We start from the raw sequence: 57671 nt of genomic DNA, 5'->3' as shown, positions 1-57671 counted from the left end.
TCAGAACATCCAGGATCAGCTCACCGAAGAATGGAAAACCGACTTTGCCTGCGACATGCTCGTAATGCTCGCCCTCTGCATCAGCCCAGAAGACGTGATCCCCGCTGCTCACGCGGCCCAGATCAGTGTATTTGCGCAATTCAATATATCCTTCCGTCCCGAGGATCATCGTTCGCCCATCGCCCCAAGTGCCGAGCCCCTCCGGGGTGAACCAGTCTACACGGAAATACTGGGTAGCACCGTTATCTCCGACAAGCGTTGCATCACCGAAGTCTTCTAGCTCAGGGTAGTCAGCATGACTGTAATTCGCTACTTTGCTGTGCAGCACTTTGGCTGAGCGGCAGCCCGCATAATACAGGAACTGCTCAATTTGGTGGCTGCCGATGTCGCAGAGAATCCCCCCATACTGCTGCCGTTTGAAGAACCACTCCGGACGGCTTGGCGCATTGAGTCGATGCGGCCCCATTCCCATGACTTGTAGCACCCGACCAATGCGTCCTTCGCGTATCAGTTGCCCGGCATAGACTGCGCTTTCCACGTGCAGTCGCTCGCTGAAGTAGACCATGTACTTCTGCTGGGTCCGTTCTGCCTGAACCCGGGCAGCTGCCAGTTGTTCCAGTGTTGTGAACGGTGTCTTATCTGTGAAGTAGTCCTTGCCATGCGCCATGACCTTCATCCCGAGCGCTGCACGCTCCGAAGGAATCGCAGCGGCGGCAACGAGATGAACCGCAGTATCTTCCAGAATTTCTTCCGCTGATCGGGCAGCCTTTACACCTGGATAGGTATCCAAGAAGACCTTCACTTTAGCCGGATCGGGATCATACACCCATTTCAGCTGTGCCCCTGCTTCGATCAGACCGTTACACATCCCATAGATATGACCGTGGTCCAGTGCTATTGCTGCAATAACGAATTCTCCTGCCCCCACCACTGGCTTAACTTCGTGGCGAGGGGCATAATTCATCCCGTCTTTGCGATTCATTCGGAGCCTCCCTGAAGGTAGCTCTGCAAATACTTAAGACTGATGCTTACACTCTCGAACGGATCACGACGACATGCATCCTGCTCGACTACATACCATTCCACACCCGTCTCACGGCAGGCTTCAATAATTCCCTTATAGTTCATGTTTCCTTCACCCAGTTCGGCGAAGGTCTGCCTTCTCTCCACGATAGCCATATCCTTAAGGTGAACGACGCCCATCCGTCCCTTTACCTTATGGGTCCATTCGATAGGATCGCCGCCACCCGCCTGCACCCAGTACAAGTCCAGCTCGAGGCCGAAGTCCGGCGCGGAATCGTTCAGGAGGATCTCCATTCCCGTTACACCATCTACCCGTTCAAATTCAAAATCATGATTATGATAGATGAATTGCAGGCCGTATTCCTCCTTCAGACGACGGGCAATCTCCGAAGCCTTCCGCGCAAACGTCCGGTAACCCTCCTGGCTGGTACGATAATGATCTGGCAACCCGCCAAGACCGATATACTTACAGTCCCACAGCTGATGCTCACGGGCCAAAGCGTCCAGATCATTCTCCAGCCGGTCCCAAGAGACATGGGTCGCACAGATCTTGAGGCCGCTCTCGTCGGCGTATTCCTTGACTTTTACCGGGTCAATGGGGCCGATACCAGACACTTGAACAGCAGTATAACCGATAGCAGCCACCTTCTGAAAAGTTGCTCTGAGCTCTTCCGGTGTTTGAGTGAAATCTCTTAAGGTGTACATCTGCAATGCGATATTGGAATGTTGCATAGATAAATCATCTCCTGAATGTTAGTAGATTAGTGGGTTCCTTTGACATCAAGTGTCTTGTTCCCGGCTGCTGCTTTTTGAAAAGTAGAGCTCTCGATCTTCTCGGTCAGCTTCGCATGGAACAGCTCAGCATCAATCGGCAGCTCCACCCAATTGTCGGTCCAAGAAGATAAATACATTGCATTGGATAGCGTCAGGCCGCGGATGCCTTCCTCTCCAGGAGCCAGCAGCGGTTCATCGTGCAGGATCGCACGGGTGAAATTCCGCAGAATGCCATTGTGCTGATCACCGCCGCCCGGCTCCACCGGAATCTCACATTTCCAGCTTTCCGGCGCGCCGAAGCCTTCTTCAAATTCAGCATTAAATTGGTGTTCAGGGGTACGTAGCCGCCAAAAGGTCAGGCTGCCGTTCTCGACCACTATTTTCCCATTGTCGCCTGTGATCTCGAAACGGTTCGTTCCCGGCGCTTCTCCTGTTGTCGTAATGAACAGGCCCGTCGCCCCGTTCTCATACTCTACATAAGCGGTTACATCATCTTCGACCTCAATGTTCCGGTACTTGCCGAAATGACAGAAGGCACGCACACGCTTCGGCATCATACCGGTCGTCCATTGCCACAAATCAAGCTGATGCGGGTCCTGATTCAGCAGCACGCCGCCGCCTTCCCCGCCCCAAGTCGCCCGCCAGCCGCCGGAGTTATAGTAACTCTGCGTTCGATACCAGTCCGTGATAATCCAGTTGGTACGACGGATCTCACCAAGCTCACCAGATTGGATCAGGTCTCTCAGCTTCTGGTAGAGCGGGTTCGTACGCTGGTTGTACATAATACCGAATTTCAGCTCGGGATGAGCCGCAGCCGTAGCATTCATTTCTTGTACAGCCTTGGTGTACACGCCTGCCGGCTTCTCAATCAAGGTATGGTATCCTGCGTTCAGCGCCTCAATCGCCAATGTCGGGTGATCGTAATGCGGTGTCGCAATGAGCACAGCATCTACAGTCTTCGCAGCAAACAGTTCTGCTGGGGTGCTATAATGCTTCACCGTTTCCGGCAAATGCTCTCCTGCCCACTCCAGACGTTCCGGGCTGATATCACAGACTGCCGCTAGCTCCGCGCCTTTGATTTCACTCAATAGATTGATTGCATGAGCCCGGCCCATATTCCCTACTCCAATAATCCCATAACGTACGGTTGACATAATGGATCACTTCCCTGTTCATAAGTATGACTTGAGGATATAACGACTGACGGAAAGTGAACATGCCAGGAATTAAGATTCTTTTGTAAATAAATAAGATACATTAGATAAATCCACAATAATCGCTATAATGGATTTAGAACGCTTTCACAAGGAGTCATGACGATGAATACCCCTCCCAATCTTACTAGCGGTATGCTGGAGAATTTGAGCGTGAACGTATCCTATGCCCAAGTCAGTACCAAATATCCCGGCTGGAACCGGACCAACGAGACCCCCTCCTTTGGCCGGTTCTATTACATAGATAAGGGCGAGGGCAAGGTCGTGCTTAACGGGATGACCTACTATCCGAAGCCTGGACAACTGATGATTATGCCGGCAGGTACAACACAGACCACGGATACTTCCCGTGAAAATCCATACACCCGCTATTACTGTCATTTTGATGCCCGCATCGGGGAATGGCCGCTGTTCCATGCCGCAGGTAAGCTTTACATCAGCGATGCGCCGGACCGGGATGCTGTACGGAAGATTTTTACCGAGATGATTGCCAATTTCCACCGGAATGATTTCTTCTCCAAAATGCGTACCCAGGCTTCGCTGATGAATCTCTTGGCCCTTTGTCTCGAATCTGGCGGATATCAGGACTTCATGAAAGAATTTATTATGACCGGCGATCAGGGTAAGCTGGCGAGTGTCCTCAATTTCATTGATGAACGCCTGAACTGGCCGCTGGAGGTTGAAGATCTCGCCGAGATTGTACATTTGCATCCGAATTACTTCATTCCCTATTTCAAAAAATTCGTGGGAGTCCCTCCCATGCAGTATGTTCAGCTCAAACGGATGGAGTATGCTAAGCGGCTCCTTTCCTATTCAGATTCCAGCATTTCCAGCGTCGCCGAGCAGGTCGGGATGGAGTTGGCACACTTCTCCAAAAGCTTCAAGAAAAATACGGGAGTCTCTCCCTCCGCATACCGGATCAGTACGAAATAATTTATAAATCTTATGACATGACAAGGAGCGATTCTTATGGGCAATCTGGCAATACATCCTACACTGGCAGGAAAAGTAGTGGTCATTACAGGCGGGGCGGGCGTCTTGTGTCGTACGATGGCGCTTGAACTGGCACGCCAAGGCACGAAAGTGGCTATTCTTAACCGTACTTTGGAGAAAGGCAAGGCTTTGCAGGCCGAGATTGAGGATGCAGGCGGGCAGGCTTGTGCAATTGCCTGTGATGTAACGGACAAGAACAGCGTAGCAAGTGCCGCTAGTGAGGTGCAGCAACACTGGGGTCCTTGCGATCTGCTGATCAATGGTGCCGGTGGCAATGATGCTTCAGCCAATACTACGAAAGAAAGTTATGAGCCGGGGGATCTAGACAATCCTGACGTTCATTCGTTCTTCGATCTCAGCGTTCCGGGCTTTCGGCAAGTACTCGATCTCAATCTGATTGGCACCTTGATTCCTACCCAGATTTTTGCCGCTCAGATGCTTGGACGTCAGGGTGCTGCTGTCATCAACATCTCTTCGATGAGCGCCGAATCCTCCTTGACCAAAGTACCGGCATATAGCGCCGCCAAGGCGGGCATCAACAATTTCACGAGTTGGCTAGCTGTTCACCTGGCAGACGCGGGTATCCGCGTGAACGCCATCGCCCCGGGCTTTTTTCTGACCAAACAAAATGAGAAACTGCTCATCCGAGAAGACGGGGAACTAACAGAGCGCTCTCAGAAAATTATTGCCCACACCCCAATGCGCCGCTTCGGCCAACCGGAGGACCTGCTCGGCACACTCCTCTGGCTCGCCGATGAAGAGACCTCGGGCTTCATTACAGGAATTACGGTTCCTGTCGACGGCGGGTTTATGGCTTATTCGGGTGTTTAACCAGATAAGAGGAGGCTGATTGATTAAGAAGAGGCTACTTCAATACAAGGTGCCAGATCATATGTGCATACTCCAGCAGTCCGCCATGTAGCTCGACTAGGGACAGACGCAGTCCCGAACCTGTTGGGATCTGCTGGAGTGTCCGTGAGTCGTTGGTTTTGTAGAAACCTTAGAACTAGCAATTAGGGGAAGATGCGGGAACACTTAGTGGCTCAATCGCTGCAGCAGGATGGCTGCCAGTTCCTCTGCTGTATCCCAGAGCAATGGACGTATCTCACTTGGCAAAATAGGTTCATGCTCCTGATGAACACTCTTCATCGTCCAGAGAACAGGTATGTCCTGTCCAAGAGCATATCCTGCTCCAAAATAGACCTCTGGTGCTTGAGTTGTCACATCCGCAATTAGCAGCTTACTTGCAGCGAGGGTGTCTAGGGTATAACTTGCTTGGCGGTCTGGGTCCGCAGCATTGAATACTTGGGGACTATACCCGCATTGTTCAATTCGGGGTAGTACATAGGCTGACCACTCTCCGAGTAGATGCTGATCAGCCGATAACAGCACGCAGCACGCCTTGAGCTTTCTGCCTCCGGCCCTTGCAGCAGCTTCTGCCCAGCCTTTATCCGTCAGCCTGAAGCTCATCCCTTCGCGCACAAGCAGTTCATCGCCAGCGAGTTTATCTATGATATAGACCAATTCCTGTAGATTCGGCGAATAAGTTATATTATAGCTGTTAGCCAGCGGCTGAATAACTACCGCTTCATCTGCCGCCTCTGAGTGTCTGTACAGATATTGCAGGAAACGCGCGCCCTTTTCCTCTATGGTGGCCGGAATATCCGGTGAGTTAGCGATGGACTCCAGTTCGCCCGCGGTGAGCACCACCTGATTTCCCCTATCTAGCTGTTCCCGGATATAGGCTGACAGAATGGGAAAAAGCTGCCGTTTGTCCTGATGGCTCAACGCATTAACGGTTTCATAGCTGCCGCGAAGCAAACGGTAGGAATCACCCGGCGCACAATGGCAGTCGATAAATTTATCATAATCCCCACTGGTTTCCAGTGGAACGATCTCATCACAGAATAAGCATTGCTTCTTCGCCATAACGGTTATCAGCTCCTGTTAGAATTTGAGCGCAGGCTTCTTTCAGGATAGGGTTTGCTTAATCAGGCGGATTTATAAAACTTTTTTGAAAAAATGAGGTTGAGACACTTGCGCGCTTGCGGGTAAAGCCGCTGCGGGCTCGGAGGTTCTTGCGATCGCTGTTAAAGTCAGATTTCCTGATTGTAAAAAAAATTACAGGTTGAACTCTGCCTTTAAAGGCGAACACATCGTTTCTCCAGAATCCTCCTACCCTCCACTCTGTTCGCACCTAAACAAATCTAAGGCAAACGCTAAATTTCAGACTACACTATGTAAATCGACACCTAATTTTTATAATATTAACTCGATATCGTCTTAAATCCATGAAATTTAAAGAAGGCTGCCGAGACTTTCTCGGCAGCCTGAATCGCTTGCGCGGCTTTCATTCTAAGCCTATATCTCTATATAGCTAGACAAGCGTTCCAGATTATTTTAGCGTAATCGCCTTTGTCCACGTCAGTTCCTGGCCCTGATCGTTCTTGAAGGTGAACTTCACCTCGCCTTGTTCCTTCTTCATGCCATCCGGATAAATGAAGCCCATAAACTGGCCGTCACCACTGATGTAGAAGCCGTCGCCTCCATTCTGACCATGCTCCACAGCTTCTTGCAGTGTATTTACGATATCGTTCTTATCTGACTTCCACTCGATCTGCGACAGCGCATACTCTTCAGGCCGCTGTTTGACGGCAAAATCAAAGCTGTTTCCCTCGATCGGCTTGGGTGTCTGATCAATTACAATCAGTATTTGTTGATCTGTCTGTGCGCCGCCGTTAGGCTCTGCATCTTCTGCCTTTGCGCCGCTGCCGCCAGGGGTTGACGCTTGTTCTGTCGGTACTGCTGTAGGGTCGACCTGAGTCTGCGCCGTAGCACTTGGTGACGCGGAAGGCGTACCACCATTGGCTGCGGGCTCCGGTTTTGCTCCGCAAGCACTAAGCAGCAGAGTAGCTGCAAGTACCGCTAGCATATTCATGGATGTCATTTTATTCATGTGATACTCCTCAGCTTTCTTCCGGTATAATCATTGGCTCTGCTTGTTCCAGCGTAAAGTAAAAGGTCACGCCCTGCTTCGTGTTCTCAGCACCGTACCGGCTTCCATGCAGGTCCAGAATATTCTTCACAATGGCAAGACCCAGTCCAGTTCCTCCGAACTTTCGGTCCCGGGAACGTTCAGCCCGGTAGAACTGATCCCAAATCCGCTCTAAGTCGCCCTCGGGGATAGACGGACCTACATTGTCGATGCGGGTCATAATAATGCCCGGTGAAGCCTGCTGTATCTGAATTCGGATCGTGCTATGCTCCTCGGCATACCGGACGGCATTGCTAAGCAGATTCAGAACAACCTGCTCCATACGTCTAGGGTCCGCCTGCACGGCCCATTCTTCTGTCTCCAGGACGTCGATATGAAGATTCTTACTTGCTAGCTGATGAGCAAACGATGAGGCCACATTTCGCACAAGACGCCCCAGATAAATCTCCTTGGGATGCAGGCGGACAGCCTTGGCCTCAAATTTGGACAGCTCCAGCATGTCCATAATCAATGCGTTCATCCGGTCCGTTTCATTCACAATCAGATGCAGATAACGCTCTCTTTTATCAGTCGCCACATCGTCTTGCAGTCCCTCTGCGAAGCCTTTGACAATCCCCAGCGGCGTCTTCAGCTCATGTGAGATATTGGCGATCAATTCCTTGCGCAGCTGCTCGGAGCGCTCCTTCTTGGCCACTTCCTCCTGTAGGTCTTGGTTGGCTTCAGTGAGTTGTTTCAAGGTTGCGTCGAGGTTCTGGGATAATGTATTCATGCTTCGCGACAGATCACCGAACTCGTCTTTGGAAGTAATGGACGGCTGCTGGCTGAAATCCAGCTCTGCCATGCGCGTAGCCGCCTTACTGAGCTTCACTAATGGATTCGAGACGATCCTGGAATAGATCAATGATAGCAGCGTCACCAGAATCAGGATCACCGGGGCCAAATAAAGAAAATATTGTGTCAGGATGCTAACCGCTTCCCCGACTGGCTGAAGCGAAGTCATCGCAAAGACATAACGACCTCCCTCCCCAGTTTCAGGAAGGGAAAGAACCACCACCGCGTACACAATGCCGCTCCATTGGTCGGTCCATTCCATCTGAACAGGAAGCCCTTTAGTCAGTCGATCTCTGTCAGTCTCCATCTTGTTCATCCAATTGCCAAGTGCGTTCTGAATCAGCGTGTCTTGATAATAAGGGTTAAATGACCGGTCCTCTGGCAGCAACAAATCTGTGATTGTACCCGTGACACGGGACAATCCTTCCTCCGGCTGTGCACCGGACGGCTGCAGCTTAGTAGGCTGCATAATCGTATCTTTTTCATCCATATACAACCCGTCGACAACCAGATGGTCACCGATGTGGAGCCCGACAGGAATGTCATTCAGCATGGTTCCATCTGACGAGATACGGATCGTAATGCTTTTAGCAGGAGATTTTATCCGAATATAATACGGCTCTACACTTATACGCTCAAACTGATGATTAAATATCGCGATACTGACATCATGCTGGTTCATAAAGTCACCAAGGAGATGCGCGGCTTGATCCCCACCCGAATGCACTGCCGCATACTGCCGGCCAAACTCCTGCACATTCTGTTCCAGCTTGCTGATCTTGGTCGTGCGGTAAAAGCGCTCAAAGAACAGCCCTTCCACCAGCATGGCAATAGAAAAAACAATCACAATCATCACGGAGGTCACAACAAACAGCTTCAGAACTACCCCGTTCTTCTTCATGGCTCCAGCTCGAATTTATAGCCTGAACGGATGACCGTTCGTATTAAGGAGCCTTCACTCCCCAGCTTGGCCCGCAGCTTTTTGATATGGGTATCCACGGCCCGATGATCGCCAAAGTAATCCAAGCCCCACACCGCATTCAGAATATGATCCCGGGACAGGACGATACCATAATTTTTGATCATCACCAGCAGCAGATCGTATTCTTTGGGCGACAGGCTCAGCAGTTCACCGCTTACCGTTACCGTATGGGCTTTCTGATTCACCGACAATTCTCCGTAAATCAACGTGTCGCCTTCCCGGCCAATCGTCCCCTCTGTTCGCTTCATCAAAGCCGTGGCGCGAGCCACCAGTACCTTCGGGCTGAACGGCTTTGTCACATATTCATCCGCCCCAAGCTCAAAGCCCATCAGTTGATCATCATCCTCTGTTCTCGCCGTGATGATAATGATCGGGACATCCGATTTCTGGCGAATACGTCTGCACACCGACCAGCCATCCATTTCCGGCATCATAATATCGAGTACCACCAGATCAACCATCGACCGTGCAAAAATCTCCAGCGCCTGCCGTCCGTTCTCCGCTTCATAGACTTCCCATTGTTCCTTCTTGAAATAGTCCGTGATAAACTCCCGCATCAGCGCATCATCTTCCACCAGCAAAATACTTCTCTTCATTTCTTGAACACTCCACATCTACCAGAAATTCATTAGTCCATTTAACAGGAGACGTGAATGTCTGTCAAAAAGACTTGCTTTACCGATTCACTGCGATCACGCTGATCTTCTTATCAACCTGTCCGATCCACAGCTCACCGTCGCCCACCATAACACCCTGCCAGTTCACGAATAGCTTGTCTTCCTTCTGAGCAAGGAATTTCTTCTTCACTTTAGCCGTCAGGATGTCATTATATTTGGCGATAAACTCTTTCTTCGTTTTAATTTGCATACTTTTCCCTTTAGTGTTCACGCGCAGCGGATAGGATATGCTGTCGGCTACTGCTGCTTTGTTATTGGCGGCTACATCCTTTTGCAGCTTGTTAAAAAAGTGTGCGAACGCTACAGGATTATCTATCCCCGCAACTTCATATGGATTCTCTATCACATTGACCGCATACACAACTACACGATTATTGATCTTACTTATCCATAGTTCCCCATCTCCGATCATAATGCCATTTGAATTGGAAAAGGCTTGATCCGGCTTCTGAGCCAGCAGCTTGGCGCGCACATTGGCGGTCATAATCCGATCATATTTTTGCACGAATTCTTCTTTGGTGTAGATGGGGAAGGTTTTGCCACTCTTGTTTACATTAAGCGGGTAGGACATCAGTTCGGCTACCTCTTTGCTTTTGCTTTCAGAGACTGCTTTCTGTAGTTTGGCCAGGAATGTTGTGAATTCCTTAGGATCTTCAAACCCTGCATTGTAATACGGATTGTTGACGCTTTGCTGAGTGGCAGGAGCTGCTGCTACTGTGGTGGAAAAATCTTTGGTGGAACCGGCCTTTTGATCGGCCCATACCGGTCCTGTCAATGCGGTTGCAGCTACTGTAAGTCCTAGTAGGAATGCGATTTTTTTCATTATTTATTACCTCCATCGGTGATTTGATAAACCAAGTATAGTACCCGCATGTGTACAACAGGTGTACATGAAGTGTTATTTCAAAAGGCTCTTGCTCAATTCAGCCCAAAAGCGTGAACAAGTAGGAAACCTAGGCTGGACAACAAGACGGACCCGATCAGCCCGGCATAGAACGGTTTCTTACCCAGACGGCGGAAGGTGGCGACATCCACGCCCAGGCCGAGACCCGCCATAGCCATCGCCAGTAGCATATAGGACAACACGAGAAGTGCCGATATCACCTCGTCTGGGATGATTCCCAGCGTGTTCACCCCGCTCATGAGCAGGAAGCCAAAAATAAACCATGGCACCGGCAGCTCACGCCACTTGAATCTATGGATCTGCCCTTGCTGTTTCTGCCCTTGTAGCTCCTGTTGTTGTTCCTTGCGCGCTTGCCGCCCATCCCAAAAGCCAATCACCAAGGCAATCGGTACCAGCATCGCGACGCGTGTCAGCTTCACAATCACCGCCATATCCAGCGCACCCTGGCCTCCCGGTGCAGCAGCTGCAATAACATGCGCCACCTCATGCAGCGTTGCCCCTGTGAATATCCCGTAGCCAGTCACGGTTAGGCCGAGCAGCGGGTACAGCAGTGTATATGCAAGTGTGAAAATAGTGCCAAGAATGGCTACCGTCGCCGCGCCCACCGCCGTCTCTTCGTCCTTCGCCTTGATTTGCGGTGCAATGGCAACTACTGCCGCAGCGCCACAGATGGCCGTTCCGCATGCGGTCAGCAGTCCTAATCGCTTGTCGACCTTGAGCCATTTCGCTAATCCATAGACAACCACAATCGTGAACACAATATTGATGGCGGCAATCGCCACTACTTTATAGCCCGCATGAGCGATATCCAGTACATTCAGCTTCAATCCAAGCAGTATGATACCGAATCTTAAGAGTCTTTTACTGGAAAAGGCTATTCCAGACTGAGCCTGCACAGGCACACCCCTAACCGCCCTGTACAAAATGCCTAGCAGAATCGCAATAACCAATTGGCCCATAATACTCAAAAATGGCAGGTACGCCAGCAGCTTAGCTATGATGGATAATAGTATCGTCAAACCTATCCCCTGCAAAAATCCGCCGTTCTTCATACCCCTAAAAGGCATTCGATGTATAAGTCCCATCATCTTCGTTGCACTTCCTTAATGTGATAAATTATATTCTCACTATAGAAGGAGCGTAGCCGAAAGTGAAATACGACTTTGCGATGCTTATCATTACAAAAACTTATGATTGAAAGTCTATCCTATGCTAAAATGGCTCTAACAAGCCCATATAGCCGCAGAAACTATTTTAAAAATGAGGGATTATAATGATCACTGATGCACTCCGCGTGTTTGCAACCGTTGCAGAACAACGTCACTTCTCCAAAGCCGCCGAGCTGCTGAACCTGTCTCAGCCGGGCGTTAGTCTGCATATTAAAAATCTGGAGAATGAGCTGGGAGCCAAGCTGCTGCATCGTTCGCCGAAGCAAGTGTCCCTGACTGAAGCCGGGTCTATTCTCTATAGACATGCCAAGCGCATCTTGTTCCACTATGAAGAGGCGCGTCAGGAGATTCAACTGCTTCAGGATGAGGTAACTGGCAGTATTCTTATAGGCGCCAGCTTTACGATTGGTGAGTATATTTTACCGGGGAAGCTTGCGGCGTTCGCTGGACAATATCCGCAGGTCAATATTCAGGTCACGATTGGCAATACACAGGAGATTATCGGAGCTATTCGGGGAAATCAGCTGGATATCGGATTTGTTGAGGGTGAGGTGCAGGCCTCTGCTGACCTTGAGATTATCCCTTATATGAAGGATGAGATGATTGTTGTGGCCCCCTCCGACCATCCGTTATCCCAATCCGTCGTTGTGGAGCAAGCCATGCTACAGAATCAGGTCTGGGTGCTCCGTGAACTAGGCTCCGGGACCCGTGCCTTCAGTGATCATTTCATACAGGAGACGGGGATTGAAGCGAAGCGGTCCCATGTCTTCACCAGCAGCCAGGGTGTGAAGGAAGCCGTCGCCGCCGGGCTTGGGATCGCTCTTTTATCAAGATGGGTGGTACGGAAAGAGCTGGCTGCGGGTGAGATCACCGAGCTGCGCATCCGGCAGCTGCAATTAGAGCGAAGCTTCTCGATCATCCGTCATAAGGAGCATGCCCGCTCCATGGCGGTGGATGTGTTCCTGCAAAAGCTGCTTTTTGGCAAAAAAGAAGGCTGAAGGCTAAACGCCTTCAACCAGTACCCCCTCTTCCAAATGCAGCACACGGTCACACCATTCCAGCATTCGCTCGTCATGCGTGACCATCACCGCCGCTTTGCCTTCCCGTTTCACCTCATCGGCAATCATACTGACGACCTCTTTGCCTCGCTTGAAGTCGAGGCTTGCCGTCGGCTCATCGGCGAACAGAATCGCCGGCTTATTCATCCACGCTCTAGCGATGGCGACCCGCTGCTTCTCCCCGCCGGAGAGTGCCTCAGGGTATTGGTTCCGCCGTTCCCAGATCCCCAGGCGTTTCAACAAGTAATCCGCCCGCTGTTTAGACTCCTTTGTTCCAAGCTTCGCCAGCTTGGCAACATACAGGAGCTGCTCCTCTACTTTCAGATACGGCAGCAGCTGAGCGCTTTGGAACATAAAGCCGATTTTCTCCAGCCGTAGCTGGGTCAGCGCGCTTTTATCCTTGTCTTTTAACGATTCCCCGTCAATCAGAACTTCTCCGCTGGTTGGCGAGAGCAGCGCACCTGCTGTAGACAAAAAGGTACTTTTCCCCGAACCCGAGGGTCCCAGCACCGCTACGAATTCGCCCGCCTGAACTTCCAGGTTCAGGTTGTGCAGCACCGAAATGGTCGTATCTCCGTCACCGTAAGTTTTGGTCACTTGCTTCATTGTTAGTTTCGCACTCATGCGTAAGCCCTCCCTATTGCTTCCAATGCATCGACCTTCGCTACCCGTACCACCGATATAAGCGATCCGCACAAAGACATGCCGACGAATAATAAGCTGGTCCACAGAATCGTCATCGGTTCAAGCTGGAACGGCATCGAATCCGGCAGCGCCATGTTCATCCCAAAGGTCAGTGCCAGACTGACAACCAAGCTCGCTATGGACAGAATCATGACTTGGCCTACGACACTCCAGGCGAGATAAGACATCTTGGTGCCCATGGCTTTGAGAATACCGAACTGGCTTGTTTTCTGAATGGTGATGACATAGAAGAATACAGCCAGCACGAAGGCAGCAATGACAAACAGGAAAACGATCATCATGAGCAGAGAGCCTTGCTCTGCGGAGTATCCTGGAATGCTCTCGATGGCTTGCTTCTGGGTAATGATCTCCACATGATCCAGCTTGCCGTTAAGCTCGGCGGCCTGATCAGCGGTGATATTAAGTGCAATAACATTATAGGATGCCTCTTGCGAAGAGCCTCCTCCTTGGCCGGTACCTTGCTTCATCTCCTGCCACTCTTGTTGATTGATATAGACCACTGGGGTATGGCTGTAGGAGCTGTCCTTTACGAATCCTGCTACAGTAAAACTTTTGCCGGTGGCCTGATCCCGGAGTGTACTCCCGATTGTAATGCCGGACTTTTCCAGCTTCTTGTCTACGAGCACGCTGCCTGTGGTGTCATTGGTGAGCTTATCACCCACTACCACCTTGGGAGCCAACATTCCGTTCATATCCACTGCAAAATAAGTAATGTCAGCCTTCACGTCATCGGCGTTGCCAGTCCCTGCCGTAACCGTGCTCATCTGCACCGCAAGCGGAGTTGCATTGGCCTCTCCGGTGACTGCCCGAACCGCTTCAAGCTCTGTACCGCCCAGGACGGAACGTCTGAAGGTATGCTCCGCGTCCCTTTGAACCGCGAAATAATTCGCGGGCATATTCTCCACGGCGGAAATATTGGCATAGGCCAGTCCTCTTGCTAATCCCGTAACAAACAGGACCAGAAAGGAGACCAGGAGCATAATCACCATGATCAACGAATATCTGGCTTTGGAATGCCTCATCTCTCTTAGGGCTAAAAACATAGTACCACTCCTTCTACTCTGTATAGCTACAGTGTAGAAAGTGAAAATGAACGGAGTATGAATAAAGAATTACAAAAACCCACTATTTACAATAGTGGGAGGGTCACGGTGAAGACGGTCCCTTCACCTACACTGCTGGAGACCTCCACGGTTCCGGCATGTGCTTCAACAATCTTTTGCACAATGGCAAGTCCCAGGCCGCTGCTATGCGTCTCATGGGTGCGCGCCCGGTCGACTTTATAGAAACGGTCGAAGATCATTGGTAATTCTTCTTCGGCGATGCCTTCACCAGTATCTGTGACCGATACAATACAATTTCCTCCGGCTGTTTTGGAGGTTATGGCGATGGAGCCGCCGACAGGCGTGTATTTTATCGCATTGGACACCAGGTTCATCCACACTTGATAGAGCAGATTAGAATCAGCATGGATACTGATATCCGCGAGATTTAAACGCACAGCGAGCTGCTTCTCCGTCAGTCTCCACTCCATAATCTGCACAACCTGACGCAATTGGGCCTTGAGATCGAAGTCTTTCTTGGTCAGCGCTTCGGCATCATAATCCAGCGAAGACAACGTAAGCAATTGCTTGCTAAGCAGCGACAGACGGCGGCTCTCTCCGTCAATGATGGTGAGATACTCCAGCCGCTGCTCTTCCGGCAGCGAGGTTTCCCTCAGCGCATGTGCAAAGCCCTGAATCGAGGTAAGCGGCGATTCAATCTCATGCGAGACATTGGCGACAAACTCCTGCCGTGCCCGGTTCGTCCGTTCCAGCTCCCGGCTCATCACCATAAAATGAGAAGCCAGCTGGCCGATCTCGTCCTTCCCCCACGTATTCAGCCTGATATCGTACCGGCCCTTGGAGATCCGCTTCGTGGCTGTAGTCAGCCGTGTGATTGGCCGAACAATATGAAGTACACCGATCATCACAAAGCCCAGACTGATCAGAAGCGTGAAGCCGATAATCATTGCAAAAAAGATCCGCAGCTCCCCGAACTGAACCTGAGCATCCGGCCGCAGGAACAATGCATAAGTGCCTGCCGCCGTGCTGATCGGCACGCCAATTGAATTCCGCAGCTGATTGTCAAAAAAACCGGTGATAAACGGCTTGCTAGGAAACTCAGCAATTCCGTGGTATATCTGACCTCCAAGCACTGTGTTGATCTGCTCTTTCTCCAGATCCTTGACCCGGAAGGGTTCGCCATAGGTTCGCTCGTCACCCTCTCCGTTCGTCAAGTAGAGCCGGTAGCCGAGGGCGGCCGTGCTTTGCAGATAATCCTCTTGCGACTCCGGGTGCGTGGCAATAAACTGCTGGATTTGTACAGCCATCCCGGTTAGCTTCGCATCGTTCTCCGGCTTGACCTGGGACTGATAGTAGAGATTAGAGATCAGGAAGCCGAGCAGACTGCTCACGATAATGATAGAGCAAAAGACAATACACATCCGGACATACAAGGACTTCATGCGTTCACCATCTCCACCTTGTAGCCGATGCCACGCACCGTCCGAATCACAAAATCATCTTGATACCCGGCAAACCGCTGCCGCAGCCGCTTAATATGTACGTCAACCGTCCGCTCATCCCCCTCGTAGCCCGCTCCCCAGACCAGTTCAATCAGCTCGGAGCGTGAGAACAACCGGCCCGGATATTGAGCCAGTTGTGCCAGCAGCTCGAATTCCTTCACAGGAAGCAGGAGGACATCCTCTCCATCGTTAATCTCATAATTTTTGCGGTCAATGACAAGGGAATTCAGGCGGATCTTATCGTTGGAAGCCACAGAATAACGCCGGAACAATGCCTTCATCCGAAACAGCAGCTCCTCCGGCTCAAAGGGCTTGGTCAAATAATCGTCAGTTCCCCGCAGATACCCTTGCTCTTTGTCACTGAGCTGCTGCCGTGCCGTCAGAAGGATGATCGGGATATCGTACGTCTCACGGATATATTGGCACAACTCCAGTCCATCGACATGGGGCATCATTACATCGACAATCGCCATGTCGACCGTGTACTCTTTTAACACTGTAATCCCTTCCCGGCCATCCTTGGCTTCCAGCACTTGATACCCTTCTCTTGTCAGCACATGCTTCAATAAGGTGCGGATGTTCATATCATCATCGGTTACTAGAATCTTCTTCATTGCTTCTCACTCACTCTCTGCCATACCTGGACATCATATAATGCTCCCATAGTATCAACATTAGAGCGATTCAACAACTTTATCTATTCGACAATAGGTAGGCTTAATCGGCTGTGGAACGGATGAAGGGAATAATGCTCTCTTTTAGGGAAAGCAAAGGCCCACCAACAAAACGCTCCAGATCATGCGAGGTGGATGCGGTATCAAGTCTGGATAAGAATGGGTAGATCCAGTTCTGCACCCCTGCGTCCTGCATATGAACCACTGGCTGACCAGCCATCTCCGACAGTACCACTGCCAGCTGACCAAAATCCCATGTCTCTGAGGCAGTCAATTCATAAATGCTATTCTCATGGCCGGAAGAAGCCAGTATGCGGGCCGTTCCAAGGGCGAGATCACGGCGCGTGACGGTGTTGAACACCCAGTCTCCCGGAGCAGTAGTCAGTTCTCCACTGGCAAGTGCTTCATTCAATCCAAGTACACCGACAAAATCCGTATATAAGGCATTGCGTAGAAAGGTATAGTTTAAGTCAGAATCGAGAATCGCCTGCTCGGTGCGCAGATGCATATTATGTTGTGGATCTGCACCCGGCTTTGGAAAAGCAAAACTTGTGTACAGGAAATGTTTGACCTTCGCTTTCTTGGCTGCTTCGATAACATGACTATGCTGAACAAAGCGCACATTGTCATCGGTATTCGAACTGGAGATGAGCAGCAGCTTGGTAACCCCGGCGAAGGCTTCCTCAAGGGTATCCGGCTGATCATAATCCACAGTCCGAATCTTTACTCCGAGAGACTGCAAGTACTCTGTCTTCTGCGGGTCCCGCACACCTGCAATCAACTGCTCTGGGGGAATTATCTCTGCGAGTCTTTCGATAATTTTAGTGCCAAGCTGTCCAGTTGCTCCGGTAATTAGTATCGACATGAATAACGTCCTTTCAATTCCATGAATTTAGTTAAGTTATTAACTATATGATTAAAAAGAGTACGCTGATCCAATCAGCTACTCTCTGGTCAACTTCCGCAACAATCCCATCAGCTGATGGATTTCCTGCGGCTCCAGCCGCTGCATCTGCTCGCCCACCGCTTGCCGGTTCTCTGGTAAATACTCCTCCAGCAACGCTTCACCTTTACCAGTCAAAGAAATCACTGTCTTCCTGCCATCGGCTGCATCACTGGCCCGGCTGATATAGCCGTCCTTTTCGATCGGGGTCAGTAGCAGGCTAATATTTGCCTTGGTAACCCCGATGATCAACGCCAGCTCGGAGGGCAGGATGCTGCCGCCCTGTTTGGCGATCTCAACCAGGATACGGATTCTCGCACCATTAAGGCCCTTGGATTGCCAGTATTTCTCGGAAACAGCTACCAGCTTAGCCGTTGTCTCCACCAAAGTGAAGAACGCCTCCGTATGCAGCGGCTGGTTCAGTACATATTTCTGCAAATCATCCATAACTTCGTTGTCAGCTCCAATTAGTTAATAACTTAACTATATTCAAAATACACTACTCCCTCAGACTTGTCAAAACTGAATTTTTCTGCCCCTTCAACTATTACACAAAGAAGCCCCGAAGCCATAGCTTCAGGGCACACAATTATCGCTTCAATGATGACCCAGACCCTTGATTTCGGTGATAGCTTTACGCCGATTAGACCAGCACAGTCTTCGTACTTACCGGCTCTTCACTGTATCTCGTTCTACCTTCCGGCAAAACCTCCAGCTTAATTAGCTCGGAACGGCTGGCCAAGCGGATTGGCGGCCCCCACGTACCGAAGCCAGAAGAGACTACTACATGCAGGTTTTCTTTTTGCAGATAACCCCAGTCAAGCTCAAACAATCGTTTGGTTATCCAGTGGTTGGGTGCGATCTGACCACGGTGCGTATGACCCGAGAGCAGAACGTCCACACCTGCCTGGGCTGCAGCTCCAAAACCGGTCGGTTGATGGTCCATCATGATGACAGGTTTGGAATGGTCAATTCCCTCAAGCAGCGCAGGTACGCTTAATCTGCCACCGGCCTCCATCGTTTCCGCAGTTTTGTCCTTACGACCTACGATATAAACGCCGGCTGTCTCCACAACTTCGTCCTGTAGCACTCTGATCCCGATGCTTTTCATCACTTGAGTATATTCCTCGATGGAGCCGCCATAGTATTCATGGTTCCCCAGCACAGCATATACGCCATAACGGGCTTTAAGCAGTTTTAACTGCTCACTCATCTTATTACGAACGAACGGCTCGATGCTGTCATCCAGCACATCCCCGGCCAGCAGGACAATATCCGGCTGCATACGGTTGATCTCAGCCACCATTTTTTTCAGATGCCGATTGCCGACGATGTTCCCCAGATGCAGGTCAGATGCTACGGCAACGGTCAGCGGCTTCCGAGTTCCACGCGATTTGGCGATGGGCAGCGAATGATTTCGCACAACTGTACTCCAAGCATTTCTGGAGCCCCAAATCAGGAATAGAGCCAACAACACCAATAGCACTCCGCCAGCATCCGCGACAAAGGAATCAGGCACCTTACCGCTCCAGTAGAGCAGCATGTAGACCAAATCTGTCAAAGGCAGCAGGAGAATAGCAAATTCCATACAAGCCAAGTAGTATGAGCCTACGACCTTAAACAGTCTTCCAGTTGGTTTAAGCGCCTGCGGCCATGGAATCATTCCGATGACGTATGCCAGAGCAACAACTGTAAAGAGACTCCAGAACAAGGCCGGATACGATCCTGGCAACCATTCCTGAACCAACAACCACAGGTGATAGCCGATGTAATAATTCACTAGAACCAACCCAAGCAGCATCAATACTCCCGAGGCTATTCTTTGCAAAGTCTTCATTATGTTTCTCCCCTTCACTGCGTTCTTCTGTATCTATCTCAAATCATAACACAAACCGTTAGCACAGTATAAAATCCACGCAGGGAATCGTCAAAGACCGCAGATTTATTCCTGCTGTAATGGCCCTCGCTCGTTTCTATTTTTGAAACTTTTACGCATTTTTTAAGGTTTATTTTTAACTTCCGTTATTATAAAGACAGCTTTAACTGCAAGACTTCTCCGGAGAAGGAACTTGAGCAACAGAGCTTCAAGAGAGGAAGTGACTTGATCCCTAATGTCAGCCAAGATTTATATCGCTCTACTCTCCCTTGCCATCAGCGCGTTTGCTATCGGCACAACGGAGTTTGTCCTGGTAGGGCTGCTGCAAACGGTAGCAGATGATCTTTCCATCAGTATCACACGAGCAGGAACACTTATTTCCGGCTATGCCGTCGCAATTGCCGTAGGAACTCCGTTCATCGCGACCTTTTCAGGACGTTTTCCCAAAAAGCAGCTTCTGCTCCTTTTGATGGCCATATTTACCTTAGGCAACTTGCTGGCAGCATTCTCGCATTCGTATGGTCTGCTAATGTTGTCACGGGTCATTACAGCCATCGCCCACGGTGTGTATTTTGCAGTAGCAGCTACCGTTGCTGTGGACATGGTTCCCGCCAGTCATAAAGGTACCGCTGTCTCGATCATGTTCACCGGACTAACCGTAGCCACCATTGCCGGCGTTCCCATGGGAACGTATATCGGCCAGCATTTCGGCTGGCGGGCTACCTTTGGCGTTGTAGCCGCACTTGGTTTCATAGCTTTGGTCTCCAATGGTCTGGCGATCGGTAAGGTTAATCAGGATTCGAGCAAGCTTCGCTTAAGCGATATCAGAAAGCTGGTCTTTAACAACCGCATCCTGCTGGCCTTACTGATGACCGTACTCGGCTTCGGGGGAACGTTTACCTTATTCACTTACCTTACTCCTATTCTGGAAAATATCAGCGGCTATTCGCCCGGCTCCATTACGCTTCTGCTGCTAGTCTATGGGGTTGCTGTTGCGATAGGCAACCTAGTCGGCGGAAAACTCGCCAATGCGCACCCTGTAAAATCGCTGCGGCTTGTGTTTTTGTGCCAAAGCATTGTATTACTGTTGCAAATCGTACTGCTGCCGAGCAAGCAACTGACCATTCTGGGGCTTATCTTAATGGGCTTCTTCGCCTTCATGATGTCTCCGGGAGTACAGGCCTACATCCTGACACTCGCTGAAAAGTTCGCCCCGTCAGCTAAAAATCTGGCATCAGCACTGAATATTTCCGCCTTTAATATCGGCATTGCGGCTGGCTCTACCATAGGAGGCTATGCCGTGGACCATCTGGGTTACTTGGACACTGCTTGGCTTGGAGCGATCATGGTGTGCGGAGCTATGCTTTTGGCCATGCTGAACTATCGTCTAGACAGACAACAACAACTTTTTGAGGAGTGAAATTATGATGAATCTTCAATCGCTGGAACAACTGGAGAACCAACTCCAATTAGATCATTTTACTAACGAGGATGCCCTGGAGCTCGGATTTACCATTATCAACTATGCCAAAGAACAAGGCACCTCAATTGCCGTTCATATTGAGCGGAACCGCGTCCCATTGTTCACCCATCTGATGGAAGGCACCTCTGATGAGAATTACCACTGGCTCTTCCGTAAAAAGCGGGTAACCGACCACTACAACCGTAGCTCCGCTTACATTGCTGAACGTTTCGCCCAGAATGGAACTACGCATACAGAGAGCTCTCTTCTATCACCGATTGAATATCAGGCGGTCGGCGGTACCTTTCCGCTTCGCATCAAAAACGTAGGTGTAATAGGCTCCGTTACAGTAGCCGGACTAACAGGTCAACTTGACCATGATTATGCGGTAGAGGGCCTTAAGCGATTTATAGATAGTAATTAATTCAGGGGAAACGTCGGGAAAATGCGGCTGAACAATGCCAAGCCAATTTCTAAGACGTTTCCCTTTTTTTCAACTTTAAGGTATTAGTGCATCTCATACAATAAAATCCAAGATAAATGAGAAGCTTTTATGATTACTATTGCGCTAAATCAAGGATTTGGCGGCTTCATCTTTAGTAGCACTTGCATGAATGTTGTACAATTGAACTAGACACGATAAGGAGTGAATCTGATTGAAAAATAACAGTCTTGCCTTCACACCGCTCCGAAGCGCAAAGCCCGGGGAAATCATTACTTTCGGCACTTATCCGCAAATGCTTCATGACACGGACAAAACGCCGATCAAGTGGCGGGTGCTGCAAAATTCAGGTAGAGATTTGTTCGTTTTGAGCGAGTACATTTTGGACTGTAAGCGATATCATGATGAGAATGTGAATATCACATGGCATGACTCTGATCTGCGAAGGTGGCTGAACGAAGAGTTTTATCATGCCGCGTTCAATGATGCTGAGATGAAGTTCATCGAGCCAACACTTTGCGCTGACAACGGGGACGGAAGTTCAGACACGGAGGACAAGGTATTTCTGCTCAGTGTTACCGAGGTAAAAGAACTGACCTCTAAACTTGACGAAGTCTCTTTAAGCGCAAAACGCCGGGCCATAGGAACGGAATTATCCAAAATAAAAAAGAACGACGGATGTCGCTTGTATGTGTATGATAAAACAGTCAAAGCTGACTATATCATCGAAAATGGCGAGGAACTCGGCTGTTCATGGTGGTGGCTGAGAACTCAACTTAATATTTCTTCCCGCGCGTTTTTTGTTGGTCCTCGAAGCAGTGTTCGCAGTTATGGTCGTGTCAACTTAGCTTGTTACGGCGTGCGCCCCGCTTTAAAGATTAATCTTCAGTGATAAAAAACGGGGCCATCCCGGTTGGCATCCTTATTCATTCTCCAGCAGTTTCGAGATCTGCATGCTGCATTCCAGCAATTGTCTGCTCAGCGCCCGGTCTTTCTTTTTGGTCATCCGTGCAGAAGGGCCTGAGATGGCAACAGCAGCTATAGCAGTCTCTTTATAAAAAACAGGAGCCGCAATACAGCGGAGGCCAATTTCCGTCTCTTCGTCATCAATGGCATACCCTTGCTGGCGAATCACTTTAAGATGCTCTCTCAGCAAGTGGAAATCGTCAAAGGTATTTTGGGTTTTTTTGTGCTGGATAACGCTCTTCAGTATAGCTTCCAGCTTGCGTTCATCCAGATGAGCAAGAATGGCTTTGCCGAAGGCGCTCAGATGTGCGTAAGCCTGGTCGCCCACCTTGGAATGAATCCGCATCGTATGTGTTCCTTCTACCACTTGGGTTGTCACGACATGGTTACCGTTAAGAATCCCAATGTACAGGGTCTCACCGACCTCACGGCTCAAATGATACAACGGTGGGACAGCCACCCACTCCAGTCTAGGGGAAGGGTGACTCACGGCTCCGCCTATTTTCTCCGTCACACTATAAGCAAAATCCGTCTTTTTCACATAGCCTGCAAGCTCCAGGGTATACAGCAAGCGATATACGGTAGATTTATTCAGATTAACGATCTGGATGATCTCACTTAGTTTCATAGACTCTGTCTGCTGCAGCGTATCCAGGATCAGAAGCCCTTTTTTTAAAGTCGCCGATTCATATTGCTTCAAGTTACTCACCTCTTGTCTGTGGTGTAGCCATAATAAATCAAAGGCAGCAGTAGATCAAATATTGATCCATTCATATCAACTATTGAAATATAATTTCTGTATGCAAAAAGCCAGCAAACTCCGGCTAGGAAGCTTGCTGGCTTTAAATCATGTTATACAGCCTTGCCACGGCTGGCCATATATTCACCGATGAGCTTGTCACACTTGTTAATGTGATTAACAAGCCAATCCGTCAAGGTGCGGTTCAGCTTGATGGTAGATAGCACGGACACGCCCTTGGCGTTGATCATTTCTTCCAGCTCAAGTACCGTTTTCACAAAACCCGCGTGGGTCTTACGATGCTCCGCCAGCTCCGGGAAATCAATCTCTCCCATCAGCTCTTCTTCACTGCCGAAATGCTCGATAGTGTATTCCTTCAGGAATTGCAGTGTTTCCATAATCTTATCCCGGCCCTGCTGATTCGAGCATGCTTCGAAAAACTCGTTGAGCTTCGCCAACAGCTGTCGGTGCTGACAGTCAATCTTTTCTACCCCAATATCATAAGAATCTTTCCAGGCAATCATTGGCCTCATCCCTTCGTTATCCCAAACCATTCGAATGGGAAATAAGGTATATTCTGCACCATTTTGCATGAAAGTTCAGTTAACAACATCACACGACAATTTTCTACATAAAATATTATCGTTGCGGTCTATCTATGGCTCCACTCTGATTATATCGGTACAGCTTCGATGGGCGATGTCCAGCATCTTTGGTGAACTCTTCGGTTTCGGTAACGGCATCGGCCATTTTACGGCGGAAAGCCGCGGCCAGCAGCTCTTTTCCGAGGATAATCTCATAGACCCGCTGTAATTCAGACAATGTGAATAATGGTGGCATCAAGTTAAACACGATATCGGTATACTCAGCTTTGCCTCTCAGACGCTCGATCGCATACTCAATCATGATGGAATGGTCAAACGCTATTCCCTCGCTCTCTACAATCTCACGTGACAGCTTTTTGATACGTCCCTTTACGGACTCCACAATCCGCACAACTGCAGAGAGGGTCTCTTGCTCATTCTGAAGTTTGATGCGAACCCGCTTCTCTGTCTCTGTCCCCTGCTCGGTGATTGTTCTGTGCTCTGCCTCTATCACATATGACACATCGAACCAAGCTGCCTCCGCCGCGTCGTCCCCGGCCTGCACATCCAGCGTAGTTCGGTCAACGAGTGCCATGTACGAACAACTAATAACTCGTGTACGCGGATCACGGTGCACAGCTCCCCAGGTAAACAGCTGCTCCATATACAGATCCTCTATATTGGTTTCACTGTATAGCTCTCGTCTTGCCGCATCCTCAATGCTTTCATCTACAGCTACGAAGCCGCCCGGCAGTGCCCACTGGCCCAGGTACGGATGCTCGCCCCGTTTGATCAACAATAGCTGGAGAGATTTCTGGGGAAGCTTGCGGTAATTGTTTTGTTCCAGGTCCATCACGGTAAAAATCAGCATATCCACTGTCACCGAAGGATGTTCATACGCATCAGCATCATAAGTCGCCAGAAATTGTGCTTCAGTTAAACCATTGGCATTAGTAAGAGGGTGATCAGACATAGGTTACAGTGCTCCTTTTCTATAAAAACATTAATATTATCCAGTTGTTAATATCATATTGTAATTATACACACATCTCCCTGTGCCCAGTCAATAACGCAGAAAAACCAGGAACATCCTCATAAGAGGAATATCCCTGGTTCTATTAAACAGGCTCAATATGGACAAGCACGTAAGAAACCTGGTGACGATCTTTCAGTTGATCTTCAATTTCTTCGGTAATGTCGTGACTCTGAACCACATTCAGCTTGGCATCCACCAGCACGGTTGTATCCACCAAGACGTTATTGCCGTGCACACGGGCCTTAATATCTTTGATCGACTGCACACCATCAATTTCGGCCACCGTATTCTTCATCCGTTCAAGTTCTGCCGCGTCAAATCCGTCTGTGAGGTCATGAGTAGCCTTACGGAAGATATCGAATGCGGTTTTGCAGATCATCAGGCCGACGATGATCGCCGTTAGCGGGTCCAGCCAGGGAATCCCAAACTGAGAGCCGATAATCCCGATAAGAGCGCCTATGCTGACCAATGCATCCGAGCGGTTATCCTGCGCCACAGCTTCGATGGCATTGCTGTTAATACGCCGCGCCAGCTTAATGTTGTACATGTAGACTGCCATCATGATGACTGCACTTCCCGCTGCTGTCCAGGCGGCGATCAGATCCGGTGTCGCAAGTGACGGCTCCATAAATTTGTTCACACCCTGGTACAAGACCTGAAGTCCGACCGCGATCATAATAAAAGAGGCAATCATTGCCGCAATCGTCTCCGCACGGAAATGTCCGTAACGGTGATTAGAGTCCGGAGGTCTGCGCGATATTTTCAACCCCGTCAGTACAGCAATAGAAGCTATAATATCCGTAGTATTGTTCAATCCGTCGGCAAGCAGCGCCTGGGAACCCGAGATGGTTCCTATGAACAGCTTGACGGCGGATAACAAAATATACGTTGCTATGCTTAGCCAGGCACCTCTTTCACCCTGTTTAATGTCTTTGTAATTATCCAAAACCAGTAACCCCCAAGCAGTAGTATTGTTCTATATTACACGCAGCTAATCGGGTGGGTCTAGAGAAACAGTGTTGCCGAGTGGCGCAAGAGTTACCCCTGCCAAATAGAGTTGGGACACATGAATTTTGTTGTCGTATGCAACATTATTTGGCTTCGTTCAACTTTTTAGCTTGAACGGGCTATAACAAACATGAAAAATCCCCACAGCCATAGGGCTGCAGGGATTAGTTTGTGCTAGTCTGATGTTATTCAGCTGGAGCAGTAAAGCTACGGGTAGCAAACTCAGCATCCAGCATATAGAACGCGTTGCTGTCTTTTTCGATACGTTTCAGCTTGGAGATAATGTTGCTGAACAACGCTTCTTCTTCCACTTGCTCGTCAATGAACCATTTCAGGAAGTAGATGGTCGCATGCTCGCGCTCATCCAAAGCAATGTCTGCAAGATGGTAGAACTTCTTGGTGTTCTGTTGCTCATGAGCATACGCATGTTCAAACGCGTCGAGCATCGAACTGTATTCATTCTTCGGCTCTTTGAGCGCAGCCAGTGTTGCCCGTTTATCACGGTCATTGAGGAATCTGTATATTTTCATTGCGTGAAATCTTTCTTCTTCAGCCTGAACCAAGAAGAAATTAGCAAATCCGTCGAGACTCTCACCGGAACAATAAGCAGCCATAGCCAGGTAAACGTGAGCGGAATAGAACTCAAAGTTCATCTGTTCATTAAGTGCATTAAATAATTCGTCTTTCATGGACACGTCACCTCAATTTTTAAATTTAAAATATGTATCGTTTCCTGACTATCTTATCACTCAGACGGATAATGGGGCAAGTCTGCTCCCAGGGCTACTTCTCAATATCACTTCTCAGAGTACTTCCCGCAACCGCTTCTCCTTGGGAGAGATAGACGGATAATGGTATTATGGAATTTAAAGGTGGATACACTAAAGCAGGTCTGAATGATACCACCCGATATTACTTTGCGTAGAGGAAAGGAAGATTCTAACTAATGAAAGTAAGAGATCGCCTAACGATATTTCCCTTATATAAAAAACGCTTTGCTCCCATTGCTTCAGTTCTGCTCCTGATTCCGCTAATCAGCGGCTGTGGAAGCAGTACGTCCTCATCCATAGCGTCCACACGGGCGCCTGCCGCAGCACCAACCGTGTCAGCATCTGGGCTGTCCACAACAGAAGCTAACCTCTCAGCACCTACGCCCGCAACGCCTACGGCAGAGCCTGATCCTGTAGCCCTTCAGCTTGAGTCCCTAACCCTTGAGGAGAAGATCGGACAAATGCTGCTGGTCGGCATTAACGGGACTACCCTGGATGCGGGGGCCAAACGGATGATCACAGAGGATAAAGTAGGCGGTATTATCCTCTATGGCAACAACATCGAGAATGTGCAAGGGATGGTCAAATTGGTTAATGCCATGAAGAAAAGTAATACAGCCAATCCTGCTCCCCTGTTCATGAGTGTCGATCAGGAAGGCGGCAAGGTCAGCCGTATGCCTGCGGAGTACGTCACTATCCCCTCTAACGCCAAGGTTGGCCTCCGCAATGACGTGAACGCTGCACGGACCATGGGCACGCTGCTGGCTCGGGAGGTGCGGTCCGCAGGGTTCAATATGAACTTCGCTCCGGTACTGGACATTAACAGTAATCCCAAGAATCCTGTCATCGGCGACCGTTCTTTCGGCAATTCGGCAGACACCGTTGTGAGATTGGGCATTGCTGAGATGAAAGGCATCGAGAGCGAAAGCGTTGTTCCGGTAGTGAAGCATTTCCCTGGACATGGGGATACCTCTGTAGACTCTCATCTGGAGTTGCCTGTTGTGAATAAAACAAGGGAGCAACTGGCCCTACTAGAATGGCTCCCCTTCCAGGCTGCCATTAAGGAAAATGCCGATGCGGTCATGGTAGCCCACATTTTGTTTCCCAAGCTAGACCTCGACAAACCAGCCTCCTTGTCCCGTACGATCATTGGCGATTTGCTTCGGGAAGAGATGGGCTACAAGGGTGTCGTTATTACCGATGACCTGACGATGGGCGCGATTATGAAGCACTTCGATCTGGGCCAAGCTGCGCTTGACAGTGTCAATGCCGGCAGCGATATTCTGCTGGTCGCTCACGGATATGACAATGAGAAACGTGTCCGCGAGGCGATTCTGCAGAACGTAAAGAACGGTAAGCTCAAGGAATCGCGAATTGACGAGAGTGTCTACCGTATTTTAGCGTTAAAGCATAAATACGGACTGACTGACAACTCTGTCCCCGTTCCTGATCTTACCGTCCTCAATAAAGATATTAAAGCCTGGCGTTCAACAATTGCTAAATAACTATGGTGCTACTGGAGAACAACCGTATCCCCGGGCTTAAGTCCGGTCAAAATCTCTGTCTTGTCGGTTGTCTCCAGTCCAATCTTGATATCTCTCCGCTCAACCTCACCATTGCCCTTATCCAGCATGACATAAGCAGCATCGCCATCATGAATTACGGCCATACTGGAGACTACTGTTGCATTTTCTTTTCGGATAGCTTCAATCTCGCCATTCAGACTTAGACCGCCGATGAGATGCTCGTTGGAATCAAGCTTAATAATGACTTCAAATTGAGGCACTTGACTGGTGTTATTCGTCTGTCCCGAGGTGGTAGTGGCAAATTTGGCTACCTTGGTCACTTCGCCAGACAGCTTCTCTTCTTTGAGTGCAGTCATTTTCACGTCTACCTTCATGCCGGTTTTGATCCGGAATACATCCTGCTCTCCCACCAGTGCGACAAATTCAACCTTGCTAAGATCGACAATCTTGCCGATGTACTGGTTGTCCGTCACCGTCTGTGGACGTTCGCTGGTGCTGTCGAAAAGGAAAATCCCACTTGCCGGAGCACGATAGATCGCTGTATTCAGCCTCTCCTTCTTGCTGGCAAGCTCCCGGGCCTGAATCTCCGAAGTCACCTCGTTCAGTTCATCGCCGATCCGCTTAGCTTCCTGGGAAGCCAGTACCTTCAATCGATCCGCCTCGGTGGCACCCAGCGCGGCACTCTCCTCATCCTGCTGGCTCATGAAAGCATTCAGCTCCGCTTCCAGCTTACCTTTACGGATCGTCGCTTCCTGTGTCGCAATATCGTTCTTTAGTGTCTCCTGATCCAGAGTATACAGGATATCGCCTTTCTTAACTTGTCCACCATTCTCTACCTTCCAGGCAGTCACCTTGGAAGCAAACGGCGCATAGACGAGCGTTTCATGTTCATATTGAGACTTCCCTTTAACCTGAATCGTCTTATTAATCGTCTCCTGAGTAACAGGGAAGGTAATGCTTTGCACCGGCTCCTCCATCGGCGGCGCTTCCTGCGGCTTGAACATTTTGTCATAAGCGAAATAACCGGCTACGGCTACAATCGCTAGGATGATGACCCACTTTATAATCCTTTTCATTCCCTCGGCTTCCTTTCTGCCACAAAATACTAATCCCGTTTGATAGCCGTGAGCGCATTGGTTCTCGATGCACTGATGGCCGGATAAATCCCTGATAAAACACCTGTCATAATGGCGAATGCGATACCGATCGGAATCGTCATTAGCGGAATGGCGATGACAAGACCACCCTCACTTCCACCCATACCGCCGGCAGAGCCGATTATTTTGTTCATGCCGGTAACGATCAAATACGAGAATACTACGCCCAGCAGGCCGCCCAGAAAACCAAGTAATGCCGCTTCCGTGATGAACATATTACGTATTTGCCGCATATTGGCGCCCAGTACCTTCATAATCCCGATCTGTCGACGGCGTTGATGCGAAGACATGGTCATCGCAACAATAATGGAAATGGAGGCAATAATCAGAATGAATATTCCGACGCCGAGTGCTACTTTTTTGATCATGCTGAACTGCTCTGCAAGCATTTCCTTCTGATACAAATTCGTGCTGGTGTTCAGGGTAAGCTTCTGAATGAGCTTCTCCAACGCTACAATGTTATCAATGCTATCCACCTTGATAATCGCATTGTTATAGACACCTGCTTGTCCATTGGAATCATTGTTTAGATTGAGTTCCTCCCGCAGACGCTCAGCCGTTTCCAGAGACACGTAGATCTTCTTGTCATACATCGCCATATTGTCATCCATTCCTTTGGGCTTGGCGAGAATCCCCATGACTCGAATGGAGGAACTGACAATAGTCTTGCCGGTGCTAAAGTCGGTCGACTGGAACTGAATCTGCTGCTGATACAGATCCGCTGGCAGGCGGCTAAGGTTATCGTATTGTTGCCTGAGGTCATTGTTGTATGGATCATTCCCCATCGCTTCATACAGACTTTGCCTTGTCTCATTATCAATCAGACCCAGTGTCGCCCCGTAATTCAGCACGGCCATTCCTGCTAGCTCAGAAGGTCCTCCCTGCTTGAAGGTATTATCGTACTTTGTCAGCAGGCTAAGATTGGTACCTATGACCTGAATATCAGATATTTTGTTGTCATTCGTGAGCATCTGAAGCCAGCCAATATCCTGAAAAGGAGCAGCCGCATTCACATGCTTAAGTCCAGAGATGATCTCCAGCTTCTGCCGGGTCAGCTTGCCGGGATCGAGCTTCTCGTTATCCCCTGCGCCCTGGCTTCCATTCTTCCCCTGCGTGGGTACACCACTGTTGGGGGTTACGGTGATCTCATCCATCTTGAATCGGCTGTTGATCTCTTTCTCTGTGTACGCCTGCGCCGAATCTCCGAGACTGAGCGCCACGATAATGGCAGCACATCCGATAGAAATCCCTGCCATACACAGCCCCGTAACCACCTTACGTCGTTTGATCTGATCCCAGGCCAGACGCGAAATATCTCTAACTCTCATTCTGCTCTCCTCCTTTGGACTCCACTTCGACAGGAGGCTGTTCTTCGGTGATCATAAATCCGTCCCGCAGTGTGAAGATGCGCTGCATCTGTTCTGCGACCTCGATCTCATGCGTAACCACTATAAAGGTTGTTTTCATTTTCTTGTTCAAATCCAGCAGAATCGTGATGATCTCTTCCTCTGTTTTGGAATCCAGGTTCCCGGTTGGTTCATCTGCGAAAATAACGGATGGTTCTGTGATCAGGGACCGCGCGATACTAACACGCTGCTGCTGACCACCGGACAGCTGTGCAGGAAATAGATTAGCTTTATCTGGAATGCCCACCGCTTCCAACAACTCCAACGCCTTTTTCTTGCGCACAGATGGAGATATAGACTGGAAGACCAGCGGCAGCTCCACGTTCTCGCGTACGGTCAGGCTAGTAATAAGCTCATACGCCTGAAAAATGAATCCGATGTTCTTTCGCCGGAACTCTGACAATTTGTTCTCGCTCATTTTCACAATATCATGGTCGGCAATGTAAATATGTCCTTCCGTAGGCTTCATTAGCCCCGCCATCAGGTTGAGCATGGTCGACTTCCCGGAGCCTGAGCTGCCCAGCAGCGCGACCATCTCGCCCTTCTGAACCGAGAAGTTGATGTCATGCAACACGGCGGTTGTTTCATTGCCGTTCTTGAAAGAATGGGTTACTTTTTCCACTCGCAACATACAAGCTGCTCCTTCTGTACTTTAATAGAGAGTCTTATTTGTCTGACGTCAGCGTCCTGTCAATGTACAGGGTGTATGCCTGGCTGGCCAACTCAATCCGTTCCCCTTGGAATTCGTCGTAAAGGGTGATTCGGTAAGCTCCTCCATTCACCAGCTTCTTGTAAGTCGTGTTGCTGAAGGAGAGACTGAACGTATTGTTACTGCCCTCGGTAAGATCTGTGCCGATAGTCAGATTTTTTTCCTGGGATTGGCCATAAGGATCTGTCATTTTAAGAACCAGCTTGTGGTTAAAGGTCCCCATATCATAGTTAACATCACGTAGCAGATCATAGTTCATTATGATATTGATCGTATCTGTGCCCAGCAGGTTCCGGCCATCGGATCTAAGCATAGACAAGGTGTACGGGTATAGCGTGACTTTCGACAAATTGTTCTCTGGCGGAGTCGCCACTGGATTGAGATCCAGTGAGGCAATGTTAATAAATCCGGTTGGTTCCTGTCCCGGTTCACTTAGCTTATTGCCCGTGATGCCAGGTCCTAGGTACAACGCAACATCGGACAAATTCACCGACTTAGGAACCTTTGCCCAGAACGTGACCAACTGCTTGCCGCCTGGTGTTGCAGAAGTGTCGGGCTGGTTGGATACCGCTTCAAAAAGATCACCGTTCGGCGTTGCAAAGTAGCCTTGTATACGAGCCATCTTACTCTGTCTCTTCTCTTCGCTGCTCAGCAGCAGTTCGGAGTACACAATGTTGGAGTTAATTCCTTCATAGATCGTGGTCTTGTTCTCCTGAACCTTGGCATTCTTGCCTTTGGCAATGACATCGTAGCTTCCGCCACGCTCAATCTGCGCCACAGCATTGATCATACTGTCTGTAGCTAACGACAGGAAAGAGACATTCTCTTCTTTGACGGTTGTGTACAAGTTGATATTCAGCTTATCGAACTTCTGCGTGTAAGGAACCTTGGCCATCACATAGATGTCCGCCGATTTACCAGGTGCGAGCGATTGGAACTCCTTGTCCATAAACAGTTCTGTCGAACCGGCAATATCGTTGTTGTCCAGCTTAATGGACCCTTTTAGATCAGGCAGAGACAAGCTTACAGACTGAGTGTTATTAATATTCAGCTTGGCAACGAGGATATCGTCGTCTTTCCACGGAAAACGCTGCACAGAAAGCAAACGGTAATTGAAAGTCCCGTAATCATTCGTTGTTCTATAATCCTGCCCCTTCTGGGTATCTGGTCTTAACGTATACGGGATGGAGAAATACGCCACTGGGATGGTCAGCTTGGCCGTATTACTGCCAGTTCCCGAACCTGTTCCGGCATCACTGCCACCACTCCCAGTATTGTCCGGTGAGATGGACTTATCTGGCGTAGAACCAACGGATTCAATCATTTGCAGCTGCAACGTGTTCTGTTCAACTGATAGCGGAATCTGGGCCTTAAGCGAGATCACTTTCTCCTCAAGTGGCTTCAAGAGAAGTCCGTTAATTCCATTTGCGTTTACTGGGAAAGAGGTTCCTTTGGCAGACTTCACTGTCAGCTCATAATTAGGCAAGGTTACGGCCTTGTTCCCGGTATTCTTGAAACGGAGCTGGAAGGTCCACATACCGGTTTCGTTCTCTGCATAGACCGCTGCATTACTCAATTGGGTCTCTACAGAATTATTGTTGATGATGATTTTTTTGGTAACACCCTTAGCGACCGTCAAATCAGGTGTTGTAGCAGCCGGAAGCTTGTAAGCGGACTGTGGAAGGTCCACCTTCAATGTCTCGTCTCTTTGCACGAATTGCAGTCTCATATTATCGGTCTTGAGGTAGGATGGAATTTCGGTCAAATAATAGATGGTCTTCTTCTCTTGCGGTTGTATCTTGTATCCGGCCTGCGAACTGTCTAATGCCAGCTCAAAGGCGGTTCCGCTTGCCGTTACTAAGTAAGCCTTATAACCGGGATCACTGAGAACTTTGTTCCCTTTATTAGTTACACTCAGGCCAATCTTGGCGTAGACTTTACTGCTATATTTATAGATTTGGAAGGATTCTGAAGACGCAGCAACGGGAATGTCGCTCATGGTAGTGTTCAGGATTTTCCCATGAAGTGTCGACTGGGAATAGCTTGCAGGAACACTTATGGATCCGGCTTGTCGCAGATAGCCCTTGGCTTTGGCGTCCCAGACATGCATCGCAATCTTGATACCGTTCAAGGAGTTGGTCTTGCCAACGTTAACATAATAGGTTACACGCAGATTTTGCTTGGAATCAATACTTTTCTTCAGTGCATCTGTCGTTATAGGAGTTCCAGGGATAACCGTACCACCAGAAGTGACCACCCGTGAAAAATAGTTGATCAGACCGGCTTTGCTACCGCCCCCGTTGGCATAATTCAGGGTATACGTGAGGATATTCCCCCCCGTTTGTGGCCACAGCCGGATATCCTCAAGGGTAGCATTGACCCCTGCTCCCAGCTGTACACTGCCTAAATTGGTTGTTGTACTTGGTTCCAGGGCCGCTACTTTGGTCGGTGAATTGATATTATTAGTAGTGTTGACCGGAGCTGCAGACGCTGAGTAAGCCGATAGTTGACTGATGATAAAAGTGCTGAGCAGCATGGCTACATATGTACGTCTATGTTTTCTCATTGATTTCCCTCCAAACGTATTTACAAAGATTATTATAGAGGCTAACTCTATGGGAATTGTGTCCAAGTTGTAACCCTTATGTTAGAGTTGTACAAAAGAATAGACGAGGAGGTCATTTCTATGATGCCGGAGACGGTTTCGCCAGAATCCAGATCGGGTCAGAAACCTGAAGATAGTTTTATGCAAGGAGTCAGGGATTGTCTGCCCACCTTGCTAGGATATCTCAGTATAGGCTTTGCGGCCGGGGTTGTGGAGAAGACTGCAGGCTTGTCCATTCCCGAGATTGCCTTAATGTCTCTTATTCTCTATGCAGGCTCCGGCCAGTTCATTGCGGCTGGAATGATCGCAGCCGGTAGCACCGCGTCCAGCATTGTGTTCACGATTCTATTCGTGAATCTGCGGCATGTGCTGTTAAGCGCAGCCCTGTCCCCCTATTTCCGACATTTGAAGCCACTCCGCAATATGCTTGTAGGTTCTTTACTAACCGATGAGACCTTTGGTGTGGCCATTAACACAGGTACTGCCAAAGGGCGCCTCAGTGAGAAATGGATGCATGGACTAAATGTCGCTGCTTATCTGAATTGGTTTCTGGCCAACATCCTGGGTGCGTTCTTTGGACAATGGATTGCGAACCCCGAGCGCTGGGGTCTCGACTTTGCCCTGCCTGCTATGTTTATCGGACTGTTGGTACTTACCCTCTTGAGCAGAAAAAAATATGTACAGGATATTCTGGTCGGACTAGCAGCAGGTCTGATCGCCGTGCTTGTATCCTTGCTGTGGTCACCAAGTCTTGGCGTGATTGCTGCAACAATAATTGCCTCAACATTAGGGATGGTGATAGAAAAATGGAAATAAGGCTGGATATCTTCCTGATCATAGTCGGTGCTGCGCTGGTGACATTTATCCCAAGGGTCCTGCCATTAATGCTCCTAAGCCGAATCACTATTCCCGAGTGGGGCATGCGCTGGTTGAACAATATCCCTATCGCCGTGATGGCAGCGCTGATCGCCCAGGAATTATTCATTCAAGACGATAAGCTTGCCGGTTTCTCGCACAGCGCAGAGTGGATTGCGGCTCTGCCAACCTTCTGGATTGCTATCAAAACACGCAGTTTGCTCGGCACCGTCATTGCTGGAATCCTCTCACTTATGGTTTTACGCTTCTTCTTCTAATTGGGTTTCAACTGGAAATTAATTTCCGTGAAAAAAAGCAGCAGCCCGAACACTGACCGATTGTCAGAAGAGGGCTGCTGCTTTTTTGGGGGACTCATTATAGAAATTCAGGTTTTCGATTTCTGAAACACCGTGATCTGTGCCACATCGGCATCGGTAAGCTCTTCCTGACCATACCTGGCCTGATCGTACAGATCAAGCAACCTCTCTTCAGGCATAGTGGCAGTGTCCCTGCCTTCCTTGCGTTTCCGATTTCGGCCGGCACCCCACACCGCTGTGTCGGCCCCCGTCTCTTGCGGGGTCAGATGCTTCTTGATCTCATAACCATTCTCCTGCTTAGAGCGCAGCCACTGGCGGTATAGCCACCTCACCCGCTCCCGATTGCCCTGCATATGCTCCCAGCGATCCCGCCGGCCACCGCTAACAGCCGTGGTCCAGAATTGTCTGAAATTCTGCAACGTTTTCTCCCAGGCAAAGACACTGCTCTCTTCATCCTGATAAGTCTCATTGCCACGGCTTGGCTGCTTGCGCATCAACATGGCTAGTACAGCGGCAATGGCCTTGTGCACCAGACCACCAGTGTTTCTGTAGAGCCAGCGCAAGATATAAAAGACAACTATTGCGATTACGGCTGCTACGATAACATAGGACAGCACATTGAAGATATGCGCGATAAGACCGGGGTCTCTCGCTTCCGCTGGTGGCATTTCCGTTGTAGCACGTGCTGGTTCATTCGGCTGCAGCGGAGTTTCTTCCGAGCCGGATAATAGCCGGGCGATCCAGGATAACAGCTGGCGAAGTCCACCGAAGAGCAGACCACCAATTATCCGCCCTGCGCCTGCTGCCAGAGCTACCGCTGCAACCACAACAAGGAGTACAGAAATGCGGTTATGGAGCCGCAAGCCTGGCGGCAAGGATGAGGTCCGGCCGGAAAGAGATGTATAACGCAAATGATCGCTATTGGATGCTAGGAGAACAATAATAACGCTCAGACTACCACACCAGGTAAGGAGTGTCGACCATGGCTCAAGCTGTGAGACTTTCGGAAACACTATAGCGGCTATAAAATAGAGACCGATTCCGCTGTAATACGTTGTATTCCGGCCGATTCTAGATTCGGTAGTCAGACCGAGATAGGTACAGATTAGGCAGGCGATAGCCACAGAAATGCTTGCTAATGATACTCCGGAAAATAGAAGTCCGACCACCGCTCCTAGCAGTATAGACACCACTAACTGTCTCCACTTGATATTACAAAGAGACCGAAGTAGCACGCCAGCCAATGACAACAGTGCAAATAAGATCATCCATAACGGAGTCGTATGCTCAGGAAGAAGATATGTAGCATACAGCATCAGAAGGGGCAAAAATAACAGCAGCTCCATCAGCACATGAGCCCCGAATATCAACGAATCTTGCAAAAATCGCCGGGACGGATGCTTCATGCGCTCTCCCTCCCTTGCTCCGGAATGGTAAGCCATTCCACACCATTGCCTTCTTGCATAAGCAGTCCGGCCGCCTCCAGCAGCTCCGCGCCTTGATGACAGGTTATGATCAGATAGTCTGTGTCTCTGACCCCGCTCTCGGCTTGCAGCTCTAGCAGACGATTCATTGGCAGTGTCCGGTCAAGCGTCAATCGCGCAAGAAGTTCGAGCATCTCTTCCTGCTGGGTTATGGGCCCAGAAAGGACAGGCTCACGGGCATCGCCATTTACTAGTCTCCCATTACAGATGAAACCGGTCTCAATGCCATGGTCCAGTGCATATCCGGCAACAGCCGCTGCATAACGGATGCCAAGCTCTATTCGTTCCACATCCGTTATGTTCCTCCACATGGATTCGCTAACCTCTACATTAAGACAGATCATCAGCCGGGAATCCGCTGAATAATCATTCTTGTGAACCTGCATCACTCCGGTACGCGCCGTAGCCTTCCAATTGACCATGCCCATGGAATCTCCCGTGCTGTACTCACGGATACCCGCAGTCAGGAAGGGATCTTCTACAATCCAGCGCTTGATGGCCAATTCACCCAGCCAGCTGTGTACCGGCAGAGGAACCTCATCAAAGTTGATAAGTTCCGGGTAGACTAGCAGTTCCAACTGAAGGGGAAACGTCTTAACGACCCTACTAAAGCCGAACAGGTCACCAGTAGTCATGGTCACCGATTCCAGTGTATAGAAGCCTCTCCGTTCACCTACCAAGGTATGGCGACGTTTGATATGACGGTAGGAGCGCAAATAGAACAGGCTGAGATGATTCTGATAGATGTCACCGGAGCTGATGCCCAGATTCTCCTGTTTGCCGAATTCCAGCCCTGTAGCGATACTGGATTCCATACGCAACCAGGGAAGCGGCAGCAGCTTCGCATTCACAATCTCTTCAACCATCTCCAGCTTTTCACCTGCATAAACAGCTTTTCTGGAGAAATATCGGTCGTAGCTTAACGCCTTCAGGGCATTCTTCTGATAAATGAAGGATATGATTAGCAGCAACGCCGCCGCAAAGAGGATGAACCACACTAAAGCCATGGCTTAGTCCGCCCTTCCGCCTTTGGCAGTCAGGAGCGGTTCAGCTGGCACTTCCACTTCGCGCAGTACCTGTTCTACAACTTCAGCGGCCTGCCCCTCCCGTGCTTTCATGCCCTGATGCAGAAGCAGACGGTGTGCCAGTACAGGCACAGCCACAGTCTTGATATCATCCGGTGTTACGAAGGAACGCCCCTGAATGAGCGCATACCCTTGAGCAGATCTTAACAGCGCGCCGCTGGCCCGTGGGCTCGCCCCCAGCCTCACCGCGGTAGACCTTCGGGTAGCTTCAGTGATGCGAACGATATAAGCGAGAAGATCATCGCTGACGCTAATCTCAGCTGCCAGCTGCTGTACAGCACGGATATCCTCCCCCGATGCTACCGCTGTCAGATTCTCAAGCGGATTGCCGAGCCGGAACCTTTGCAGAATATGTACCCCTTCTTCTAGAGATGGATAGCCGGTCTTAATCCGCATTAGGAAGCGGTCAAGCTGGGCTTCCGGCAGCGGAAACGTGCCCTGATTGTCCACCGGATTCTGAGTCGCAATTACAAGAAACGGTGACTCCAGCCCATGCGTTACTCCATCAATGGTAATTTGGCGTTCCTCCATGCATTCCAGTAGACTGGATTGTGTCCGCGGCGTAGCGCGGTTGATTTCGTCCGCCAGCAAAATACTGGCGAATACAGGCCCTGGACGGAACTGAAATTCCCCAGTCTTCTGATTATAATAATTAATACCGCTCAAATCGGAGGGTAGAAGGTCCGGTGTGAACTGAATTCGTTTGAAGTGACAGTCCAGTGACTTGGCTAGAGCCTTGGCAAGCAAGGTTTTGCCCGTTCCGGGCACATCCTCCAGCAGCACATGGCCATTAGCTAGCAATGCGGTCAGCAGTAGATCCACTCCGTCTATTTTCCCAACGATAACTTTGGCCAGGTTCTGGCGAATATCTTCGATAAGTCTCTTACCTTCAAGGATATCTATCATGGATAACACTTCCTATCTGATTAAAGGTATCTACTATAGGATAATCATACCAGAAAGCGTATACATTATAAATGTCCGGATAATGTCTATTTCAATGGTCTTTTCCGGAAACGGATAAGGGCAATGATAAAATAAAACACTGGAAGGCAGTCCACCCCGAACCAGATACTAACAGCCACCATTGAGTTGTAATCCCGGTCGTATCTCGCCACATTTTGCGAATAGAGAAAGGCAATGACAAGGGCACTCAGCGTCAGGGCTTGCACCATGTACTTCTTCCCTTTGTTGTTGGTCAGATTGGATAAGCACCGGACAGCGACATAAATGAGAAAAGCACTGTGGACAAACAGCGAGGAAGACCATATCCCGATTAGAAGCGGATCTACATTTCCTATAATATTGTCGTGTGTAGAACTGCGGATCATCTCCAGAAATGGATACTGGATTTGCGGGCCAAGATAGGCTCCCAGGTTCAGCAGAGTCAATAGCCACCCTATAAGGATCGATACCATAACCAACAGCGAGGCCATCGTCAGCTTTTTATAGACATGTTTATCGAGTTTGAGTTCTGGCACAATGAATAGAAAGACGATCCACTCCGAAACCCAGGAAGTCACAATCCATGAATCCTTAGCGGCTACAATCGGGTCATGATAATGCACTAGCGCGGGCAGCATGTTAAGATCCACTTCCTGCACGAACAAAAACACTGTGAAGAGCGATGCCGAAACAATCAGCAGAAACAACCCATCCGTCATATAGATCAAGCTTGAGAGACGGAGCTTCGCCGTGTACAGGATGACCAGTCCTACGATCAGCTGAATAAACCATGGGGGGGTTCCCCGCAAGTAATTGGAGCCGAAGAACAACACGAAATTCTCCAGATCCAAAGACACATAGTATATACACCAACACAACAGCAGCACAATGACAGCCTTATGGACCCATTTGCCGACAATACTGCCGCCGAAGTCCACCCAGGCTTGTCCCTGTTTCAACCGTCCGACATAAACTGTACAGAACATCATCCCGATGCTAAGCAACGTACCGCCCATCACCGCCATCCAGGATTGATAAGTGGGACTTGAAATCAGAGTGGGCACGAGGAAAATGGAGGCTTGTGAATTGAGATAAATAAACGCGAATCGGGTAAGCTGCCATTTTGTTGTGCGCATGTGCTACTCCTTTCACCTTGAAATCATACTTCGGTGCCATAATCAGCAATCTGGAACTTGGCCTTCACGTGGATTTCAGCATGATTCTTATAGTAATCTTCCCAATGCTCGCGCATCTCCCGCCATTCCTTTGGATAGTTCCATTCCATGAGCAGACCGAGCGACAGAACATCAGCTCCAGATTCCTTCGTCTTTTTCAGTGCTTTCTCCAAGTCGTGGACAGCTTTCTTCTCCAGTGCCTCAATTACTGTGCGACTGAATTCGATCTTATTCCGGTTCTCAATGTCCTTCTTGTAGACTAAACTAGCCCGCCCCTTGAGCGTGACATAGAAGACAGGTCCTTTCTCTGTCATTTTTACGGTTCTGGACCCTTTGGAGGTGAAGAAAGTGACACTTGCCCGGCTCTTTCCCTCATCCCAAGTAACCGTAATCTCCGGATCATTGGGATGCCCTAGCGCCCAAGCCAGTGACCTGGCGTCCTGCAGGCCTACCGTGCCTCTCATTTTATCTTTTTGAAAAATCATAGCCCCCTGCATTCCGACCCAATATTCAGGCATAGCTGGAATGGTATCATCCGGATCATCTCCAAAGGACAGGTAGTTGATGGCATAGCCCATTCCGCTGGCCTCCGCAATCAAACACTGCTTGATGGTGGTGCCGAGCAAATAGTTGTTCTGCCCTAACTTCATCAGTACCTCGCTCGGAAGTGTCTCGAAGGTTGGTGTGAGTTCTGTAATCGTCTGCGCCCTTCCGGGTGCGGCGAAAACGTAGGTACCTAGCGGCACGCTTGGCTCTCTTCTCATCCATTCCAGAAGTTCGGCCATCCGACTACGGGCATATTCCTTGCCAATCACTACCGCTTTGATCTTCGCCAGGCTGATCGTTCTAGTCAAATCTTTCTGGATCAGCATCAGTGCGTCAGGGATTGTCTCCGCCGTTTTGGTAACTTTCGCGTACGTCTTGCTGCTACCGCTCCCACTGCCGCCACCAGACTGCTGCCCATTCATAAGCCGGTTGGTTAAGGGTGAACTGATCGACAACTCGACCGTACCTGGATTCTTACCCACATCGAGGTATATCCCATAGACGAAGCTTAATTCATCCAGTTCCACTTTGGACCAGCAGCCCGTCAGATTCAGCATCAAAATTAATGCGATTCCTAGCTTCACCAGACTCATTTTTTCCGCTGCCTCCTTTGGTTCCACTTGCTAAATGCATCGCTGCGCTTGTTCATATAAGTAGAGGGAACCCGCAGCAACGTATCCTTCCAGTCCTGATAGACAAAAGGTGCAATCGGCTGCATATATGGCGTTCCGAAGGAATGAAGATTGGCCAGATGTCCATACAATACGAAGGCTGCCGTGAACACACCAATCAAACCCATAGTTCCCCCGAGAATTAGCAGCGGAAAACGCAGGAGCCTGAACGTTAATCCAAGCTCCAGATGCGGAATGATGTAGGAAGCAATACCTGTGATCGATACGACAATAACCATCGGAGCCGATACAATCCCTGCCATCACCGCCGCCTGCCCGATGACAATCGCCCCGATAATGGATACGGTCTGCCCGACAGGCTTAGGAATGCGCGTTCCCGCTTCCCGTAATGCTTCAAAGGTCAGTTCCATAATCAGGGCCTCCGTCAACGCTGAGAAAGGAATATTCTCCCGGGCCGCTGCAATGGTAAGCAGTAGATTGGAGGGAATGATCTGGGCATGGAAGGTAGTGATCGCCACATACAGTGAAGGAAGAAGCAAGGCCATAATAGAGAACACGAATCGCACAATCCGAATCCAGCTGCCCGCGAAATAGCTCTGGTAATAATCCTCGGAGGATTGCAGCAGCGAAAAAAGGGTTACCGGGGTTAGCAGCGCAGATGGCGTACCATCCTGCAGAAGGCCGATGCGCCCCTCCATGAGGGAAGCCGCCACGGAATCCGGGCGTTCCGTATACTGAAACAACGGAAATGGCGTCAGCACATCATATGTGATATGCTCCGCTAGATAGCTGATGCCCAGGATCCCATCAATGGACAAGTCCTGGAGCTTACGGTCAATCTCCTCAAGCACCTCCGGTTTATAGAGTCCCTCTATGTACAGTACGTAAACGTCGGTCTTTGTATATTTACCGATGCTATAATGCTTCATTTTCAAGTCAGGATGCTTGATTTTATGGCGCAACAGCGATAAATTCGTCTCTATATCCTCAATGAAGGCTTCCTGGGGACCGATAACCACCAGCTCATTCTGTGATTCGCTGACTGCGCGCTTCTGATATTTGGTGATATCAAAATAGTAAAGGAACGGAAATCCCTCCATTCCAAGCACTACATTCCCCATAACAACCAGATCTGCTGCTGCGGTAATATCAAAGCATTTCAGGCTAGCGATGGAGAACGCCGATCCTCGTTCCAGCCGCTCGAGAAATTGGGACCAATCCAGGCCTGAATTGCTCTCCTTTTTCAGTACTTCGCTAATACCTTCCTGAAGACTCCGAAGGTCTACAATAGAAGGAATGTAGATTAGCGTACACGCATGACCATGCACCTGAAAGACCTGATAGACGATGTCGCTGCCTCCAGCTAACTGCTTCTTGATAGTCTCGAGCATCTGTGCATCCACGATCTTCGCCTCCGGTCATACGTTGATGGAAATCTGCTTTAGTTTGCCAATTTAACAATAAGTTATGCGATAGGAGACAAGGTGACGGATTAAGTTGATATGCAAAAAAGCCAGCCCCGTTTGTCTTCGGGAGCTGACTTTATGAGTATGTTTAATTTGTAGCTGTGGCTATAAGCTTTGCTAAAAAGTACGGCCAAGCCCACCGCTGACTTCGTGCGGCACATAGGCGGATTCCAGGCGCTGCACCTCATCCGGGGTCAACCGGATGTCAACGGCTGCCACTGCATCCTCCAGGTGCTGCATCTTGGTCGCGCCGATGATCGGCGCAGTGACCGGCTTCTTCTGCAGCACCCAGGCCAGTGCCACCTGCGCGCGCGGAATGCCGCGCTCTTCGGCAATCTCCTTCACCTGTGTGGTCACACGGTGATCGGCTTCTTCGGTCTTGGCGTATAATTGCTTCCCGAACTCATCGGTCAGGGAACGCGCACTCGACTCTTCGGAGTCCCGTGTCAGCCGGCCGCGGGCCAGCGGACTCCACGGGATGACACCGATACCCTCAGCTTCGCAGAGCGGCAGCATCTCCCGTTCTTCTTCACGGTACAACAAGTTGAGATAGTTCTGCATGGAGACAAAGCGGGTCCAGCCATGGCTTTCCGCTACATGCAGCGCTTTAAGAAACTGCCAGGCATACATGGAGGAGGCTCCGATATAGCGTGCTTTACCCGCTTTGACGACATCATGGAGCGCCTCCATGGTCTCTTCAATAGGTGTCTCGCTGTCCCAGCGGTGAATCTGGTATAGGTCAACATAATCCGTACCCAGCCGCTTCAGGCTGTGGTCGATTTCACTCATAATGACTTTGCGCGAAAGCCCGCCGCCATTGGGACCCGGTCGCATCCGGCCATGGACCTTCGTAGCGATGACCACATCATCACGGGCCGCAAAATCCTTCAGTGCCCGCCCGACAATCTCTTCGCTTGTCCCGTCGGAGTACACATTGGCCGTATCAAAGAAGTTGATGCCCAGTTCAAGTGCGCGGCGGATGAACGGCCGGCTCTCTTCTTCTCCCAGTGTCCAGGCATGGTTCCCCCGCTCGGGTATCCCGTAGCTCATGCAGCCCAGGCAAATACGTGAAACTTCAAGTCCTGTGGAACCTAGCTTTGCATAATCCATTGAACATCATCCTCTCAACCAGAAGTTATGACGAATGCTTACGTTACTAGTATAGCTCCCCCAGTGGGGAAATAAAAATGCAATAAGATTCCGTACAGCGGGAAGTTCTTCGTCCTTTGCAACATTAGCGGTCAAATAGTATCAACCTACTAATAAACACCAATTCGGGGAAAGCCGATTTTTCCGGATTGGCATCTTAAGCTTTCTTATTACTACTGTAGCGAGAGAACAAACGCCAGATTAATTCTCTGCGACTTGTGACACCCGTTTTAATGAAAATCGACTTGAGATGATCCTGAACGGTATACGCAGAGATATGTAGATTGTGAGCTAGCTCCTTGGTAGACAGCCCCTTGGAGATTTGTTCCACGATTTCTTTCTCCCGGGATGACAATCCATATGACTCGGCAATTAGCGGCAAGATGTCGGCGGTTCGGGCCGGCTCAAAGGTAACAGCCAGCTGAATCCGGCCAGAAGACTCGTCCAGCTTGCTGGCAGCAATGGCCAAATAATGGCCTGATGGCAATCGCAGACAAATCTTAGCCTTAGAGGGCTGATGGTCCTCAGCAGCGCTCAGTTCCGCAAGCGCGCGCGAACATACTGCCCGCACTGGACTTGGTAGGATCTCCGGTTCAAGCTGTTCCCACTCCCCAAGCATGTCCAGCCATTTCCTGGCTTGTCCATTGGAAGCAAGCGGGTTCAGCTCATGGGACAACACCAGGATACCAATTTCCTCCTGCAGTCCTTGAATATCCTCCGGTGGCGTGCTTAATGTATATCCTCGCAAGGTGCGGGCGATCCAAGGTGCGACAGCCGCCAGAAAGGCTTCCTCATCTGCCTGAAAGAAAGACCCTTTCGCTGCCCTGAACAATGTAAGATATCCCCAGCATGCCCCTCCGCCCAGCAAGGCTACACGGATTTCATCCCCGAGTCCCGCGGGCTGCAGGACGGCAAGATAACGTCCGCTTCGCTCCAGTTCTCCTTCCGTGGCACCACTAAGTGTTGCCACAGGGACAAGCTGGTGGACCAAATCGTCGTATTTGTTGAAATCTTCATGCAAATATTCATATTCAAACAGCCGGGCATGGATGGCTTCAATACCTTCCCCCGCAATGGCCCCCGTGGACAAGAGAGTGTATGGGTCAACCGTTGTGCAGCAAGCAGCCTCGAACGGAATCCAATCCTTCAGCCTGCTAATCATCGCCTCCCTGTATTCATGCGAGGATGACGTTCTTCGCTCCAGTCGCTCCAGCTCTTTCTTGAATGTTTCCAGACTCTGTGACATGCCCTTCTCCTTCTGAATCCCACAAATGTGGGATGGTCTCATTCTGACTTCACGATGATAATTACTAATTATATAGCAGCACATTATATCATCAAGTCAGGAGAGGCTACTCATGAAAGAACACAACTCGAAAGATAAACTTAGGAGTAGAAACTGGGAGCATCCCGATATCTATACATACGAAGAGACCATTGCCTTGAAAATCCCTGGATACCATACAATGTACGATATGTTAGAACGGCTGCTGGCGGCAAGGTGCGGGAACCAGAGTTCAGCGAATGTACTGATCATCGGCGCAGGCGGCGGCCAGGAAATCATTACGTTAGGTGCCAGACACAAGAACTGGAATTTCACTGGAATCGATCCTTCCGAATGCATGCTGGAAGTAGCTTCTCAGCGGATCAAAGAGGCTAGTCTTGAACAGCAGGCTACCCTGCTGCACACCGGACTGGAGGGCTTTCCACCACATAAGCCATATGATGCCGCCACCTGTATGTTGGTGCTTCACTTTGTCAAGGAACGGGAACAGAAAAAGCAACTGCTAGCGCAGATTGCCGATCACCTTAAGCCCGGAGCCCCCTTCTTCCTGGCATCCATTAACGGAGCAGTTGGTTCAGAAGCATGGTCCCATATGATGAAGGCTTGGCAATGTCATATGCTGGACCAAGGCATCAGCAACACGGATTGGCAGAAATTTGCAGAATCCATCGGAGTCACTTCTCACCTTATTCCCTCACAGGAAGTGGAGCTGCTTCTGCAGGAAGCCGGCTTCAGTACCATTTCGCGTTATTTCGGCTCCTATCTGGTTGACGCATGGTTTGCCTTCAAGAACGATAGGGGGAGCGCCTGATGAACAAGGATATTATCGTCATCGGTGGTTACGGCCATGTCGGCTCACAAATCTGCACCCTGCTCAGTGAACACTACCCTGGGCATGTCTATGCGGCAGGCCGCAGTCTGGAACGTGCTGAGCAATTCTGCAAGGCTACTGGCAGCAAAGTTAAACCGCTGCGCCTAGACCTCACCGAAAAAGCCGACCCAAGACTGCTTAAACGGGCGAAGCTTGTAGTGATGTGCATGGACCAGCAAGATACTGCCTTTGCAGAAGCTTGCTTGCAAAACGGAGTGTATTATGTGGATGTATCGGCTAACGGCGCTTTTCTTGCCCGCCTTGAAGCACTGGCATCATCCTCCAGACCATTCGCTGGAACGGCTGTATTGAGTGTCGGACTAGCCCCTGGCTTGACCAATATGTTGGCTCGCCATGCTAGTGAGGCCATGGACCATACAGATTGCGCAGACATCACTATTATGCTGGGCCTTGGTGATCGTCATGGGAAAGCGGCCATTGAATGGACCATCGACAATCTGAGGGCTGACTTCGATATTATGGAGAAAGGAAGCCTGGTTGCTGCGACCAGCTTCACAAGCGGTAAGATAAGCGATCTTGGTGAGGGTCTGGGAAGACGCACAGCCTACCGGTTCCCTTTTTCCGATCAGCAGACCCTGCCCCGGACACTCGGTATCGCTTCCGTCTCCACCCGTCTCTGTTTTGATTCCCGAATCGCTACCGGTTCTGTAGCTTTAATGCAGAAATTCGGGCTTAAAAAAATGCTCCACAGCCAACGCATGCGAAAAGCGGCAGTATGGTCTTTTAGTAAACTCCGTTACGGCAGTGATCAATACGCCATCAAGGTGGATGCCTGCGGCACCAAGAACGGCCTTCCCTATGTTGCGGAATATGGAATTCAGGGGAGAAATGAGGCCAGGATCACAGCCCGGACTGCCGCCGCTGTGGCGGGAGCGATCTATAGTGCCACGTTGCCGCCAGGTATTTTTCATATTGAGGAGCTGTTTACTTTAGAACTTGCCAGCGATCACCTTTCACTAAGGCTGGCTGACACCACTAAGAGTGACCAGTCCTTTACCATTGATGAGATCCGCTGCTGGACTCGTGAATTATTCCAACAACACAAATAAATATCGAATACTGCCGAGCGACGCTTCGCTAACCCTGAAGATAAGGCTTTAAGGTCTGTACCATCTCCAACAGTTGCTTAGAAGCGTCCTCGTACATTTGTTTAGCTTCCTTGTTCTGTGTAGAGAGGCTGAACATCTCCATGTCTGCTTCGGCTTTTTTGAGTGTGGCATAGAGCTGCGGCTTCTCCTGTAACTCCGGCACCTTGATTTTGTCCGCATAGAGATCCACTGTCAGATCACCGTAGGAATCCACCTGCCCCAGAAACACATCTTCGGTATTCAATCCCATCAGTTCGAGCTTGCCTTGCAGCCAGCCCCGAGTCTGACCCAGATTGTCCAGCGGCTCATCCAGCACCTCCCCGTCCATGATCACAGCTAATGGCTCTTTCTGTTGAGGAACGATAATCCCAAGATCCTTGGCCGTTAACGGCTGGTTCTCCTTTTTCAGCAGGACGTTAATTGAACCGGAGGATTCCATAATCGCAAACTCAACATCAGCGAGCCGGAAGACATCCTTCTTACGCAGTTCAGCCATCAATTCATCCGAAGACAAGCGCTCCTTCTTCAGATTCTCTTCCAGAATTTTACCATCCTTAACAAGGACCGCGGATTTGAAATCCATGAAATCTCTTGCTTTCTTGCTCTTGATCTGCAGTAATTCAGTGCCCAGCGAGACGGAAACCCAGACCGCAAGGGCAATGAGGCCCAGATACCAATTCGTCTCTGTATCCATGGATATATAGGCCGCCAAGCTCCCGATGGTTATGCCTGTAATGTATTCAAATAACGAGAGCTGAGACACCTGTCTCTTCCCGAGCAATTTGGTTAAAAAGAAAAGAACCACGACGGCGCATAACGTCCGCACAATAACCTCCAACCATAACGGCAACTGTAACTCCTCCTTTGATTTAAGTGTCCATGCTGCTTAACACATTCATTATTTGTTAATTGCACCGGAAGAAAACAGGGATTTTTTCCCCTGAATAATGACGCAAACCGGAGTGAATCATATTCAAGCGTTAATCAGTTTTCAATCACCCGAAGGAGGAACTCACAAATGACGGTAGCTTCGCAGGTAAAAACATGTCTCTCTTCTCTAAAAGGCGCTCAGGCTAGCTTGGAACAGTTCGCTCTTGCAACACAAAATCAGGATGCCAAAACGCTGTTTACCGATGCTGCAGCACAAACACAGCAAATCGTACAGCAAGTAGAGAGCCGGGTTCAGGACCTCGAAAAAGAAGAGCCGCAATATAAAGGCTTCTAAATAAAAAATGCCCTGTTCCTTTAGAGGAGCAGGGCATTTTTTATTTAGCGGAAACCACTTCGGTTTGTGCAGAACTTGATGTATCCCCGTGACCCGGACCAAACAGATTCAGGACGACTACACCGAGTACGATCAAAGCGATGCCTACGAGGCTGCCGGTCGATATTTTTTCTTTCCAGATCAGTACCGAGATGATGACGGTAGCCACCGACCCGACCCCTGACCATATCGCATAGGCGGCATTCAGCGGAATGGTTTTCAATGTAAGCGATAAGAAGAAAAAGGCCACCACAAAACCAACAACAACCCCGATAACTGGCAGTGGCTTGCTGAATCCTTGTGATGCCTTAAGCATCGACGTCCCGAACAGCTCAAATAAGATAGATAAAGCTAGATACAAGTAACCCATTATTCTTTATTTCCTCCAGACCATGAAATTAATTGTTCAAACACTTGATCCCGCAGCTTCTCGTCCAGTTGGGCCATTCCGAACAGCTCCGTAAACCATAGGCCATCGGCGGCCAGCCTGATGATGGTCGCTTGTACAGGATCGATACCATCATGGATAATGTTATTCTGCCAGCTCTTGAACTGCTCCCGCATTCCGTCCAGCAGCTTGGGATTCGCAAAAGCAGCAGCGAACAGAGCTGAACTCCTGTCGAGGCCCTGCTCCACCTCCTCAAAGGCGGTTCCCACATATGCACGACTCCACGACCCTTGTATAGTAGGATCAGCCTCTGCCTTCAGCTGAACATTCTGTCCGTATTCTTCATTGCTCTTATCCACCATGCCGGTAATCAGGGCATCTTTACTTGCAAAATGATACAATAGTCCTCCCTTGCTGACTCCCGCTTCCTTCGCAACCGCATCCAGTGTCAGCTGACCCATTCCATCCCGCTGTACAATTGTTGAGGCTGCATTCAGAATCGCTTCCCGTTTGGAATTGACATTATGAGCTGTCAATAACATCACCCCTTTATATTTAGTGTACCGTCTGGACGGTTTGTAGGTCAATATAAAATTGCTACCTGGGAGAACTTTTTTATCAATATATGCAAAAAAGCCAGCAAATACGGTTGTAACCGCTTTGCTGGCCCTTTTAAATTTCTTTAAACGTCGTTGATTAGATCTGCAATAACGATCTTCTGCCCGGTCCGAGCACTCTCCAGTGCTCCGAATACCATGGCCATGCTATAACGATTATCCCTGCAGTCTGTCTCTGCTGGACGCTGCTCTTCCAGTGATAAGAACATTTCATCCAGGCAACCAGGATGGAAGGTATTTTTCATCTCCACCACCGGGCCTTGAACAGTTTCATAATCGTAGAAGAACTTACCGTTCTGGTCGCCAGATGACACCACCTCGGCATAAGGCATACCATTGCCATCCCAAAGCGCAGTGCCCTTATCTCCGATAATCCGCCAGGAGGCTTCCCATGACGTAGGAGCACCTTCCGCAGACCAGGAACCTTGGTAACTAAACACAGAACCGTCGGACATTTCAAAAATGCAGATGGCCGCAGCATTACCGGCATACCATGATCCCGGAGGGTTAAATTCCTGGCAGTAAACCGTCACTGGATTAGCTCCACTGATGTACCGGGCCTGGTCAAAGGTATGTACCGCCATATCCAGCAACAGCGGGCTCTCCATCGCATCACGAAAGCCACCGAAATGGGGAGCCAGGAAGAAGCTTGCGCCGATATAACCGGTTCTGCCGATCGTTCCCTGTTCCATCAAGCTCCGTAGTGAACGAATCCGATCATCAAAACGACGGTTCTGCATCACAGCATGCGTCTTACCGGTCCGCTCGGTTAAGGCCACAATCTCATTACACTCGGCCATTGTGCCAGCCAATGGTTTCTCTCCGAAGACCTGACAACCCATTTCCAGTGCCGTGCGGGCAATTGTGAAATGGCTTTCCGGAATCGTCACGTCAAATACAAGGGTTGCACCGGTCTCGGCAATAGCTTGCTTCAGATCGGTGAATGTTGGGCAGGTTAGATTATACCGGGCAGCCATTGCTTGCGCAGCCGAGGGGTACAGATCAACCAGTGCAACAATTTCCGCGTCCTCCCGCCCGAGTGCATATTCCACCCAGGCATTCGCCATTCCCCCGCAGCCAACTAAAGCAATGCGATATGATACTGTCATGGTGGTCCTCCTTTGATTAGGTCGGATTCGGCACGAAGCTTCCGCCGCGACAATGTTTAAGGTAGTTCAAGGCATGAACTTGCCCAGTCATCTCCAGCTCATCCTTGTAAACCGGATCATGCCAGCCTTCAATATCTATCGTGCCTTTATAACCCGCTTGGCGCAGAATGGTGATAATATCCGCCCAGTTCGTATCCCCAAAGCCTGGGGTCCGGTGCCATACATATTCCTTAGGGCTGTGAATGCCGTATTCCTTGACGATATCCCATGCAATAGTTGCATCCTTGCCGTGCACATGGAAAATCTTGTCGGTCCATTTACGCAGTTGCGGGATTGGATCAATCAGAGCCACCATTTGGTGACAAGGTTCCCATTCCAGCCCCAGGTTGTCAGCAGGCACGGCGTTGAACATTTTCTCCCAAGCTTGCGGGTTGTGAGCGATGTTCCAATCGCCGGATTGCCAATTGCCACCCATGGAACAGTTCTCGAAGGCAATGCGCAGACCACGATCAGCCGCTTTCTTCGATAGTTCACCGAATACTTCAGCGAACTTCGGCAGGGAGTCATCAATAGATTGACCCGGTAGACGTCCAGTGAAACCGGATACCATATCCGTTCCGAACAAGTGGGCTGTGTCGATCAGGCGTTCCCAGCTTGCCAATGTATCTTCGTTGCCGTTAGCATTTGTGAGTGGGTTGCCGAAAATGCCGACTGAAGAAATAACAAAGTTATGTTGGTCCGCAAGTTCACGCACGCGCTTAGCCGTCTCTACCAGATCTGTCTCCCCGGTTGTTTGCCAAAAGGTCAAGCTAAAGGATTCGAAGCCATGACCTACGATTTGCGGAATCACACGAACGGCATCGCCGCCGCCCACCAAAGTACCGATTCTAAGTGTATCTTGCATCTTGTGTACCACTCCAATATTGGTTTATATTAAATTCAACACTTCAAGTATATTCGTGATTAATACCTAAATCTCTGATTATATTGTGTTGTTTTAGTTCAATCTTGTGGTGGAGGCTGGAGTGCATTGACATATCCGAAGGAGCTTAAAGAATACCCGCAACTGGAACAAAAGACGTATCCGTTCCGCTTGTTCATCAACGACCGCCATGAGGAAAAGGCGGGTCAGAATATTCTCTTTATACACTGGCATGAGCATTTCGAGATTATTGTGATGCAGCGCGGCAGCGCTATTTTCCATGTGGACAGCCATCCTTATGAAGTTGAAGCGGGCGAGATCCTGTTCGTTCCATCGGGCGGGCTGCATGTCGGCTACTGCCTCAAGGATGGGCCTATTTGCTATACCTCTATCGTGTTTCACGGGTCGCTCTTCGAAGACTGGAAGCAGGACCCGCAGCATGAGCAATTCGTTGAACCGTATGTGAGCAACCGATATCAGTTCCCGGTGAGGCCTGCTGAGCATATGCCGTCTTTTGCCGCACAATCGGCACTGCTTCAATCTATTATTGAAGAGGATCAGGTCAAGGGTCCGGCTTATCAGTTGGCGATTAAGAATTACCTCCACCTGCTATTTACCCTGTTGTCACGTAATTTTTTGCCCCAACAGCTAGTTGGCAGTTCCAAGGAACATCACTCGTTCAACCGGGAACGATTTAAGCCGCTACTAACCCATGTGGAGGAACATTTCGCTGATAAAATTACCATTGAGCAAGCAGCCAAAACCGTCAATCTTAATCCTTATCATTTCTGCAAAACCTTCAAGAAGCTGACGGGACGTACCTTCATTGATTATGTGAACCTGTGCCGGGTTAATGAAGCCGAGCGGCTGTTGCTGGAGAGTAATCTTAGCATTACCGAGATCGCCGGGCGGGTGGGCTGTGATAATCCCAATTATTTTACGAAGTTGTTCAAACAGTACAAGGGTATGACTCCGTCAGGCGTTCGTAAAGTTTGATGATTTACATTTCACTCTATAGGGAATCGACTAACAGGAAATATTCCCTTTATTTTCATTTAAATCCTTTCTTTTATAAAAATAACTGGAAATTATCCTGTTAATCACCTCTTTTCTAGGTAATTACGGGATAAAAGAGGTTCATAACTGGAGAAATTCCCTTTATTTATCACAACGGAGGTGAAAGGAAACATTTAACGGGATATTTTCCCGTTATTCAAGCCTCTCTTAAGTTTCAAACGTGGCTCGGGTAGTTATTCAGGTGAAGTGTGGACTTGCGGTCACTGTTGTCCTCATAACTTCTATGTTAAGTCGCCTTTATGTGCTGAACTTAAGAATGATCAATTACGAATCAGTTACAAAATTTACACCCTTGTATACCAAGGACTTCGCGTATCTAGGACGTTAGATTGTTAAGTTAACACTATGTAAAGCAATGACAAAGCCCGCCCTCACAAGAATGGATGTGATGAACAACCATTCCTAAAGGGCGGGCTTCTTTTAATATGACTGAATCAACATTTAGTCCAGTGTATATGGCGCCAAACCAACTGGAAGGGCTGCAGGACGGTTGCAGGTGCTCTCCATGGTATAGAAGCTGCGGGAATCAGAGGAGTCATGAAACGCCCACATCGCTTCCAGCACGTGATAGGCCAGTTCTCCGCTTGCCCGGTGAATTCGCCCGGTGCGGATGGCATACGCCATATCCGCTGGACCGATGCCACGCGTATTCTGGTCATAGCCCGGCAACAGCGGCTGCTCAGTCCATTCACTTTCACCGGTACGCCGGAATTTAACCGGTCCGCCAAAGTTATTAGGATCGGGAACCTGAATCGTCCCCTCCGTCCCGTATATTTCAATATGCGGCAGATCACTGCCCCCGAAGACATCGAAGCTGGTGATGAGGGTAGCAATGGCGCCCTCTGCGAATTGCAAGGTTCCAGCCACATGGGTCGGGATATCCACCGGAATCTTCTGCCCGGTTTTTTTCTCACTGGTGATGGTTCTTTCCGCTAGCGCTTTCCCGGTCATTCCGGCTACGGCAGAGATTGGACCCAGCAACTGAATCAGCGCTGTCAGGTAATATGGCCCCATGTCGAACATCGGTCCACCACCTGCGGCATAGTAGAATTCCGGATCGGGATGCCAGTTCTCATGACCTCTGGACATCATGAACGAAGTGGCTGCCATAGGTCGGCCTATGACTCCATCTTCTATTAGCTTAAGCGAGGTCTGGATACCCGAGCCGAAGAATGTTTCCGGCGCACTGCCCACTAGCAGCCCTTTGGCCTTGGCCGTTTCCAAAACCTTGCGCCCCTCTTCCCTAGTGACCGCGAGAGGTTTCTCCACATAGACATGCTTTCCGGCTTCCAGTGCCAGCAGGCAAATATCGGCATGGACTGCCGGGATCGTGAGGTTAATAACAATCTCAATTTCAGGATCTGCAAGTAGCTCCGCTGTCGTATACACATGTGGGATGTTGTATTTCTGTGCCTGTTCCCGTGCTCTCTCGGGATCCACATCTGCACAGGCGACTAACTCCAGAATCTCGAACTTGTTGCAGTTCTCCATATAGATGCCGCTGATTTTTCCGCAACCGATAATGCCAACTTTTACTTTATCCATTGGTCTTCTCTCCCGAATTATAGTTGACTGTCTGCCATGCCGCTATAGCTGATCCCTGCACCTGCCGTGGTTCGTCCGCCATTCTGCTTTCCTTCAGCTGCCCAAAGCAGCCCTCTCCTCATCAGTTCCTTGACTGGCGGCAGTTCCACAATGTCAGCATGATGACCGAGCGAATTGTAGTACACACGTCCTGCTCCCCAGCGCTTCGTCCATACCACTGGCATATCCACTGCTCCGTTGGCAGCGTGAGGCCCTTCTGCCACAGGGAAGCGGGTGGTCGCCAGAACTTCGATAGCCGGATCAACATGCAAATAATATTGCTCCGAAGTAACATTGAAATCTGGAATGTCCTGCACTAGCGGGCTGGAGCTTTGACGAATGTTCACCGTATATTCCACCCCGTCATTGCCAGGGTGGGCTACCCATTGACCACCGGTCATAAACTGCCAATCCACATTGTTACGGAAGGAATCGCACATGCCGCCGTGACAGCCCGCCAGTCCAGTGCCATTCTGTACCGCCGCAGACACATTATCTACAAGCTCCTGCGAGATCTCGCCCATCGTCCACACCGGAACAATCAGATCCAGTCCGAGCAGCTTTTCGCGGTCTGCAAACGCCTCCAAAGTATCCGACACTTCCACTTCGAATCCTTCAAGCCGTAGAACACCGGCAAATACTTCACTCACTTGCTGCGGTTCATGGCCATCCCAGCCACCCCATACGATCAATGCCTTTTTTGCGCTCATTAGAAATCTCCTCTCAGGTCTGTAAGCTACATTTCGGACAGGCTGACCCAACGTCGCTCTTCAATCGAACGTTCCACGGCCTCAAGCACAGCCTGGCATTTCACACCGTCACGGAAATTGGGTTCCGGCTGACGGCCTTCTTCGATGGCATTAGACAATTCCAACACTTCATGAATGAACGTATGCTCAAAGCCAATGGTATGCCCGGTCGGCCACCAGGCCGCTGCATATTCATGAACAGGATCCGTGGCCAGCACGCGGCGGAAGCCCTGTATATCCTCATCATCCGAAGTCAAGAACACTTCCAGTTCATTCATTCGCTCAAAGTCGAACCTTACACTGCCAAGACTTCCGTTGATCTCAAAAGAATTGGTGGAACGGTGTCCCGCGGCAAAGCGTGTAGCCTCGAAGCTACCAATGGCACCGTTTGCAAAACGAGCCATGAAGAGCGTAGCATCATCCACTGTGACTTTACCCCTTGGTCCCTCTCCGCCTCCTTTGGCAGTAAGGCCTGTCATCTCAGCAGCTAACGGACGCTCCTTGATGAAGGTCTCGCTCATACCGATCACTTCCTGCACATCGCCTACAAGGAAATGCGCCAAATCAATAAGATGCGCCCCCAAATCCCCGAGAGAACCGGAACCGGCAATGTCCTTCTGGAGTCTCCAGACTAGGGGGAATTCCGGATCGAGAATCCAGTCCTGCAGGAACCAGGCCCGGAAGTGATGGATTTTGCCGAGGCGTCCACTCTCCACCAGCTTCTTCGCCAGTCGCACGGCTGGAGAAAAGCGGTAATTAAAGCCCACCATATGCAGAACGCCGGCCTCCTCGGCCGCCTGAAGCATCTCTTTGGAATCCGCAAGCGACAACGCCAGCGGCTTCTCGCAGAACAGATGCTTGCCTGCTTTGGCCGCAGCCAGCGCAATCTCCTTATGCACATTGCTTGGCGCATTGATATCCACCAGGTCAATATCCTCGCGCGTCACTAGCTCCTTCCAATCTGTCACGGTATCCTGCCATCCGAGCCGGGTTGCCGCTTCTTGCAAATCTTCGGCATTACGTCCGCATAGCACGGACATTTCCGGTTTCAGCGCCTGTGGAAAAAACATCGGCAGCGTCTTGTAGGCATTACTGTGGGCCTTGCCCATAAATTTGTACCCGATCATTCCAATGCGCAGTTGTTTCATGTAATGCCTCCTAGGGGTTTCAGTTGAGGGTTGAAGCACGTACAACAAGCTCTGTCGGAAGCTTGATCCGCAGCGGACTATCTTCTGTCGCTCCGTCTTCCTGCGTATCCAGCACACGAGCTGCGGCCAGCTCGCCCAGCTGATAAAAGGGTACACGCACACTGCTCAAGGCAGGTGTAGTCAATTCGGCCGCATCGGAATCGTCATAGCCGAGAATAGCAGGCATGCGTTCCCGTGTAATACCCAGTTCGTATAAGCCTTGCTGCAGACCGATCGCCATTCGATCATTGGCGGCAAACACGGCATCAATCTCTCCAAGTACGGCTGCAATTTCCGTAGCCGCCTGGACACCGCTTCTGCGGCTGAAGTTCCCTTCAAATAGCAAAGAAGGGTCCAAGGATAACCCGGCTTCACGAAGTGCGCTGGAGTACCCTTCCATCCGATCACGACTATTCGAATAGACGTGAGGTCCATTCAGAAAGGCAATCCGCGTAAAGCCCTGCTGAAGCAGATGCTGCACAGCCATCGTGCTGCCTTGAACATGATCCGCATCCACCTCGGGGAAGTTCTCCCCTTCAAAATGTTGGTTAATGAGACAAAAGGGGTATCCTTCCTCCTTCAGTCGGCGTAACGCCTCAAGTTCTTCCTGCTCTTCCTTCGCACCCAGCACAATGCAGGCGTCTACCTTACGCATCCGAAACAGTTCACTATAATCCATGGTTCCGTCCGAATTGCGAAAGAGCATCAGCAGATCATATCCTTCATCCCTAGCTTTGTTCCCGATACCGCTTAGAATCTCAGAGAAATAATAAGCAGAGAACAGACGCGCTTTGGGCAAATACGGCATAACCACACCCAAATTGCCGCTGCGTTTACGGGCAAAACTTCTGGCCAGCGAGCTTGGCGTATAGCCCAGCTTGTGGGCTGCCTCCAGTACCCGCTGCTTCGTCTCTTCCTTGAGCGGACCGACATCATTCAGCACCCGGGATACGGTAGCTTCAGATACGCCGGCCAGTTCGGCCACCTCTTTTCGGCTGGCGATAGGAATCAACTCCTTCTACAAAATGTACACGCGTACATTCTCTCATGCAAAGCTCTCTTCGTCAATTCTTTTCTGCATGAAGCCCCACCCATTCCTGCACATGCCGGACGAACTTTTTAGTTGCAGGGGAAGCGTGTTTCATCGAATGGACGGCGATTCCCAGCGATCTGAAGCTCGGCTCCTCAAGTTCCAGCATCACCACGTTATGATTCTGGCGCTTGAGCACCAGCTCAGGCAGGATGCTCATACCAAGTCCTTTGTCTACCATGGCGATGATCGCGTAATCATCCCCTGCCGAGAATTTGACGTTAGGCTCAATGCCAGCCTTCTCCAGCACCCGCCTTACATCATAGTCCGAGCCGGCTTTAGGTATGATGAAATCCTCATGCGCTATTTGCGGCAGGGGAAAATAAGGCGCCCCACTGATGGGATGCTCCTGTGAAACAATGGCGAGCATACGGTCTTTTTTCAAAGGAAAAACTTCGAACTTGTCACGCGTGGGCAGCGATATAAAGCCGCAGTCAATCACCCCAGCCTCGATCCATTGCTCAATCTCCAGGTAGTCCCCCTCCATGAGCTTGAACTCGATATAGGGATACAGACTGCGGAACTGCTTGATCATACTGGGCAGCCAATGAACAGATACACTGGTGAATGTGCCGATCGTGATCGTTCCTGTCTCCAGCCCATGAATGTGCGTTACCTTCTGCTTCAATTGCTCATTCCAATTTAGAATCTCACGGATCGGCTTTAGCACCTGTTCCCCGTTAACCGTGAGTCTAACCCCCGAACGATTGCGGATCAGGAGTGAGAAACCAAATTCCGTCTCCAAACTGTTAATGGTGTGACTGATGCCCGATTGCGTGAAGCCCAGAACATCTGCTGCTTTGGTGAGGCTGCCTAACTCCACTACTTTTAAAAACACTTCGTATTTACTGAGACTCAAGCCAGTGTCCCCCTCATTCTTATACATTAGTTCTATTCATGTATAACATGATAAACATTCAGTTAACTTATATAATCAGGCATATTATACTATACTAACTTCAATGATTAAA

General features: G+C 49.8%; 56 protein-coding genes (1 of these 56 cut by a window edge). 13 read left to right on the top strand and 43 right to left on the bottom strand.

All coding sequences use genetic code 11. The annotated features are described in order from the left end of the window. The 3 genes in view from ACFVRY_RS03870 to ACFVRY_RS03860 are tightly spaced (at most 29 nt apart) and all read right to left on the bottom strand, a layout consistent with a single transcriptional unit that may run on beyond the window. Positions 1-982: the 5' portion of a Gfo/Idh/MocA family protein gene (locus ACFVRY_RS03870; RefSeq protein ID WP_387497470.1), read on the bottom strand. The gene continues 107 nt to the left of window position 1, outside the view; the window shows 982 of its 1089 coding nt (coding positions 1-982); its start codon is at positions 980-982; its stop codon lies off the left edge, out of view. Continuing rightward, the gene (locus ACFVRY_RS03865; RefSeq protein ID WP_387497468.1) at positions 979-1755 is read right to left on the bottom strand and encodes a sugar phosphate isomerase/epimerase family protein; all 777 of its coding nucleotides are present in this window, start codon (positions 1753-1755) and stop codon (positions 979-981) included. The genes ACFVRY_RS03870 and ACFVRY_RS03865 overlap by 4 nt, the downstream gene beginning before the upstream one ends. Before the next feature lie 29 nt (positions 1756-1784). Then, a complete protein-coding gene (locus ACFVRY_RS03860; protein ID WP_387497466.1) occupies positions 1785-2951 on the bottom strand; it encodes a Gfo/Idh/MocA family protein in 1167 nt (388 codons plus the stop codon). A 165-nt stretch (positions 2952-3116) separates the two neighbouring features. Here ACFVRY_RS03860 and ACFVRY_RS03855 point away from each other — a divergent pair, with 165 nt between their 5' ends. Beyond that, entirely contained in the window at positions 3117-3944 is an 828-nt protein-coding gene (locus tag ACFVRY_RS03855) for an AraC family transcriptional regulator (RefSeq protein ID WP_066368615.1), read from the top strand. A 36-nt stretch (positions 3945-3980) separates the two neighbouring features. Next, complete coding sequence (locus ACFVRY_RS03850; protein WP_387497464.1) at positions 3981-4835, top strand: SDR family oxidoreductase; 855 nt, start codon at positions 3981-3983, stop codon at positions 4833-4835. A 204-nt stretch (positions 4836-5039) separates the two neighbouring features. On the opposite strand, the gene ACFVRY_RS03845 is transcribed toward ACFVRY_RS03850, so the two are convergent. The 6 genes from ACFVRY_RS03845 to ACFVRY_RS03820 all read right to left on the bottom strand — a co-directional run bounded on the left by ACFVRY_RS03845 (position 5040) and on the right by ACFVRY_RS03820 (position 11481). Beyond that, on the bottom strand, positions 5040-5933 hold the full coding sequence (locus ACFVRY_RS03845) for a hypothetical protein (RefSeq protein ID WP_387497462.1): 894 nt from the start codon (positions 5931-5933) through the stop codon (positions 5040-5042). Between the two features lie 466 nt (positions 5934-6399). Continuing rightward, positions 6400-6960, bottom strand: coding sequence for a hypothetical protein (locus ACFVRY_RS03840; RefSeq protein ID WP_387497460.1), 561 nt, complete (start codon positions 6958-6960; stop codon positions 6400-6402). A 10-nt stretch (positions 6961-6970) separates the two neighbouring features. Continuing rightward, entirely contained in the window at positions 6971-8731 is a 1761-nt protein-coding gene (locus tag ACFVRY_RS03835; protein WP_387497458.1) for a sensor histidine kinase, read from the bottom strand. Further along, complete coding sequence (locus ACFVRY_RS03830; protein WP_387497456.1) at positions 8728-9408, bottom strand: response regulator transcription factor; 681 nt, start codon at positions 9406-9408, stop codon at positions 8728-8730. The genes ACFVRY_RS03835 and ACFVRY_RS03830 overlap by 4 nt, the downstream gene beginning before the upstream one ends. Positions 9409-9487: 79 nt before the next feature. Then, positions 9488-10312, bottom strand: coding sequence for a hypothetical protein (locus tag ACFVRY_RS03825; RefSeq protein WP_387497454.1), 825 nt, complete (start codon positions 10310-10312; stop codon positions 9488-9490). 95 nt (positions 10313-10407) lie between these two features. Beyond that, the gene (locus ACFVRY_RS03820) at positions 10408-11481 is read right to left on the bottom strand and encodes a YeiH family protein (protein ID WP_387497452.1); all 1074 of its coding nucleotides are present in this window, start codon (positions 11479-11481) and stop codon (positions 10408-10410) included. Between the two features lie 185 nt (positions 11482-11666). Between ACFVRY_RS03820 and ACFVRY_RS03815 the strand changes: the two genes are divergently transcribed. Next, entirely contained in the window at positions 11667-12560 is an 894-nt protein-coding gene (locus ACFVRY_RS03815; protein ID WP_387497450.1) for a LysR family transcriptional regulator, read from the top strand. A gap of 3 nt (positions 12561-12563) precedes the next feature. On the opposite strand, the gene ACFVRY_RS03810 is transcribed toward ACFVRY_RS03815, so the two are convergent. From ACFVRY_RS03810 to ACFVRY_RS03780, 7 genes are all read right to left on the bottom strand, one after another. After that, positions 12564-13244, bottom strand: coding sequence for an ABC transporter ATP-binding protein (locus ACFVRY_RS03810; protein WP_387497448.1), 681 nt, complete (start codon positions 13242-13244; stop codon positions 12564-12566). Further along, on the bottom strand, positions 13241-14368 hold the full coding sequence (locus ACFVRY_RS03805; RefSeq protein WP_387497446.1) for an ABC transporter permease: 1128 nt from the start codon (positions 14366-14368) through the stop codon (positions 13241-13243). Before ACFVRY_RS03805 ends, ACFVRY_RS03810 begins: the two co-directional genes overlap by 4 nt. A gap of 86 nt (positions 14369-14454) precedes the next feature. Further along, entirely contained in the window at positions 14455-15831 is a 1377-nt protein-coding gene (locus ACFVRY_RS03800) for a sensor histidine kinase (protein WP_387497444.1), read from the bottom strand. Beyond that, the gene (locus ACFVRY_RS03795) at positions 15828-16505 is read right to left on the bottom strand and encodes a response regulator transcription factor (protein ID WP_387497442.1); all 678 of its coding nucleotides are present in this window, start codon (positions 16503-16505) and stop codon (positions 15828-15830) included. The genes ACFVRY_RS03800 and ACFVRY_RS03795 overlap by 4 nt, the downstream gene beginning before the upstream one ends. A 103-nt stretch (positions 16506-16608) precedes the next feature. Then, positions 16609-17430 (bottom strand): SDR family oxidoreductase, encoded by an 822-nt coding sequence (locus tag ACFVRY_RS03790; protein WP_387497440.1) that lies wholly within the window; start codon positions 17428-17430, stop codon positions 16609-16611. A 78-nt stretch (positions 17431-17508) separates the two neighbouring features. Continuing rightward, on the bottom strand, positions 17509-17955 hold the full coding sequence (locus ACFVRY_RS03785) for a MarR family winged helix-turn-helix transcriptional regulator (RefSeq protein WP_387497438.1): 447 nt from the start codon (positions 17953-17955) through the stop codon (positions 17509-17511). Positions 17956-18151: 196 nt separating this feature from the next. Continuing rightward, positions 18152-19345, bottom strand: a complete 1194-nt coding sequence (locus ACFVRY_RS03780; RefSeq protein WP_387497436.1) for a metallophosphoesterase — start codon at positions 19343-19345, stop codon at positions 18152-18154. A gap of 274 nt (positions 19346-19619) precedes the next feature. Between ACFVRY_RS03780 and ACFVRY_RS03775 the strand changes: the two genes are divergently transcribed. The 3 genes from ACFVRY_RS03775 (at position 19620) to ACFVRY_RS03765 (ending at position 22180) form a co-directional block, all read left to right on the top strand. After that, a complete protein-coding gene (locus ACFVRY_RS03775; protein WP_387497434.1) occupies positions 19620-20804 on the top strand; it encodes an MFS transporter in 1185 nt (394 codons plus the stop codon). Positions 20805-20808: 4 nt separating this feature from the next. Further along, positions 20809-21270: a heme-binding protein gene (locus ACFVRY_RS03770; RefSeq protein ID WP_387497432.1), complete on the top strand. Its 462-nt coding sequence runs from the start codon at positions 20809-20811 to the stop codon at positions 21268-21270. 232 nt (positions 21271-21502) lie between these two features. Beyond that, entirely contained in the window at positions 21503-22180 is a 678-nt protein-coding gene (locus ACFVRY_RS03765) for a DUF6273 domain-containing protein (RefSeq protein ID WP_387497430.1), read from the top strand. 30 nt (positions 22181-22210) lie between these two features. Here ACFVRY_RS03765 and ACFVRY_RS03760 read toward each other — a convergent pair whose 3' ends face one another. The 5 genes from ACFVRY_RS03760 to ACFVRY_RS03740 form a co-directional block, all read right to left on the bottom strand. After that, positions 22211-22954: an IclR family transcriptional regulator gene (locus tag ACFVRY_RS03760; protein ID WP_387497428.1), complete on the bottom strand. Its 744-nt coding sequence runs from the start codon at positions 22952-22954 to the stop codon at positions 22211-22213. A gap of 152 nt (positions 22955-23106) precedes the next feature. Continuing rightward, positions 23107-23586 carry a bacteriohemerythrin gene (locus tag ACFVRY_RS03755; RefSeq protein WP_387497426.1) on the bottom strand — a complete coding sequence of 160 codons (480 nt, stop codon included), beginning with the start codon at positions 23584-23586 and terminating at the stop codon, positions 23107-23109. Between the two features lie 46 nt (positions 23587-23632). Beyond that, positions 23633-24550 carry an NUDIX hydrolase gene (locus tag ACFVRY_RS03750; protein WP_387497424.1) on the bottom strand — a complete coding sequence of 306 codons (918 nt, stop codon included), beginning with the start codon at positions 24548-24550 and terminating at the stop codon, positions 23633-23635. Positions 24551-24695: 145 nt separating this feature from the next. Beyond that, positions 24696-25559 carry a cation diffusion facilitator family transporter gene (locus tag ACFVRY_RS03745; RefSeq protein WP_387497422.1) on the bottom strand — a complete coding sequence of 288 codons (864 nt, stop codon included), beginning with the start codon at positions 25557-25559 and terminating at the stop codon, positions 24696-24698. A 247-nt stretch (positions 25560-25806) separates the two neighbouring features. Beyond that, entirely contained in the window at positions 25807-26310 is a 504-nt protein-coding gene (locus ACFVRY_RS03740; protein ID WP_379466822.1) for a ferritin, read from the bottom strand. 257 nt (positions 26311-26567) lie between these two features. On the opposite strand from ACFVRY_RS03740, the gene nagZ reads away from it, so the two are divergent. Continuing rightward, positions 26568-27896 carry a beta-N-acetylhexosaminidase gene (gene nagZ, locus ACFVRY_RS03735; RefSeq protein ID WP_387497420.1) on the top strand — a complete coding sequence of 443 codons (1329 nt, stop codon included), beginning with the start codon at positions 26568-26570 and terminating at the stop codon, positions 27894-27896. 8 nt (positions 27897-27904) lie between these two features. On the opposite strand, the gene ACFVRY_RS03730 is transcribed toward nagZ, so the two are convergent. The 4 genes from ACFVRY_RS03730 to ACFVRY_RS03715 are packed head-to-tail and all read right to left on the bottom strand — an operon-like array spanning position 27905 to position 33755. Continuing rightward, positions 27905-28993, bottom strand: coding sequence for an efflux RND transporter periplasmic adaptor subunit (locus ACFVRY_RS03730; RefSeq protein ID WP_387497418.1), 1089 nt, complete (start codon positions 28991-28993; stop codon positions 27905-27907). Between the two features lie 29 nt (positions 28994-29022). Continuing rightward, positions 29023-30402 (bottom strand): ABC transporter permease, encoded by a 1380-nt coding sequence (locus tag ACFVRY_RS03725; protein ID WP_387497416.1) that lies wholly within the window; start codon positions 30400-30402, stop codon positions 29023-29025. Then, entirely contained in the window at positions 30392-31111 is a 720-nt protein-coding gene (locus tag ACFVRY_RS03720) for an ABC transporter ATP-binding protein (RefSeq protein WP_387497414.1), read from the bottom strand. The genes ACFVRY_RS03725 and ACFVRY_RS03720 overlap by 11 nt, the downstream gene beginning before the upstream one ends. A 34-nt stretch (positions 31112-31145) precedes the next feature. Then, entirely contained in the window at positions 31146-33755 is a 2610-nt protein-coding gene (locus tag ACFVRY_RS03715; RefSeq protein ID WP_387497412.1) for a hypothetical protein, read from the bottom strand. Positions 33756-33875: 120 nt separating this feature from the next. Between ACFVRY_RS03715 and ACFVRY_RS03710 the strand changes: the two genes are divergently transcribed. Both ACFVRY_RS03710 and ACFVRY_RS03705 read left to right on the top strand, forming a co-directional pair. Further along, entirely contained in the window at positions 33876-34610 is a 735-nt protein-coding gene (locus ACFVRY_RS03710; RefSeq protein ID WP_387497410.1) for an AzlC family ABC transporter permease, read from the top strand. Further along, on the top strand, positions 34601-34927 hold the full coding sequence (locus tag ACFVRY_RS03705) for an AzlD domain-containing protein (RefSeq protein WP_387497408.1): 327 nt from the start codon (positions 34601-34603) through the stop codon (positions 34925-34927). The genes ACFVRY_RS03710 and ACFVRY_RS03705 overlap by 10 nt, the downstream gene beginning before the upstream one ends. Positions 34928-35034: 107 nt before the next feature. On the opposite strand, the gene ACFVRY_RS03700 is transcribed toward ACFVRY_RS03705, so the two are convergent. The 8 genes from ACFVRY_RS03700 to ACFVRY_RS03665 all read right to left on the bottom strand — a co-directional run bounded on the left by ACFVRY_RS03700 (position 35035) and on the right by ACFVRY_RS03665 (position 44694). Then, positions 35035-36372, bottom strand: a complete 1338-nt coding sequence (locus tag ACFVRY_RS03700; RefSeq protein ID WP_387497406.1) for a hypothetical protein — start codon at positions 36370-36372, stop codon at positions 35035-35037. Continuing rightward, positions 36369-37457, bottom strand: a complete 1089-nt coding sequence (locus ACFVRY_RS03695) for a DUF58 domain-containing protein (protein ID WP_387497404.1) — start codon at positions 37455-37457, stop codon at positions 36369-36371. The genes ACFVRY_RS03700 and ACFVRY_RS03695 overlap by 4 nt, the downstream gene beginning before the upstream one ends. Positions 37458-37460: 3 nt before the next feature. After that, positions 37461-38441, bottom strand: a complete 981-nt coding sequence (locus ACFVRY_RS03690) for an AAA family ATPase (RefSeq protein ID WP_387497402.1) — start codon at positions 38439-38441, stop codon at positions 37461-37463. A gap of 86 nt (positions 38442-38527) precedes the next feature. Continuing rightward, positions 38528-39616 (bottom strand): GerAB/ArcD/ProY family transporter, encoded by a 1089-nt coding sequence (locus tag ACFVRY_RS03685; RefSeq protein ID WP_387497400.1) that lies wholly within the window; start codon positions 39614-39616, stop codon positions 38528-38530. Between the two features lie 23 nt (positions 39617-39639). Continuing rightward, entirely contained in the window at positions 39640-40794 is a 1155-nt protein-coding gene (locus tag ACFVRY_RS03680; RefSeq protein WP_387497398.1) for a Ger(x)C family spore germination protein, read from the bottom strand. After that, entirely contained in the window at positions 40791-42224 is a 1434-nt protein-coding gene (locus tag ACFVRY_RS03675; protein ID WP_387497755.1) for a spore germination protein, read from the bottom strand. The genes ACFVRY_RS03680 and ACFVRY_RS03675 overlap by 4 nt, the downstream gene beginning before the upstream one ends. 192 nt (positions 42225-42416) lie before the next feature. Continuing rightward, the gene (locus ACFVRY_RS03670) at positions 42417-43409 is read right to left on the bottom strand and encodes an aldo/keto reductase (protein WP_387497396.1); all 993 of its coding nucleotides are present in this window, start codon (positions 43407-43409) and stop codon (positions 42417-42419) included. A gap of 196 nt (positions 43410-43605) precedes the next feature. Next, positions 43606-44694 carry a LuxR C-terminal-related transcriptional regulator gene (locus ACFVRY_RS03665; protein ID WP_387497394.1) on the bottom strand — a complete coding sequence of 363 codons (1089 nt, stop codon included), beginning with the start codon at positions 44692-44694 and terminating at the stop codon, positions 43606-43608. 112 nt (positions 44695-44806) lie between these two features. Here ACFVRY_RS03665 and ACFVRY_RS03660 point away from each other — a divergent pair, with 112 nt between their 5' ends. Together ACFVRY_RS03660 and ACFVRY_RS03655 are read left to right on the top strand one after the other, a co-directional pair. Continuing rightward, complete coding sequence (locus tag ACFVRY_RS03660; RefSeq protein ID WP_387497392.1) at positions 44807-45544, top strand: class I SAM-dependent methyltransferase; 738 nt, start codon at positions 44807-44809, stop codon at positions 45542-45544. Further along, positions 45544-46674, top strand: a complete 1131-nt coding sequence (locus tag ACFVRY_RS03655; RefSeq protein ID WP_387497390.1) for a saccharopine dehydrogenase family protein — start codon at positions 45544-45546, stop codon at positions 46672-46674. Before ACFVRY_RS03660 ends, ACFVRY_RS03655 begins: the two co-directional genes overlap by 1 nt. 28 nt (positions 46675-46702) lie before the next feature. Here ACFVRY_RS03655 and ACFVRY_RS03650 read toward each other — a convergent pair whose 3' ends face one another. Further along, positions 46703-47563 (bottom strand): DUF421 domain-containing protein, encoded by an 861-nt coding sequence (locus ACFVRY_RS03650; protein ID WP_387497388.1) that lies wholly within the window; start codon positions 47561-47563, stop codon positions 46703-46705. A gap of 168 nt (positions 47564-47731) precedes the next feature. Between ACFVRY_RS03650 and ACFVRY_RS03645 the strand changes: the two genes are divergently transcribed. Further along, positions 47732-47938, top strand: coding sequence for a DUF1657 domain-containing protein (locus ACFVRY_RS03645; protein WP_387497386.1), 207 nt, complete (start codon positions 47732-47734; stop codon positions 47936-47938). A 40-nt stretch (positions 47939-47978) separates the two neighbouring features. Here the strand turns inward: ACFVRY_RS03645 and ACFVRY_RS03640 are convergent, their stop codons facing one another. From ACFVRY_RS03640 to ACFVRY_RS03625, 4 genes are all read right to left on the bottom strand, one after another. Continuing rightward, complete coding sequence (locus ACFVRY_RS03640; RefSeq protein WP_387497384.1) at positions 47979-48347, bottom strand: DMT family transporter; 369 nt, start codon at positions 48345-48347, stop codon at positions 47979-47981. After that, entirely contained in the window at positions 48347-48901 is a 555-nt protein-coding gene (locus ACFVRY_RS03635; RefSeq protein ID WP_387497382.1) for a TetR/AcrR family transcriptional regulator, read from the bottom strand. Before ACFVRY_RS03635 ends, ACFVRY_RS03640 begins: the two co-directional genes overlap by 1 nt. 146 nt (positions 48902-49047) lie before the next feature. Next, the gene (locus ACFVRY_RS03630; protein WP_387497380.1) at positions 49048-50091 is read right to left on the bottom strand and encodes a Gfo/Idh/MocA family protein; all 1044 of its coding nucleotides are present in this window, start codon (positions 50089-50091) and stop codon (positions 49048-49050) included. Between the two features lie 16 nt (positions 50092-50107). After that, positions 50108-50995 (bottom strand): sugar phosphate isomerase/epimerase family protein, encoded by an 888-nt coding sequence (locus ACFVRY_RS03625; RefSeq protein ID WP_387497378.1) that lies wholly within the window; start codon positions 50993-50995, stop codon positions 50108-50110. Between the two features lie 126 nt (positions 50996-51121). On the opposite strand from ACFVRY_RS03625, the gene ACFVRY_RS03620 reads away from it, so the two are divergent. Further along, the gene (locus tag ACFVRY_RS03620) at positions 51122-52009 is read left to right on the top strand and encodes a helix-turn-helix transcriptional regulator (RefSeq protein WP_387497376.1); all 888 of its coding nucleotides are present in this window, start codon (positions 51122-51124) and stop codon (positions 52007-52009) included. 522 nt (positions 52010-52531) lie between these two features. On the opposite strand, the gene ACFVRY_RS03615 is transcribed toward ACFVRY_RS03620, so the two are convergent. From ACFVRY_RS03615 to ACFVRY_RS03595, 5 genes are read right to left on the bottom strand one after another with little or no spacing between them, the layout of a single operon-like run. Continuing rightward, the gene (locus ACFVRY_RS03615) at positions 52532-53635 is read right to left on the bottom strand and encodes a Gfo/Idh/MocA family protein (protein WP_387497374.1); all 1104 of its coding nucleotides are present in this window, start codon (positions 53633-53635) and stop codon (positions 52532-52534) included. Between the two features lie 17 nt (positions 53636-53652). Then, entirely contained in the window at positions 53653-54384 is a 732-nt protein-coding gene (locus tag ACFVRY_RS03610; RefSeq protein ID WP_387497372.1) for a ThuA domain-containing protein, read from the bottom strand. A 26-nt stretch (positions 54385-54410) separates the two neighbouring features. Continuing rightward, positions 54411-55571, bottom strand: a complete 1161-nt coding sequence (locus ACFVRY_RS03605) for a Gfo/Idh/MocA family protein (protein ID WP_387497370.1) — start codon at positions 55569-55571, stop codon at positions 54411-54413. A 19-nt stretch (positions 55572-55590) separates the two neighbouring features. Further along, a complete protein-coding gene (locus ACFVRY_RS03600) occupies positions 55591-56622 on the bottom strand; it encodes a LacI family DNA-binding transcriptional regulator (RefSeq protein ID WP_387497368.1) in 1032 nt (343 codons plus the stop codon). 52 nt (positions 56623-56674) lie between these two features. Beyond that, positions 56675-57559 (bottom strand): LysR family transcriptional regulator, encoded by an 885-nt coding sequence (locus ACFVRY_RS03595; RefSeq protein WP_387497366.1) that lies wholly within the window; start codon positions 57557-57559, stop codon positions 56675-56677. Positions 57560-57671 lie beyond the last annotated feature (112 nt).

Origin of the sequence: Paenibacillus sp. NPDC057934, from assembly GCF_042887565.1 — a bacterium.
In the GTDB taxonomy this organism is placed as follows: Bacteria; Bacillota; Bacilli; order Paenibacillales; family Paenibacillaceae; genus Paenibacillus_AQ.
The sequence above is the reverse complement of the archived record's forward strand: the minus strand, read 5'-3'. Positions and strand labels throughout refer to the sequence as shown.

Excerpts from the sequence above, each read along its gene's own strand:
- nagZ (WP_387497420.1), top strand. The coding sequence starts at position 26,568 with ATGAAAGTAAGAGATCGCCTAACGATATTTCCCTTATATAAAAAACGC.
- ACFVRY_RS03840 (WP_387497460.1), bottom strand. The coding sequence starts at position 6,960 with ATGAATAAAATGACATCCATGAATATGCTAGCGGTACTTGCAGCTACT.
- ACFVRY_RS03845 (WP_387497462.1), bottom strand. The coding sequence starts at position 5,933 with ATGGCGAAGAAGCAATGCTTATTCTGTGATGAGATCGTTCCACTGGAA.
- ACFVRY_RS03640 (WP_387497384.1), bottom strand. The coding sequence starts at position 48,347 with ATGGGTTACTTGTATCTAGCTTTATCTATCTTATTTGAGCTGTTCGGG.
- ACFVRY_RS03730 (WP_387497418.1), bottom strand. The coding sequence starts at position 28,993 with ATGAAAAGGATTATAAAGTGGGTCATCATCCTAGCGATTGTAGCCGTA.
- ACFVRY_RS03810 (WP_387497448.1), bottom strand. The coding sequence starts at position 13,244 with ATGAGTGCGAAACTAACAATGAAGCAAGTGACCAAAACTTACGGTGAC.
- ACFVRY_RS03685 (WP_387497400.1), bottom strand. The coding sequence starts at position 39,616 with ATGCGCACAACAAAATGGCAGCTTACCCGATTCGCGTTTATTTATCTC.
- ACFVRY_RS03835 (WP_387497458.1), bottom strand. The coding sequence starts at position 8,731 with ATGAAGAAGAACGGGGTAGTTCTGAAGCTGTTTGTTGTGACCTCCGTG.
- ACFVRY_RS03710 (WP_387497410.1), top strand. The coding sequence starts at position 33,876 with ATGATGCCGGAGACGGTTTCGCCAGAATCCAGATCGGGTCAGAAACCT.
- ACFVRY_RS03820 (WP_387497452.1), bottom strand. The coding sequence starts at position 11,481 with ATGATGGGACTTATACATCGAATGCCTTTTAGGGGTATGAAGAACGGC.
- ACFVRY_RS03720 (WP_387497414.1), bottom strand. The coding sequence starts at position 31,111 with ATGTTGCGAGTGGAAAAAGTAACCCATTCTTTCAAGAACGGCAATGAA.
- ACFVRY_RS03825 (WP_387497454.1), bottom strand. The coding sequence starts at position 10,312 with ATGAAAAAAATCGCATTCCTACTAGGACTTACAGTAGCTGCAACCGCA.
- ACFVRY_RS03805 (WP_387497446.1), bottom strand. The coding sequence starts at position 14,368 with ATGTTTTTAGCCCTAAGAGAGATGAGGCATTCCAAAGCCAGATATTCG.
- ACFVRY_RS03660 (WP_387497392.1), top strand. The coding sequence starts at position 44,807 with ATGAAAGAACACAACTCGAAAGATAAACTTAGGAGTAGAAACTGGGAG.
- ACFVRY_RS03780 (WP_387497436.1), bottom strand. The coding sequence starts at position 19,345 with ATGAAGACTTTGCAAAGAATAGCCTCGGGAGTATTGATGCTGCTTGGG.
- ACFVRY_RS03755 (WP_387497426.1), bottom strand. The coding sequence starts at position 23,586 with ATGCAAAATGGTGCAGAATATACCTTATTTCCCATTCGAATGGTTTGG.
- ACFVRY_RS03775 (WP_387497434.1), top strand. The coding sequence starts at position 19,620 with ATGTCAGCCAAGATTTATATCGCTCTACTCTCCCTTGCCATCAGCGCG.
- ACFVRY_RS03800 (WP_387497444.1), bottom strand. The coding sequence starts at position 15,831 with ATGAAGTCCTTGTATGTCCGGATGTGTATTGTCTTTTGCTCTATCATT.
- ACFVRY_RS03795 (WP_387497442.1), bottom strand. The coding sequence starts at position 16,505 with ATGAAGAAGATTCTAGTAACCGATGATGATATGAACATCCGCACCTTA.
- ACFVRY_RS03625 (WP_387497378.1), bottom strand. The coding sequence starts at position 50,995 with ATGCAAGATACACTTAGAATCGGTACTTTGGTGGGCGGCGGCGATGCC.
- ACFVRY_RS03615 (WP_387497374.1), bottom strand. The coding sequence starts at position 53,635 with ATGGATAAAGTAAAAGTTGGCATTATCGGTTGCGGAAAAATCAGCGGC.
- ACFVRY_RS03815 (WP_387497450.1), top strand. The coding sequence starts at position 11,667 with ATGATCACTGATGCACTCCGCGTGTTTGCAACCGTTGCAGAACAACGT.
- ACFVRY_RS03770 (WP_387497432.1), top strand. The coding sequence starts at position 20,809 with ATGATGAATCTTCAATCGCTGGAACAACTGGAGAACCAACTCCAATTA.
- ACFVRY_RS03680 (WP_387497398.1), bottom strand. The coding sequence starts at position 40,794 with ATGAGTCTGGTGAAGCTAGGAATCGCATTAATTTTGATGCTGAATCTG.
- ACFVRY_RS03705 (WP_387497408.1), top strand. The coding sequence starts at position 34,601 with ATGGAAATAAGGCTGGATATCTTCCTGATCATAGTCGGTGCTGCGCTG.
- ACFVRY_RS03860 (WP_387497466.1), bottom strand. The coding sequence starts at position 2,951 with ATGTCAACCGTACGTTATGGGATTATTGGAGTAGGGAATATGGGCCGG.
- ACFVRY_RS03655 (WP_387497390.1), top strand. The coding sequence starts at position 45,544 with ATGAACAAGGATATTATCGTCATCGGTGGTTACGGCCATGTCGGCTCA.
- ACFVRY_RS03785 (WP_387497438.1), bottom strand. The coding sequence starts at position 17,955 with ATGGATGATTTGCAGAAATATGTACTGAACCAGCCGCTGCATACGGAG.
- ACFVRY_RS03740 (WP_379466822.1), bottom strand. The coding sequence starts at position 26,310 with ATGAAAGACGAATTATTTAATGCACTTAATGAACAGATGAACTTTGAG.
- ACFVRY_RS03790 (WP_387497440.1), bottom strand. The coding sequence starts at position 17,430 with ATGTCGATACTAATTACCGGAGCAACTGGACAGCTTGGCACTAAAATT.
- ACFVRY_RS03855 (WP_066368615.1), top strand. The coding sequence starts at position 3,117 with ATGAATACCCCTCCCAATCTTACTAGCGGTATGCTGGAGAATTTGAGC.
- ACFVRY_RS03750 (WP_387497424.1), bottom strand. The coding sequence starts at position 24,550 with ATGTCTGATCACCCTCTTACTAATGCCAATGGTTTAACTGAAGCACAA.
- ACFVRY_RS03830 (WP_387497456.1), bottom strand. The coding sequence starts at position 9,408 with ATGAAGAGAAGTATTTTGCTGGTGGAAGATGATGCGCTGATGCGGGAG.
- ACFVRY_RS03675 (WP_387497755.1), bottom strand. The coding sequence starts at position 42,224 with ATGCTCGAGACTATCAAGAAGCAGTTAGCTGGAGGCAGCGACATCGTC.
- ACFVRY_RS03865 (WP_387497468.1), bottom strand. The coding sequence starts at position 1,755 with ATGCAACATTCCAATATCGCATTGCAGATGTACACCTTAAGAGATTTC.
- ACFVRY_RS03850 (WP_387497464.1), top strand. The coding sequence starts at position 3,981 with ATGGGCAATCTGGCAATACATCCTACACTGGCAGGAAAAGTAGTGGTC.
- ACFVRY_RS03725 (WP_387497416.1), bottom strand. The coding sequence starts at position 30,402 with ATGAGAGTTAGAGATATTTCGCGTCTGGCCTGGGATCAGATCAAACGA.
- ACFVRY_RS03700 (WP_387497406.1), bottom strand. The coding sequence starts at position 36,372 with ATGAAGCATCCGTCCCGGCGATTTTTGCAAGATTCGTTGATATTCGGG.
- ACFVRY_RS03695 (WP_387497404.1), bottom strand. The coding sequence starts at position 37,457 with ATGGCTTTAGTGTGGTTCATCCTCTTTGCGGCGGCGTTGCTGCTAATC.
- ACFVRY_RS03605 (WP_387497370.1), bottom strand. The coding sequence starts at position 55,571 with ATGAAACAACTGCGCATTGGAATGATCGGGTACAAATTTATGGGCAAG.
- ACFVRY_RS03610 (WP_387497372.1), bottom strand. The coding sequence starts at position 54,384 with ATGAGCGCAAAAAAGGCATTGATCGTATGGGGTGGCTGGGATGGCCAT.
- ACFVRY_RS03670 (WP_387497396.1), bottom strand. The coding sequence starts at position 43,409 with ATGGATTATGCAAAGCTAGGTTCCACAGGACTTGAAGTTTCACGTATT.
- ACFVRY_RS03690 (WP_387497402.1), bottom strand. The coding sequence starts at position 38,441 with ATGATAGATATCCTTGAAGGTAAGAGACTTATCGAAGATATTCGCCAG.
- ACFVRY_RS03645 (WP_387497386.1), top strand. The coding sequence starts at position 47,732 with ATGACGGTAGCTTCGCAGGTAAAAACATGTCTCTCTTCTCTAAAAGGC.
- ACFVRY_RS03630 (WP_387497380.1), bottom strand. The coding sequence starts at position 50,091 with ATGACAGTATCATATCGCATTGCTTTAGTTGGCTGCGGGGGAATGGCG.
- ACFVRY_RS03715 (WP_387497412.1), bottom strand. The coding sequence starts at position 33,755 with ATGAGAAAACATAGACGTACATATGTAGCCATGCTGCTCAGCACTTTT.
- ACFVRY_RS03665 (WP_387497394.1), bottom strand. The coding sequence starts at position 44,694 with ATGTCACAGAGTCTGGAAACATTCAAGAAAGAGCTGGAGCGACTGGAG.